57 protein-coding genes, 1 tRNA gene and 1 pseudogene (2 of these 59 only partly in view) are annotated in these 55,383 nt (G+C 51.4%); 29 read left to right on the forward strand and 30 right to left on the reverse strand.

The features are described from left to right. From ccoN to ACR0DT_RS10090, 5 genes are all read left to right on the forward strand, one after another. Window positions 1-228 carry the 3' end of a cytochrome-c oxidase, cbb3-type subunit I gene (gene ccoN / locus ACR0DT_RS10070; RefSeq protein ID WP_480710598.1) on the forward strand. It extends 1,389 nt beyond the left edge of the window, so 228 of the gene's 1,617 nt are visible here — the last part of the coding sequence; its start codon lies beyond the left edge, outside the window; its stop codon occupies window positions 226-228. A 4-nt stretch (window positions 229-232) separates the two neighbouring features. Continuing rightward, window positions 233-964: a cytochrome-c oxidase, cbb3-type subunit II gene (ccoO, locus tag ACR0DT_RS10075; RefSeq protein WP_480710599.1), complete on the forward strand. Its 732-nt coding sequence runs from the start codon at window positions 233-235 to the stop codon at window positions 962-964. Further along, window positions 961-1,122: a cbb3-type cytochrome oxidase subunit 3 gene (locus ACR0DT_RS10080; protein WP_480645644.1), complete on the forward strand. Its 162-nt coding sequence runs from the start codon at window positions 961-963 to the stop codon at window positions 1,120-1,122. Before ccoO ends, ACR0DT_RS10080 begins: the two co-directional genes overlap by 4 nt. Further along, a complete protein-coding gene (ccoP, locus tag ACR0DT_RS10085; protein ID WP_480710600.1) occupies window positions 1,119-1,991 on the forward strand; it encodes a cytochrome-c oxidase, cbb3-type subunit III in 873 nt (290 codons plus the stop codon). The genes ACR0DT_RS10080 and ccoP overlap by 4 nt, the downstream gene beginning before the upstream one ends. A gap of 338 nt (window positions 1,992-2,329) precedes the next feature. Continuing rightward, window positions 2,330-3,712 (forward strand): FAD/NAD(P)-binding protein, encoded by a 1,383-nt coding sequence (locus ACR0DT_RS10090; protein ID WP_480710601.1) that lies wholly within the window; start codon window positions 2,330-2,332, stop codon window positions 3,710-3,712. Window positions 3,713-3,714: 2 nt separating this feature from the next. Here ACR0DT_RS10090 and ACR0DT_RS10095 read toward each other — a convergent pair whose 3' ends face one another. The 3 genes from ACR0DT_RS10095 to ACR0DT_RS10105 form a co-directional block, all read right to left on the reverse strand. After that, on the reverse strand, window positions 3,715-3,960 hold the full coding sequence (locus ACR0DT_RS10095; RefSeq protein WP_480710602.1) for a hypothetical protein: 246 nt from the start codon (window positions 3,958-3,960) through the stop codon (window positions 3,715-3,717). Window positions 3,961-4,370: 410 nt separating this feature from the next. Then, complete coding sequence (locus tag ACR0DT_RS10100; protein ID WP_480710603.1) at window positions 4,371-5,810, reverse strand: catalase; 1,440 nt, start codon at window positions 5,808-5,810, stop codon at window positions 4,371-4,373. Window positions 5,811-5,908: 98 nt separating this feature from the next. Then, window positions 5,909-6,802, reverse strand: a complete 894-nt coding sequence (locus tag ACR0DT_RS10105; protein ID WP_480710604.1) for a LysR substrate-binding domain-containing protein — start codon at window positions 6,800-6,802, stop codon at window positions 5,909-5,911. Between the two features lie 97 nt (window positions 6,803-6,899). Here ACR0DT_RS10105 and hemA point away from each other — a divergent pair, with 97 nt between their 5' ends. Continuing rightward, complete coding sequence (hemA, locus tag ACR0DT_RS10110; RefSeq protein ID WP_480710605.1) at window positions 6,900-8,153, forward strand: 5-aminolevulinate synthase; 1,254 nt, start codon at window positions 6,900-6,902, stop codon at window positions 8,151-8,153. Between the two features lie 90 nt (window positions 8,154-8,243). Here hemA and ACR0DT_RS10115 read toward each other — a convergent pair whose 3' ends face one another. From ACR0DT_RS10115 to ACR0DT_RS10130, 4 genes are all read right to left on the reverse strand, one after another. Then, complete coding sequence (locus ACR0DT_RS10115) at window positions 8,244-9,038, reverse strand: formate/nitrite transporter family protein (protein ID WP_480710606.1); 795 nt, start codon at window positions 9,036-9,038, stop codon at window positions 8,244-8,246. A gap of 540 nt (window positions 9,039-9,578) precedes the next feature. Next, window positions 9,579-10,169, reverse strand: coding sequence for an SCO family protein (locus ACR0DT_RS10120; RefSeq protein ID WP_480710607.1), 591 nt, complete (start codon window positions 10,167-10,169; stop codon window positions 9,579-9,581). Then, window positions 10,166-11,620: a cbb3-type cytochrome c oxidase subunit I gene (locus tag ACR0DT_RS10125; protein WP_480710608.1), complete on the reverse strand. Its 1,455-nt coding sequence runs from the start codon at window positions 11,618-11,620 to the stop codon at window positions 10,166-10,168. The genes ACR0DT_RS10120 and ACR0DT_RS10125 overlap by 4 nt, the downstream gene beginning before the upstream one ends. Continuing rightward, window positions 11,617-12,123 carry a cupredoxin domain-containing protein gene (locus ACR0DT_RS10130; RefSeq protein ID WP_480710609.1) on the reverse strand — a complete coding sequence of 169 codons (507 nt, stop codon included), beginning with the start codon at window positions 12,121-12,123 and terminating at the stop codon, window positions 11,617-11,619. The genes ACR0DT_RS10125 and ACR0DT_RS10130 overlap by 4 nt, the downstream gene beginning before the upstream one ends. A 98-nt stretch (window positions 12,124-12,221) precedes the next feature. On the opposite strand from ACR0DT_RS10130, the gene ACR0DT_RS10135 reads away from it, so the two are divergent. Further along, window positions 12,222-12,695, forward strand: coding sequence for an RrF2 family transcriptional regulator (locus tag ACR0DT_RS10135; RefSeq protein WP_480645637.1), 474 nt, complete (start codon window positions 12,222-12,224; stop codon window positions 12,693-12,695). Window positions 12,696-12,827: 132 nt separating this feature from the next. After that, entirely contained in the window at window positions 12,828-13,391 is a 564-nt protein-coding gene (locus tag ACR0DT_RS10140; RefSeq protein WP_480710610.1) for a MarR family winged helix-turn-helix transcriptional regulator, read from the forward strand. A 10-nt stretch (window positions 13,392-13,401) separates the two neighbouring features. On the opposite strand, the gene ACR0DT_RS10145 is transcribed toward ACR0DT_RS10140, so the two are convergent. Both ACR0DT_RS10145 and ACR0DT_RS10150 read right to left on the reverse strand, forming a co-directional pair. Further along, a complete protein-coding gene (locus tag ACR0DT_RS10145; RefSeq protein WP_480710611.1) occupies window positions 13,402-13,818 on the reverse strand; it encodes a hypothetical protein in 417 nt (138 codons plus the stop codon). A 310-nt stretch (window positions 13,819-14,128) separates the two neighbouring features. Then, window positions 14,129-15,574 carry an MFS transporter gene (locus tag ACR0DT_RS10150; protein WP_480710612.1) on the reverse strand — a complete coding sequence of 482 codons (1,446 nt, stop codon included), beginning with the start codon at window positions 15,572-15,574 and terminating at the stop codon, window positions 14,129-14,131. 359 nt (window positions 15,575-15,933) lie between these two features. Here ACR0DT_RS10150 and ACR0DT_RS10155 point away from each other — a divergent pair, with 359 nt between their 5' ends. Then, window positions 15,934-17,418, forward strand: a complete 1,485-nt coding sequence (locus ACR0DT_RS10155; RefSeq protein ID WP_480710613.1) for an NAD-dependent succinate-semialdehyde dehydrogenase — start codon at window positions 15,934-15,936, stop codon at window positions 17,416-17,418. Between the two features lie 25 nt (window positions 17,419-17,443). Next, on the forward strand, window positions 17,444-19,066 hold the full coding sequence (locus ACR0DT_RS10160) for a thiamine pyrophosphate-binding protein (protein ID WP_480710614.1): 1,623 nt from the start codon (window positions 17,444-17,446) through the stop codon (window positions 19,064-19,066). A 260-nt stretch (window positions 19,067-19,326) separates the two neighbouring features. Here the strand turns inward: ACR0DT_RS10160 and ACR0DT_RS10165 are convergent, their stop codons facing one another. Both ACR0DT_RS10165 and ACR0DT_RS10170 read right to left on the reverse strand, forming a co-directional pair. Next, on the reverse strand, window positions 19,327-20,763 hold the full coding sequence (locus ACR0DT_RS10165) for an amidase (protein ID WP_480710615.1): 1,437 nt from the start codon (window positions 20,761-20,763) through the stop codon (window positions 19,327-19,329). 31 nt (window positions 20,764-20,794) lie between these two features. After that, window positions 20,795-21,682 carry a polysaccharide deacetylase family protein gene (locus ACR0DT_RS10170; protein ID WP_480710616.1) on the reverse strand — a complete coding sequence of 296 codons (888 nt, stop codon included), beginning with the start codon at window positions 21,680-21,682 and terminating at the stop codon, window positions 20,795-20,797. Between the two features lie 155 nt (window positions 21,683-21,837). Between ACR0DT_RS10170 and gcvA the strand changes: the two genes are divergently transcribed. Continuing rightward, window positions 21,838-22,848, forward strand: coding sequence for a transcriptional regulator GcvA (gene gcvA, locus ACR0DT_RS10175; protein ID WP_480710617.1), 1,011 nt, complete (start codon window positions 21,838-21,840; stop codon window positions 22,846-22,848). A gap of 37 nt (window positions 22,849-22,885) precedes the next feature. On the opposite strand, the gene ACR0DT_RS10180 is transcribed toward gcvA, so the two are convergent. Further along, window positions 22,886-24,262, reverse strand: a complete 1,377-nt coding sequence (locus tag ACR0DT_RS10180) for an aspartate ammonia-lyase (RefSeq protein ID WP_480710618.1) — start codon at window positions 24,260-24,262, stop codon at window positions 22,886-22,888. Window positions 24,263-24,720: 458 nt separating this feature from the next. Between ACR0DT_RS10180 and ACR0DT_RS10185 the strand changes: the two genes are divergently transcribed. The 6 genes from ACR0DT_RS10185 (at window position 24,721) to ACR0DT_RS10210 (ending at window position 30,727) form a co-directional block, all read left to right on the forward strand. Continuing rightward, complete coding sequence (locus ACR0DT_RS10185; RefSeq protein ID WP_480710619.1) at window positions 24,721-26,229, forward strand: sugar ABC transporter ATP-binding protein; 1,509 nt, start codon at window positions 24,721-24,723, stop codon at window positions 26,227-26,229. Between the two features lie 184 nt (window positions 26,230-26,413). Continuing rightward, on the forward strand, window positions 26,414-27,253 hold the full coding sequence (locus ACR0DT_RS10190) for an ABC transporter permease (protein ID WP_480710620.1): 840 nt from the start codon (window positions 26,414-26,416) through the stop codon (window positions 27,251-27,253). Between the two features lie 35 nt (window positions 27,254-27,288). Next, the gene (locus tag ACR0DT_RS10195; RefSeq protein ID WP_480710621.1) at window positions 27,289-28,275 is read left to right on the forward strand and encodes a sugar ABC transporter substrate-binding protein; all 987 of its coding nucleotides are present in this window, start codon (window positions 27,289-27,291) and stop codon (window positions 28,273-28,275) included. A gap of 21 nt (window positions 28,276-28,296) precedes the next feature. Next, window positions 28,297-28,749 carry a Rid family hydrolase gene (locus ACR0DT_RS10200; RefSeq protein ID WP_480710622.1) on the forward strand — a complete coding sequence of 151 codons (453 nt, stop codon included), beginning with the start codon at window positions 28,297-28,299 and terminating at the stop codon, window positions 28,747-28,749. A gap of 40 nt (window positions 28,750-28,789) precedes the next feature. Further along, entirely contained in the window at window positions 28,790-29,770 is a 981-nt protein-coding gene (locus ACR0DT_RS10205; protein WP_480710623.1) for a sugar ABC transporter substrate-binding protein, read from the forward strand. Window positions 29,771-29,902: 132 nt separating this feature from the next. Next, the gene (locus ACR0DT_RS10210) at window positions 29,903-30,727 is read left to right on the forward strand and encodes an aspartate dehydrogenase (protein ID WP_480710624.1); all 825 of its coding nucleotides are present in this window, start codon (window positions 29,903-29,905) and stop codon (window positions 30,725-30,727) included. A gap of 472 nt (window positions 30,728-31,199) precedes the next feature. On the opposite strand, the gene ACR0DT_RS10215 is transcribed toward ACR0DT_RS10210, so the two are convergent. The 4 genes from ACR0DT_RS10215 to ACR0DT_RS10230 all read right to left on the reverse strand — a co-directional run bounded on the left by ACR0DT_RS10215 (window position 31,200) and on the right by ACR0DT_RS10230 (window position 33,459). Further along, window positions 31,200-31,691, reverse strand: coding sequence for a GNAT family N-acetyltransferase (locus tag ACR0DT_RS10215; protein ID WP_480710625.1), 492 nt, complete (start codon window positions 31,689-31,691; stop codon window positions 31,200-31,202). A 123-nt stretch (window positions 31,692-31,814) separates the two neighbouring features. Then, a complete protein-coding gene (locus ACR0DT_RS10220; RefSeq protein ID WP_480710626.1) occupies window positions 31,815-32,243 on the reverse strand; it encodes a hypothetical protein in 429 nt (142 codons plus the stop codon). Between the two features lie 93 nt (window positions 32,244-32,336). Further along, window positions 32,337-32,933, reverse strand: coding sequence for a LysE family translocator (locus ACR0DT_RS10225; protein WP_480710627.1), 597 nt, complete (start codon window positions 32,931-32,933; stop codon window positions 32,337-32,339). Window positions 32,934-33,168: 235 nt separating this feature from the next. Then, window positions 33,169-33,459, reverse strand: coding sequence for a DUF1330 domain-containing protein (locus tag ACR0DT_RS10230; RefSeq protein ID WP_480645618.1), 291 nt, complete (start codon window positions 33,457-33,459; stop codon window positions 33,169-33,171). 99 nt (window positions 33,460-33,558) lie between these two features. Between ACR0DT_RS10230 and ACR0DT_RS10235 the strand changes: the two are divergent. The 3 genes and pseudogenes from ACR0DT_RS10235 to ACR0DT_RS10245 all read left to right on the forward strand — a co-directional run. Next, window positions 33,559-33,732: pseudogene (locus tag ACR0DT_RS10235) on the forward strand (LysR family transcriptional regulator); the annotation flags it as partial. 45 nt (window positions 33,733-33,777) lie between these two features. Then, window positions 33,778-34,458, forward strand: coding sequence for a LysR substrate-binding domain-containing protein (locus ACR0DT_RS10240; RefSeq protein WP_480710682.1), 681 nt, complete (start codon window positions 33,778-33,780; stop codon window positions 34,456-34,458). A 171-nt stretch (window positions 34,459-34,629) separates the two neighbouring features. Then, complete coding sequence (locus ACR0DT_RS10245; RefSeq protein ID WP_480710628.1) at window positions 34,630-35,139, forward strand: hypothetical protein; 510 nt, start codon at window positions 34,630-34,632, stop codon at window positions 35,137-35,139. Window positions 35,140-35,251: 112 nt separating this feature from the next. Here ACR0DT_RS10245 and ACR0DT_RS10250 read toward each other — a convergent pair whose 3' ends face one another. The 5 genes from ACR0DT_RS10250 to ACR0DT_RS10270 all read right to left on the reverse strand — a co-directional run bounded on the left by ACR0DT_RS10250 (window position 35,252) and on the right by ACR0DT_RS10270 (window position 38,535). Further along, the gene (locus tag ACR0DT_RS10250) at window positions 35,252-35,464 is read right to left on the reverse strand and encodes a 3-keto-5-aminohexanoate cleavage protein (RefSeq protein WP_480710629.1); all 213 of its coding nucleotides are present in this window, start codon (window positions 35,462-35,464) and stop codon (window positions 35,252-35,254) included. A gap of 11 nt (window positions 35,465-35,475) precedes the next feature. Further along, window positions 35,476-36,381, reverse strand: coding sequence for an alpha/beta fold hydrolase (locus ACR0DT_RS10255; protein ID WP_480710630.1), 906 nt, complete (start codon window positions 36,379-36,381; stop codon window positions 35,476-35,478). Next, window positions 36,368-36,673 (reverse strand): ArsR/SmtB family transcription factor, encoded by a 306-nt coding sequence (locus ACR0DT_RS10260; protein WP_480710631.1) that lies wholly within the window; start codon window positions 36,671-36,673, stop codon window positions 36,368-36,370. Before ACR0DT_RS10260 ends, ACR0DT_RS10255 begins: the two co-directional genes overlap by 14 nt. A gap of 265 nt (window positions 36,674-36,938) precedes the next feature. Next, entirely contained in the window at window positions 36,939-37,958 is a 1,020-nt protein-coding gene (locus ACR0DT_RS10265) for a glutathione S-transferase C-terminal domain-containing protein (RefSeq protein WP_480710632.1), read from the reverse strand. A 10-nt stretch (window positions 37,959-37,968) separates the two neighbouring features. Further along, complete coding sequence (locus ACR0DT_RS10270; protein WP_480710633.1) at window positions 37,969-38,535, reverse strand: hemerythrin domain-containing protein; 567 nt, start codon at window positions 38,533-38,535, stop codon at window positions 37,969-37,971. Between the two features lie 470 nt (window positions 38,536-39,005). Between ACR0DT_RS10270 and ACR0DT_RS10275 the strand changes: the two genes are divergently transcribed. The 3 genes from ACR0DT_RS10275 to ACR0DT_RS10285 all read left to right on the forward strand — a co-directional run bounded on the left by ACR0DT_RS10275 (window position 39,006) and on the right by ACR0DT_RS10285 (window position 41,293). After that, window positions 39,006-39,758, forward strand: a complete 753-nt coding sequence (locus ACR0DT_RS10275) for an SDR family oxidoreductase (RefSeq protein ID WP_480710634.1) — start codon at window positions 39,006-39,008, stop codon at window positions 39,756-39,758. A 108-nt stretch (window positions 39,759-39,866) separates the two neighbouring features. Further along, window positions 39,867-40,493, forward strand: a complete 627-nt coding sequence (locus tag ACR0DT_RS10280; protein WP_480710635.1) for an alpha-ketoglutarate-dependent dioxygenase AlkB family protein — start codon at window positions 39,867-39,869, stop codon at window positions 40,491-40,493. Window positions 40,494-40,561: 68 nt separating this feature from the next. After that, window positions 40,562-41,293, forward strand: coding sequence for an NAD-dependent epimerase/dehydratase family protein (locus ACR0DT_RS10285; protein WP_480710636.1), 732 nt, complete (start codon window positions 40,562-40,564; stop codon window positions 41,291-41,293). Window positions 41,294-41,769: 476 nt separating this feature from the next. On the opposite strand, the gene ACR0DT_RS10290 is transcribed toward ACR0DT_RS10285, so the two are convergent. From ACR0DT_RS10290 to ACR0DT_RS10320, 7 genes are all read right to left on the reverse strand, one after another. Beyond that, window positions 41,770-42,711 carry a hypothetical protein gene (locus ACR0DT_RS10290; protein ID WP_480710637.1) on the reverse strand — a complete coding sequence of 314 codons (942 nt, stop codon included), beginning with the start codon at window positions 42,709-42,711 and terminating at the stop codon, window positions 41,770-41,772. Continuing rightward, a complete protein-coding gene (locus ACR0DT_RS10295; protein WP_480710638.1) occupies window positions 42,708-43,394 on the reverse strand; it encodes a Fe(II)-2OG oxygenase family protein in 687 nt (228 codons plus the stop codon). The genes ACR0DT_RS10290 and ACR0DT_RS10295 overlap by 4 nt, the downstream gene beginning before the upstream one ends. Next, window positions 43,395-43,955 carry an ATP-binding protein gene (locus tag ACR0DT_RS10300; protein WP_480710639.1) on the reverse strand — a complete coding sequence of 187 codons (561 nt, stop codon included), beginning with the start codon at window positions 43,953-43,955 and terminating at the stop codon, window positions 43,395-43,397. Further along, entirely contained in the window at window positions 43,952-45,499 is a 1,548-nt protein-coding gene (locus ACR0DT_RS10305) for a GNAT family N-acetyltransferase (RefSeq protein WP_480710640.1), read from the reverse strand. The genes ACR0DT_RS10300 and ACR0DT_RS10305 overlap by 4 nt, the downstream gene beginning before the upstream one ends. Beyond that, a complete protein-coding gene (locus ACR0DT_RS10310; protein ID WP_480710641.1) occupies window positions 45,474-46,265 on the reverse strand; it encodes a helix-turn-helix domain-containing protein in 792 nt (263 codons plus the stop codon). The genes ACR0DT_RS10305 and ACR0DT_RS10310 overlap by 26 nt, the downstream gene beginning before the upstream one ends. Before the next feature lie 573 nt (window positions 46,266-46,838). Then, complete coding sequence (locus ACR0DT_RS10315; protein ID WP_480710683.1) at window positions 46,839-47,129, reverse strand: SemiSWEET family sugar transporter; 291 nt, start codon at window positions 47,127-47,129, stop codon at window positions 46,839-46,841. Between the two features lie 580 nt (window positions 47,130-47,709). Continuing rightward, entirely contained in the window at window positions 47,710-48,585 is an 876-nt protein-coding gene (locus ACR0DT_RS10320; RefSeq protein ID WP_480710642.1) for a hypothetical protein, read from the reverse strand. A gap of 182 nt (window positions 48,586-48,767) precedes the next feature. Between ACR0DT_RS10320 and ACR0DT_RS10325 the strand changes: the two genes are divergently transcribed. Continuing rightward, window positions 48,768-48,843: transfer RNA gene (locus tag ACR0DT_RS10325), tRNA-Thr, on the forward strand. Between the two features lie 413 nt (window positions 48,844-49,256). Here ACR0DT_RS10325 and ACR0DT_RS10330 read toward each other — a convergent pair. Beyond that, complete coding sequence (locus ACR0DT_RS10330) at window positions 49,257-49,877, reverse strand: LysE family translocator (protein WP_480710643.1); 621 nt, start codon at window positions 49,875-49,877, stop codon at window positions 49,257-49,259. A 562-nt stretch (window positions 49,878-50,439) separates the two neighbouring features. On the opposite strand from ACR0DT_RS10330, the gene ACR0DT_RS10335 reads away from it, so the two are divergent. From ACR0DT_RS10335 to ACR0DT_RS10355, 5 genes are all read left to right on the forward strand, one after another. Further along, complete coding sequence (locus ACR0DT_RS10335; protein WP_480710644.1) at window positions 50,440-51,987, forward strand: trimethylamine methyltransferase family protein; 1,548 nt, start codon at window positions 50,440-50,442, stop codon at window positions 51,985-51,987. A gap of 118 nt (window positions 51,988-52,105) precedes the next feature. After that, window positions 52,106-52,657, forward strand: coding sequence for a TetR/AcrR family transcriptional regulator (locus ACR0DT_RS10340; protein WP_480710645.1), 552 nt, complete (start codon window positions 52,106-52,108; stop codon window positions 52,655-52,657). A 42-nt stretch (window positions 52,658-52,699) separates the two neighbouring features. Beyond that, the gene (locus ACR0DT_RS10345) at window positions 52,700-53,803 is read left to right on the forward strand and encodes a mandelate racemase/muconate lactonizing enzyme family protein (RefSeq protein WP_480710646.1); all 1,104 of its coding nucleotides are present in this window, start codon (window positions 52,700-52,702) and stop codon (window positions 53,801-53,803) included. Window positions 53,804-53,820: 17 nt separating this feature from the next. After that, window positions 53,821-54,552, forward strand: a complete 732-nt coding sequence (locus ACR0DT_RS10350; protein ID WP_480710647.1) for an SDR family NAD(P)-dependent oxidoreductase — start codon at window positions 53,821-53,823, stop codon at window positions 54,550-54,552. Further along, a complete protein-coding gene (locus ACR0DT_RS10355) occupies window positions 54,549-55,289 on the forward strand; it encodes an SDR family NAD(P)-dependent oxidoreductase (RefSeq protein ID WP_480710648.1) in 741 nt (246 codons plus the stop codon). Before ACR0DT_RS10350 ends, ACR0DT_RS10355 begins: the two co-directional genes overlap by 4 nt. A gap of 63 nt (window positions 55,290-55,352) precedes the next feature. On the opposite strand, the gene ACR0DT_RS10360 is transcribed toward ACR0DT_RS10355, so the two are convergent. Continuing rightward, window positions 55,353-55,383 carry the end of a BCCT family transporter gene (locus tag ACR0DT_RS10360; RefSeq protein WP_480710649.1) on the reverse strand. 1,796 nt of this gene lie beyond the right edge of the window, so 31 of the gene's 1,827 nt are visible here — the last part of the coding sequence; the start codon falls outside the window, past its right edge — the gene reads right to left on this strand; it ends in the stop codon at window positions 55,353-55,355.

Consider the following 55,383-nt stretch of genomic DNA (forward strand, 5'->3'; position numbering starts at 1 on the left):
ACCCAGTCTCTGATGTGGCAAACATATGAGCCAAACGGGGCCTTTACTTACTCTTTCATGGATACAGTAGACGCGATGAGGCCTTACTACACAGCGCGGGCCATTGGTGGGTTCCTCTATCTGCTTGGAGCGCTAATCGGGGCTTTCAACATCTACATGACGGTCAAAGGGAAGAGCGCCAAAGAAATCTCGGTGGACGCTCACCCTGTCCCGAGAGCAACAGGCTAGATCGATGAATACGCAACACCAAAAACTTGAGAGAAACGGGATCGTGTTCGCGATGGCAATTCTCTTTGTCGCATCACTTGGCGGGATATTTGAAATCGCTCCGTTATTCACAATTGAAAACACCGTGGAAGAAGTCGAGGGGATGCGACCATACACTCCATTGGAACTCGCCGGCAGGGATATCTACGTACGAGAAGGTTGTTACGCATGCCACAGTCAGATGATCCGTACTCTAAGGTCGGACGTGGATCGGTACGGGCATTTCAGTCTGGCAGCTGAATCGATGTATGACCACCCACATCAATGGGGTTCAAAGCGAACCGGCCCAGATCTCGCAAGGGTCGGGACGAAGTACTCCGATGATTGGCATGTTGCCCATCTCATCGCGCCTCGGGAAGTTGTGCCCGGGTCCGTAATGCCTGGGTACGCTTTTCTTGCTGAGCGCCGATTGGACACCGGCTCACTACCAGCTTCGATGAAAGCCCTCTCCTATGCTGGGGTGCCGTATTCGGCTGAGCAAATCAAATACGCAGAACGCGATGCCCTGTCTCAGGCAAGCCTCGATGGCGAATACGTTGATGAGCTTTTCGAACGATACGGCGAAAAAGTTCAGGCACGTTACTTTGATGGAAATCCCCGTCGGCTAAGTGAAATGGATGCGCTCGTAGCGTATCTGCAAGTGCTTGGAAATTTGGCAGAGCTGGATCAACTAAACATCGAGGAAATAGCGCGATGACACACGATGCTGTCCTGGTGTTTTCCAAGACATGGGGTGCGATTTACCTTCTTGTCGTATTTCTAGTGGCTGCGATTTGGACTTATTGGCCAGGAAGAAAGTCCATCTACGACAAAGCGTCGTTAAGCCCTCTTACTGAAGAGGAAATACAACGGTGACACATGAACAAAACGACCCTCTTCAAGAGAACACTACGGGTCACGAGTGGAATGGAATACGTGAGCTAAAAAACCCCGTCCCCAGGGCTTTTCGGATTTGGCTTTGGGTGTCCATCTTGGTTTGTGTACTGATGTGGGTTCTCTACCCTGCTTGGCCATTAATTGAGGGCTATTCTCGAGGACTACTGGGCTATTCGTCTCGAGTTGCCGTACAACAGGAAGTGCGCTTGGCGAGCGCCCAGCAGGCAGTGAAATTCGAGCCGTTTGTTGCGCGTGATGTCGCCGCTCTGGCTCAAGATGAGACGCTTAGTGATCGTTTCGAGAAGTCAATTTCTGTACTTTTTGATGACAACTGCGCAGCTTGTCACGGCAAGGACCTGACGGGACAAAGGAAGTTCCCGAACTTGGCGGACGATCATTGGCTATGGTCCGGCTCGCCTGAGGAAATCGAATACACAATTCAGTTTGGCATCAATTCACAACATGATGATTCACGCTATGCGGAAATGCCCGCGTTTGGACGCGATGAACTTCTGACGAAAGCAGAACTCGATGACGTAATCGAGTTCATTCTGAAAATCTCCTCCAAAGGCCATGATCAGGAAATGGCAGACCGAGGAGAAGTGATCTTCTCAGACAGCTGTTCGTCCTGTCATTCTGAGGGAGGTGTTGGAGGCCTGGAAAACGGTGCGCCTAGCCTTGTTGATGAGGCGTGGATTTACGGTTCTGATCGTCATGATCTGAAGGAAACGTTATGGAACGGGCGCGCCGGAGTCATGCCTCACTGGTCGGGGCGTTTGACACCCGCTGAGATCCGGCAACTAACCATGTACGTTATTTGGGCGGGGATGGTCGACCGTGACAAGTAACCGTGAAAGACAGAGCAAACACATGATTGCGCTCATTATTGCCGTGTTACTGTTGAGCTATGTCGGAATGAAATTTTGGCATGTCCGTTTGGCAATTGATGCATATGAAGGACAACCTCTGTCAGTGGGCAATCTGGAAGTAGGCCAATAGTTGTATCCTGACGTGTTTCGCTTAACGAATTGCTGAGCGGTATTAACCTTAAATGACCCGACTTCATGTAGCTCTCTAGCGAAGGCTAAATAATTCGATATAAGGCAGATTTGTGGGCTAGAAATCGAGTAAACCTATATATAAAAACAATAAAATGGAAAAGCGGTAGTCATGCGAAGGAGCGGATGTGACCAAATCTAGATTGGCAATTATAGGTGGAGGTCCCAAGGCGTGCGCAATCGCCGCGAAGGTAGCAATACTATCTGAGGCTGAGTACAAGCATCCCGCAATCACTGTTTTTGAACCGGTAGGTGCGGGCGCACATTGGTCCGGTGGAAGTGGTTTTACAGACGGTTTTCAGGAACTTTGCACATCGGCACTAAGGGATGTCGGATTTCCGTACAACGACCCAATAGCGAATGATCTGGATGAGAAGATGCTGGCTTACTCATGGCCCAGTTACTTAATTTCTCGCGCGAACGAGATGAGCTATTCAGACTGGGTATCTTCTGACTCACCGAGACCTTCCCATTCACTTTTTGCAGAGTACCTGCAGTGGTGCCTCGAGCGCGCCAAGGCCTCTAGTTCAGTTGAGGTTGTAGAGGCAAGCGTGACAGAGATTGATTTTGACTTTGAAAAGCAAGAGTGGATCGTCACAAGTTCTGACGAGAATGAAAATTCAACGTCACTATGCTTCGACGGAGTCGTTGTTACCGGGATCAAGGAGCGAGACAGCGGGCTTATATCAGGTGACACGGGACCGTATTACTTCAACGGCAAAAGCTATTGGGACGAAGAGGGCTATTCTGCCCTCGCTGACCTGTATGAGTGTCGTAGAAAAAGCGACGAAGAGGACCTTGAATTTTCAGGCGTGGTCATTGGTGATGGTGGTACTGCAGCGGCAATAACTCTTTCGCTGAGCGAGCGTTTCCCTGATGCTGACTTACAGATGGTTGGTTCGGGCGTATTTCTTCAAAGTCGCCCTCCGAATTTCTTTTCAGATCGTATCTTTGGCGACCGCGACCGCTGGGAAGTGCTTTCCGATGCTCAACGCGAAGCTTTCTCGGCGAGACTTAGCTCGGGTGCCATCTGGCAACCGATTGTAGATCGACTGACTAAAGCGAACCGTCTTCAATACTATATTGGAAGAGCAGAAAAGATTGATTGGGACGAGGTATTTATATCTGGAGATGGTTTTTCAGACATTCAGTATTCGGTCAAACTAGAAAAAGACCCGTCTACAGAACCAGAGGATGTATCTGAAGAGATCGATACCTTCACTGCAGACTTCGTCGTTGATGCGACCGGCTTTGAGGTATTGTGGTTTAAGGAGTTGCTTTCGTCCAACCTCAAAGAATTCCTGAATTGGAACGATAGAGGTATCTTAGGTAAGCTTAGAGCGGATTTAAGCGACAATTTAGACATCGTACACACCAATTCGAAGGGTCATGAGTTCCCGACTGGCTTGGTTGTTCCGATGATTGGAGATTTGCGTCATCCGGCTGCGCCGAATTTGATGGCGTTAGGGAGCGTTGCAGATAAAATTCTGCAACGCTTTAGGAGAACTTGAGGTTAGTCCGAAGTAGCATAGAGGCGTTGCATCGCCTCTTTTGCACGCTTTGACGCTTTCTTGTGATCAACCTCAACCTCATTGATTGAAAGTTGGTTCTTGTTGTTCTCCAGCTCTGTCCAAGCTTGCTCCAGTCCGGCAGCAATCATTTTTCGAACGAGCGTGGCTTTGCTTTCGTTGGTATGGGTTGCGAGCATACGAAGTTCGCTATCCATACCGGCGGGTAAGTGGAAAGACCGCAGAATCATAGGTGCCTCCATTCTTTGATAGACCATCTATACATATATATGTACATATACCATGTCAAGGTGTTGGGGCACTTGAGCAGAAAAGTGGCTAATCACAACAAAAACTAGCACAGAACCAGTAACCCATTGCAGCCCTGCGAGTTCTATAAGTGGCTAGCCTCGCAGCATACTCCATCCACGCGCACTAAGAAATGCATGAATTTACAAGCTTCTAAATGACCAGCAAGCAAAAGCTCAACGGGTATTTAGTACGATTATGTAGTCATGGAGCCGCCCAAATTTAACCGGATCCGCAGTTATTTAAGGGAATGGACTAGCTGATTTCATTTGGCTCAGATTTGCACAAACGAAGAGTGCCCGATTGGAGGCTGAGTTTAACAGACACCAATCGGGCGTTGTTCAGTGAGGTCCTATTCGATGGTCATACCAAGTGCATCTGCGATACCCCTGCCATAGGCTGGATCCGCAAGTGAGCAATGCCGGATATGGCGCTTCTTAATCTCGTCGTTCGCATCACCTATGGAGCGTGCGGTGTTTTCAAACAAACGTTGTTGCTCATCTGAGCTCATCAGTCTGAAGAGATTGCCGGGTTGGGAAAAGTAGTCCTCGTCGGTGCGATGATTCCAGCGATTTGCCGCGCCAGACAGTTCCATCGGAGGTTCAGAGAAATCAGGCTGCTCTTGCCACTCTCCGTTGCTATTGGGCTCATAAGGTGTTGAACCCCCATAGTTGCCATCTACGCGCATTGCGCCGTCGCGATGATAAGCATGGTATGGGCACCGGGGTGCGTTGACCGGGATCTGATGGTGGTTCACGCCAAGGCGGTATCTCTGCGTGTCGCCATATGAGAAAAGCCGTCCTTGAAGCATTTTGTCTGGTGAGAAACTTATACCCGGAACCACAGCCGCCGGGTTGAAAGCTGACTGCTCCACTTCTGCAAAGAAGTTCGCTGGGTTTTTGTTTAGTTCTAACTGTCCAACTTCAATCAGTGGATAGTCTCCGTGCGGCCAGACTTTGGTCAAATCAAACGGGTTAAAGGGGCAATTCTGCGCTTGCTCGTCCGTCATAATCTGGATCTTCATAGTCCAAGAAGGCAGGTCGCCGTTCTCAATTCGGTCATAGAGGTCTCTTTGATGACTTTCACGGTCACGCCCAATGAGCTTCTCAGCTTCTTGGTCTGTGAGGTTTTCAATGCCCTGGTTTGTCTTGAAATGGAACTTCACCCAAAATCGCTCATTGTCCGAGTTGATAAGGCTGAAGGTATGACTGCCGTAACCGTTCATAGTGGTATAGCTCTTTGCGATACCACGGTCGCTCATAGTGATTGTTATCTGATGCAGTGCCTCGGGAAGAGATGTCCAGAAGTCCCAATTGTTCTGGGCGGAGCGCATGTTGGTGCGAGGGTCACGTTTTACGGCGTGGTTCAAATCAGGAAATTTCAGAGGGTCACGCAAGAAGAAGACGGGCGTATTGTTACCCACCAGATCCCAGTTTCCTTCTTCGGTGTAGAACTTAAGCGCAAAGCCCCTGATATCGCGTTCAGCGTCGGCCGCGCCCCTTTCGCCAGCAACCGTAGTGAACCGAGCGAAAAGCTGCGTCTTTTTTCCTACCTCCGAGAACAGTTTCGCGCGCGTGTACTTCGTGATGTCGTGAGTGACGGTAAAGGTTCCGTAGGCACCAGAGCCTTTAGCGTGCATGCGCCGCTCTGGGATGACTTCCCGGTCAAAGTGAGCCATTTTCTCAAGAAACCACACATCCTGGAGCAATACCGGTCCTCGCGGACCTGCGGTCATTGTGTTCTGGTTGTCAGCGACTGGTGCGCCTGCAGCAGTAGTCAGTTTTTGTTTCATTTGAAATTCCATTCAGCCTGTTACTTTCCAACTTGATTGGAAGTTAGCAGTCACGCGGCTTCAATAAAAATTTGGAATTCAAACCTGTTTAATGAGTTTTACTTATTACTGCAGTTCTCGGATATGACGTCGGCAATGCGCTGAAAGTGATTGTCCAGTGGGCTTCCATCTCGCCAGACCATACCTATTGTCCTCGTTGGTTGTGGGTCTGCAAAATCGGTTATCTCGACGTTCGACGAACGCGTCTCCAATGCAACAGCCATCTGTGGCAGTAGCGTCACGCCAACACCTGCCTCCACCAGTTGAACCAACGTCGTGAGTGATGAACCGTCCATGATGCTTCTGTATGAAGACTTGTCGATGGCGCAAAACTCCAGCGCTTGCTCTCTGAAGCAATGCCCTTCTTCCAGAAGCAGCAGGTTCATATCAGACAACGCGTTTACACTTGGTCGGAGCTGGTCGCTTTGCAAAGCTGGTCGCGCCAGAACGATGTTTTCAGTGAATATGGGCACCTCCTTTAGCCCCCCAAGGTTCAATGGAAGTGCGACGAGCGCGGCGTCCAGTTTTCCAGCATGTAGCTCTTCTAGGATCTGTTCGGTGACTGTTTCACGCATAATGAGTTCCATCTGCGGAAAAGCACTCCCAAGAGTTTTCACGAGAGTAGGCAACATATAAGGGGCGATTGTAGGTATCGCTCCCAAATTAAAAGGACCCGACAGCGTGTCTTGAGCAGCTCGCATTAGATCGTCCAGCTCTTCCACAGCCCGAAGGACTTCCTGTCCATGTTTTGCAACGATTTTTCCAAGAGGCGTCAGTAGCACGCTACGAGTGTTTCGCTCGACCAATGGAACACCAGCTAATTCCTCGAGTTGCTTTATCTGTAGTGACAGGGCTGGTTGCGAGATCGCACATACATCCGCCGCGTTCGCAAAGTGTCGATGCTCGGCAAGAGCGACAAAGTAACGAAGGTGTTTTAGCGTGAGTCCGTTCATTTGAAAAACCAATGAATTTGATAGCAAATACAAAATGGCACTAATGAAAGGATTGGTCTACCCATCAGTCACCGAATTTGCCTGACGGAGTAAACTGATGGAAAAAACAGACTACGCCGTGCTGATGAAATCGCGACTGCGACACGTTCACGATGAAGGGCGCTACCGAGTTTTTGCCAATATCAGGCGACATGCTGGGAATTTCCCCAAGGCGTCACTTATGACGGACAAAGGTTCCAGGGAAGTAACGATTTGGTGCTCGAACGACTACTTGGGGATGGGTGAAAACGTTGCGGTCATCGACGCAATGATAAACGCCTTGGAGACCAGCGGGGCCGGATCTGGCGGTACGCGCAATATTTCAGGCAACACGAAGTTTCACGTCGAGTTAGAAGAAGAATTGGCTGCACTACATGAAAAGGAAGCCGCATTATTGTTTACGTCGGCGTTTGTCGCCAACGACACAACGCTTGCTACACTTGCGAAGCTCATTCCCAACTGCGTGGTATTTTCCGATGAGAAAAACCATGCGTCGCTCATTGCAGGCATAAAGAATGGAGGGTTCGAAAAGCGGATTTGGAAACACAACGATCTTGGGGATTTGGAGCGTCAGCTCGCGTCTTACCCGTTATCTACTCCGAAACTAGTTGTGTTCGAGAGCATCTATTCGATGGATGGTACGATGGCAGACATCGGCAGTGTGTGTAGCCTCGCAGAAAAGTACGGAGCGTTAACCTATCTAGACGAAGTTCACTCGGCCGGGATGTACGGACCTAACGGTGCGGGCCTGGCTTCAGAGCAGGGTCATGCGGCCCGCGTGGACATTATCAATGGCACCCTTGCGAAGGCCTATGGCGTGATGGGAGGTTTCATTGTTGCGAATAGAGACATCGTGGACGCAATCAGATCATATGCCCCAGGTTTCATTTTCTCGACATCGCTACCTCCATCCCTGGCTGCCGGCGCATTGGCCAGCATCCGATATCTCGCGAAATTCCCGGACATACGTGAAATGCACATGGAGAGGTCAGCGACGGTCAAGAAACGATTGTCCGAGATTGGATTGCCGTTAATCAACAATCCAAGTCACATCATTCCAGTTCGTGTGAACTGCCCTGTTCGCTGCAAGCTGCTAACGGACAGGTTGTTGAATGAATTTGACCTATATGTTCAACCGATAAACTATCCTACCGTCCCCCGCGGCACCGAAAGGTTAAGGATTACACCGACGCCTCTGCATACAGATACCGACATTGATCATTTGGTTAGTGCGCTGGGACACCTTTGGAAGCGCAGTGCCTTCGGTGAACTTGAAGAGGTTTCAGGTGCTCTATCTACGATAGGCACCTGAGGTTCTCTGTTTGAACGGAACGATTGAAAGGGTAATGCTTCACGCAACAAAGCGCGCCTAGTGCTCCATTCAATTCAAGCCGTTCAATATTCATTTGGTGGGCATCAAATCTCGCGTGGGTTTCCCCGCCGCAACCCAGTACCCAAGACCCATTATCACTGCACCGGCAACGGCATTTCCTACTGTGACATAGAACAAGTTCCTCAATGCGCCTGCCAAGTTCAGATTTTCTGAGTAGTCGGAAAATAGTGCGACGGAAAACACGGTCATGTTAGCGACCGAGTGCTCAAACCCTGCCGCAATGAAGGCATAAAGGCAGAACCAAATGATGGCCAACTTCGCCATGTCGTTCTGAGAATTCGAGCTTGCCCATATTGCTAGACAAACTAGCCAGTTACAAAGAATGCCCTTCAGAAATAGCTCATGCGGAGAGCCGCTTATTTTCTTGGCTGCGACTTCCATAATCAGGTTGTCTTGCTGACCGGCCAACACCAAGCCACCGCCACTTTGGACAAACAGGAACCCCAGCAGTACGGCGCCAGCCAAATTTCCGATCCAACTGTAGACCCAACAGATCGTCAAATCGTTCAAGGTTGTTCGACGCGTTAGCAGGCCATGCGTCATGTACATGGTGTGGCCAGTGAACAGTTCGGATCCGGCAAAAATCACAAGCGTTAACGCTAAGCCAAAGCTAGCCCCCATAACAATTGGACGCAGGCTTATGTCGACCCCTTGCCCAACTGAAAAAATCAGCAAAATACCCAAGCCGACGTAAGCTCCTGCCATCATTGCGAGAACCAAAAACCCAATAGGATTCTTTGACAGATACGCGCGCTTCTGCGCGGCGGTTTCAGCGAATTTAGTTACAGTGGCGCGGTAGTCCATTGCGCGGTTCCCTAATAGAGGCTGTGGTTTGTCCGACGAACGCGGGAGTGATCCAAAATACGACCAATGCTGCGGCAACAATAACGAAGCCGATGCCTAGCCGGTATTGATCACCTAACAAGTACGAGTTGCATATTCTGATTGGCGCGTGCGTGTAGAGAAATCCCAGGAAAAGCAGCATGGAAACGGACTGCGCCTTCAGTATTCCTCGTAATACAGGACCCAAACCGGGCCATGACACACCGAGTGGTAGACCCACCAACAAAGGCAGCGAAACGAATTTCGCCAAATGCCAGGTGTCGGACGAAAGCGCAGCATCTAGAGACCGCGGGAGCATCCAAATTGCCCCGGCAAAGAGCGCTACAAGCAGCATAGGCGCTCTCGCGTGGCCTGAAGATTTTTGTGGGTTTGAAAGCAGATACCCGGCAGCCGCCAACAATGGAAACTGCACAAGAACATGCACAACCGGATCACTCGCCACCCAAGCTTGTACGACGATTGCCAGTGTGAAGCACGTGGTCGATGCCAACAGACGCGTCATTACAGCTCTGCTCGGATCGCATCCTGGATTTCATCAAAGGAACGCGTGTCAAACGCCCCAGCAAATTTCCCTGTACGATTGATCAAGAGAACAGCGATGTTGTGCTGATAACCTCCCCATTCATCGGGGATCACTGTGACTTGGAAAACTTCGAGCAGTTTTTCCAATTCCGCTTGGTTGGGTCGTGCTACCGTCCAAGGCGAACCGGTCGCAGTATGCAGCTCCGCATATCCTTGCATGGCGTCCACATCGTCAACTTCCGGATCGAAGCTAATTGAGTACATCGGAACAGATAAACCCGTCGATGCAAGATGGTCTCTGAGTTCAGCAAAGTCACCGCCCGAAGCTTGGCAGACTGTGGGGCATGTCGTGTAGATGAACTCCACCAAGGCAGGACTATCTGATGGCAGTTGCTTCCAACTGCCATCCATTGTCTCAAGTGCGAAGTTTGGAACGGGCTTGGGATTTTCAGCAATTGTTATCCGACGCGCGCCTTCAGCAGTGATTGCACTAAACCCGTCGGTCGCTTCGCTGACGGCAAGACAACCTAGCGCTAGTGTGCCGATGGCAAGCGCGACCTCGGTATTCATCGCGCTTTCCTTAACATTTCGATTGCAAAACGAGCCACGAGTCCTGCCGTTGCCAATACGACGATAATCGCAAAGAGGCTCGCGAGTTGACTTTGGAGTTGCCATTCTTCGTAGTGTTCAGCCCACCGCCTTGGAATTGAGCTAGCTCCAGACCACAGGAAGATCAGGCAGAAACCGATGGCGCCGAAAACATATGAGCGGAAGACAAGCTTATCGAGCGTGCTCATCCCAACATTCAGGCCGTTACGCACAAGCCAAACGGAGAAACCGAATGCCATAGCGACTTCGCCTAGCAAAAGGTAAATGTGGAAATGACCGGGGACCCACTGCGTATTGTGCATTACTTTGTTCACAGCAACCATGCCGTCGATAACCGCAGGAATTGAGCCCAGTCCCCAACCGATGACACCAAGCGCCAATAGGCTAGCTGGAAGGTCCCACTTTATTCCTGATCCTCTGATATACGCGCACAAAGAAAACACGGTGATCCCAATGAGCGGAATTCCAGAGGCGTAAGAGACTATCTGCCCGACAGCCATCGTCCACGCGGGCATGTTCACGTCCTGAAGCAGGTGGTGAAAGTAAACTGCTTGGACAAACACAACCACAGCGGCCCAGCCAGCGACAAGGAGACGAGTGGATTTCCACGGCCTGCCAGTGTAGCTCGGGATTATCTCATAAACAGCGGTAACAGCCATGTAGATGGTGGCATTGATGAACACATGTCCGAAGAAGTAGATTGCGTTCTTTGCAAGCAATGGATCAACTTCGAACTCGGGGAAGATCAAGTTCACGATGCTTGCGGCCAAGACAGCAGCACCGAATACGATGCCGATTGTATTAAATACCAGTACAGAAGACGCCGCGACTATTGTTGGCGGGGGGACATTGTCCGCGTCTCCAGTAAGCAAATAGCGCCAGCCAAGTCCTCCAAACAGGCCGCGGTACTTTCGCGATATCTTCAAGCCAACTTCAAAATAGTACAGCAGGAATCCGACACCGATGGCCAGATAACCAAAGCAAAATGTCACGGCTGCACCTGCTTCCCAAGCTCCACCTGACAGTGCCGGCAGTGGAAAGAGAAACGTCCAAGCTCCTCCGTATCCTCCGACAAAAATGGAACCCAGGATTAGGGATACACCCAAAAGAAAAAGCCCTAGGAAGGCTACGTATATCGCTGGTCTAAGGTCCACATAGCGAGCACAAAAGAACCACATTATTGCTGCACCAGAGAGTGCTGCGGTTCCTACCATGCCAGCCCCATGTGCAGTCAGCAGCAGGTAGAAAATTGCTGGATCGAGTTCAATTGTACCGCCTTGAGCCATTCTCATTGCGAGACCGAAGATCATCATAAGGAGAAAAACGATGCCACTTACGAGCATTGTGAGCTTGACGAACTGGGTGTTCGCAAGAGTTGTCTGAGGCGTGTGATGGTCAGTTATCGAGGTCATTGGGCTTTTTCCACAACTTCAAATTCATAGGTCATGGCGTGATGGGCAACGCCGCAGAACTCCATGCAAAGAATGGAGTAGGTGCCAGTTTCTTCAAAAGTATGGACGACCTTATTTGTGTAAGTTGGCATGGCTTGCACCTGCACAACCAAACGTGAGCTTGGGTCATAGATCCCTAAGCCGTGGTTCACATCTTCGGAGGTCACTCGAAACTCCACCTCCTGGCCCAGAGGGATTTCTGTTGTGTCAGTGTCCCACCACCATTGGCCGCTGGAGATGTTCACAATCAGCGCATCGCTGCTTGCGCTTCGATTGGGCCAGTCGCGCAGAGAGGCAATGGACACGACTATTCCGAGTGTTACTAAAAACCAAAGAAGTGCCGAGCGCGTATTATTGACAATACGCTGGCTGCCAGCGTTTTCGGTGGCCCATATCGTGCGCAGGCAGGCGGCTGCGAGAAACGCCATCAGCGCCAACGTCACCATAAAAACTGTCGATTGCATAACGGTCTCATTTGTTGCGAGTCGATACTTGATAGGAAATTAGCATTATAGATGTCAATTTAAAATCGCACTTGAGATGCGTATTATGGGGTGGCACAATGGCACACATGCTCCTTTCAAAATTCTCGGACTATGCTCTTCGAATCCTCGTTCATTTAGCCGCCTCACCGGATAAGTTGTTGACCACGCGTCAAATCGCTGAACTTCATCAGGCAAAGTACAATCACTTCACAAAGGTGACGGTCTGGTTGGCACAGGAGGGCTATGCAGATTCACTTCGTGGTAGGGGAGGTGGGCTCCGTCTTGCAAAAGACCCGACTGAAATTGTTCTGGGAGAAATTCTTCGAAAACTGGAAGCTGACAGGCCGCTAGTTGAGTGTTTTGGACCAGAAGGCGGAACATGCCGTCTGTCACCTGCTTGTGGCCTGGCGACAGCCTTGGAGGCAGCGCAGAACGCATTCTTTGATGAGCTCGACAAGTATACTCTGGCCGATACGATTAAATTGGCTCCAGGCATGGCCAGCCTATTGTCTTCCCTGGAGGCGAGTATGATCCAAAATTCAGAGTTGTGAACCTACCCTTGGTTGGCTGAGCAGCACCAATCTTACCCGATAGGTGCACATAGCTCTCGTGACCGGAATGCCTAACAAAAATGGCCATTTATGGTATTGAACTAATAGCTTTTGACTCGATACATTGCCGGTATGAACACCGATGCACGACTTCACATCCTGCTCGAACGTATGGGGCGCGTTTTACAGAACGACGGGTTTTCACAAGGGCTAAAACCGGTTCAGTGGGAGGTGTTGCGGTACTTGGAAAAGGCGAACCGGTTTTCAAGAAGCCATTCTGCATTGACCAGTTATCTCGGAACCACAAAAGGGACTGTATCTCAAACTCTAAAGTCCCTTGAGTCTAAAGGTTTGATTGAAAGAAACATTGATGAAAAGGATCGGCGCGGACTGCGATTGTCCCTAACGGCCGCTGGTTTCGAACAGCTTAAGGAGGATCCATTCATCTTACTGCAGAAGGCTGTCGAAAAGCTTCCGGTTGAAGTCGAACAACAAACTTCGGATACAATTCTTAAACTGCTGAGTGAAATCGTTCAGCAGCAAGACTGGAAACCTTTTGGAGTTTGCCAAACCTGCAAGTTCTTTCAGCAACGTCACGAGCAAGGATCTCCAAGTTTTTGTCGGTTGCTTTCAGAACCGCTAACTATCGGAGACTCGCAAGCAATATGCGCAGAACACACATCAGATCTGAGATAAGTTCTGAATTCTAGCCACATTTTCTATGCTTCAGATCTTCTAAATTAGCTAGAGACTTATTGACACTGTCTAGAACTGCAAGAATACCTGAACGCTTCGACAGTGAAGTGATTTGTTGAGCCTGTAGACTCTTTAGCTCTTCCTCAGCGGAAGCTCGAGCGAGCTTCAATTCTGTCTCAGCAATTTCGAGGCAGTCGCGGATCTGCTCTGCAAATTGGTAGGAGTTCGCGGAACCTGCCTGGTCTTCGTCCTCAAATACCTCCGCCAAGCCATGACGGGCATAAACCGCCCTAAGAACCTGACTGAAATCTGTTGAAGGAAGCGGTTTCAGCGCATTTGATCTCAAGTAGTCACGAATGTCCGAACCCGCTCGTGCCATTGCCAGGAACTCTCGAAGAGCTTTTATCGGCAGTTCGAGAAAGCGCATGTCCTTCACTCACCTTATTCGTTTCGATACGAAACTAAATAGAGTGAGTCTGGCGGAAAACCAAGGGTCCTATGGCAACAAAACTTCGACTTGCGTGGCAAAAGATGTAAACGGTGCCGTTGTAAGTTCTGTATGGGCGTCGGGGCATGTGTTTCGAACAACGGGAGTCGAGGTTTAGAAGCAGGTTCAGTTTGGTAGGCGGGTTGTCCGTCATGTCGGATGCTTGGATATAGTCTTAGCTTTGCCTAAGGTCGGTACGGCTTTTATTTGGGCAGCTTTTGTGTGCGAGGCAATCCGGTCAGATTTGAATTTAGGGTTCCATTTTTGAATCCAAAGTTCTTTTGAGTAGTGCCCGCACCGCCAGCAAGGCCAGCAGGGCAATTGCGGCAAAGAACAAAAACATCCAAAAAGCGGAATTCTGCAATCGAGAGATGTTCGAATACTCTTGAAAGCCAGTCAGGTTTCCGATGAACCCAGAAAATGCAGCCCCGATTGCCACGGCAAACATTTGTACAGTAGACATCGCTGACGCTGCCTGATCCCTTTCTTTTTCTGAAGTGAACTGAAAGGCCATGGTATTGAGGTGAGGCCAGCCCACTCCTATTCCGGCCCCCAATGAAATCAATACGACCGCCAAGACAACGACAAACATCGTATTGGCATGAGAAAGTGGAATTAGCGCCGCCAAGGTCAAAGAAGAAGCGCAGATTAGGCAAGGCCCAAGAAGCAAGATTGTCGGCACCAATTGCTTCCGAGTTTTTGCCGAGATCACTTCTGACGCTGCCCAACCAATAGATACCAATGCAGCAAGGTAACCCGCGGATATGGGCTGAAAGCCGTGCACTTTTTGGAGAAAATAGGGTAGAAAGAACTCGGCATTGATGCAGACAATCAACAGTGCCATGGCGGCAATTGCCCAAAACAGTGGATTGTCAAAATTCATTGCCCCAGTGGGAAAGAGCTTTGGCTCTTTGGCTCTTTCACGCGTGACCAGAACGGTGATCAGCATTCCGGCACCAAGTAGCGACACACCCGACGTAATGGGATTGTGGCTCGCTCCTCCAATTGAAACTGCCAAAACCGATGCGGCAAGCAGTGCCAACTGAATGAATGCGATCTTTGTACCGGACGTGCCAGTCGGTTCTTTGTTAGGTAATACCACGTTGACAAGAATGACAAAAACCGCCGTTGCAGGAAGCATGGCTCCAAAGCCGAGGCGCCAGGCGTCAAACTGCGCGAACATTCCTCCAATTGCTGGACCAAACAACATCGTAACACCCCAGGTGCCAGACAACAGGGCTAGGGCTAGTGGCCAAAGCCGCTCGGGATAAAGAAGAACAATCATCGAGTAGCAAAGGGTGAATAGGATGCCACCTCCAGCCCCTTGGACAATTCGGCCGGCCAGCAGGTTAAACATATCTGGCGCTGTGGCAGCTAACAAACACCCGATAGAAAAGAGGAGCCCTGCGAGTGCGAAGCTTCGTTTTATGCCAACCCAACGCATAAACTTACCGGTAATTGCGGCGCTGATAATAGCAGCGACAGTGGCAAGCGACGACGTCCAAGAATAGAGATGTTGGCCTCCAATATCCGTAACGATTGAAGGTAGCATAGTCGCGGTGATCGTAAGATTTACTGCATGCAACGCTATTCCACCAGCTAGAACCAGTGAAATTGCAGAGTACGGTCCTCCAATGAGTTCACGCCAAGACACCTCTTCAGTGCCAACATTTACTTCTGCGTCCGAAACAGACATATCTCACCCAATTTGTAGCGATTCGAAACTTATTTTCTTCTTAAGTGCTCAACCTAACTTAAGGTCAATACAAATTTTTCGTCACGTCGCTGAGCGGCGTCGAGCTGGAAATACTTGGATAGTACATAGCGATTAAGCTTGCTTTAAGCTGTTTCTACAAAAGGCTGACAGCTGTTTGGCCTGTGTCGGCGGTCTCCAGCAGTGAGAGGAAAAATTGTTTGTAAGTTAAAAAATAAACGAAAAAACTAAAATACGCATAATATTTTGTTCCTGACTGTGCATCCAATTGTCGTTTGTCCGGGGTTGCAGCCTGCGCCAGATTTACCGCAGGCGTTAACTCGACGGCACCGGATGGAATTATGAACCAGAGATCTCAAATTGACCTTCTACTTGATGACAGCGCCAAAGCAGCTGCAACAGTTATGCTTGAAAAAGTCGTAAGTAGCTTTCGACGCAGTTCTGAATCTAAAGCTACGATTGATGTTCAAAATCCGAGCACTGGCGAAGTGATAGGAGCTGTAGCTAACGAGGGTGCTGTCGGCGTTGCAGAGGCCGTCAGTAAGGCAAGCGAAGCGCTTGGCGCTTGGTCGGAACTTCTGCCCAGAGAGCGTGGCGCAATTATGATGCGCTGGCATCGCCTCATTCAAAAAAACTCGAATTCACTCGCTGCGATGATGACATTGGAGCAAGGAAAGCCAGTAGCTGATGCACAAGGCGAAATTGCCTACGCGGCTAGTTTTATTGAATGGTTCGCTGAAGAGGGAAACCGGCTTTACGCGGACACGATTCCTAGCCACCTGCCAGGTAAGTCAATGAAAGTAACTCACCAACCTGTTGGAGTGGTTGGAGCCATTACGCCTTGGAACTTTCCATCTGCGATGCTCACCCGTAAGGCAGCTGCAGCCATGGCCGCTGGGTGCACCGTCGTTTCGATACCATCCAAAGTTACCCCATTTTCCGCAATGGCGCTGGAAATGCTGGCTCGCGAAGCAGGTGTTCCCGAAGGTGTATTCCGGGTTGTGACAGGCCACGCGAGGGAACTTGTGTCAGAGTTGTGTGCGCATACCGAAGTGCGGGCCGTGTCCTATACAGGGTCAACCGAAGTTGGTCGCAATATCATGGAGCAATGTTCAGCGACGGTGAAACGTGTATCGCTGGAACTGGGTGGACACGCTCCGTTTATCGTATTTAGCGACGCTGATCTTGAGGCCGCCGTTCAGGGGGCGATTTCTGCCAAATATCAAACAGGCGGCCAAGACTGCCTGGCTGCCAATCGAATTTATGTAGCTCGCAGCCTCTATGATCAATTCGTCACCCGCTTCACCGAAGAAGCCAATAAGTTGGTAGTGGGTGACGGGTTTGATACGGCGGTAGATATTGGCCCGCTAGCATCCAATCCAACACTGCGCAAATCAATGGAGCATGTTGAGGACGCGGTCAAAAAAGGCGCCCGACTGATGTGCGGCGGTGAGCAGCCCGAACAGGGCGGTCTTTATTTCAAGCCGACAGTGTTAGCAGACGTAACGCCGGACATGAAAATTACCTATGAGGAAACGTTCGGACCCGTCGCGGCCTTAATGCCGTTCGACAATGAAGAAGCCGTAGTAAAGGCGGCCAATGACACTGAATATGGCTTGGTCGCATATGCTTACACCAACGATGTAACGCGGGTTCAAACACTACCGTCCAAGCTGGAGTACGGAATGGTAGCTGTGAACACTGCAAAGCTGACCGGCGCACCCATTCCTTTCGGTGGTGTCAAACAGTCCGGCAATGGCCGGGAAGGCTCACGTCTGGGAGTCCTTGAATTCACTGAACCGCAGTATGTCTGCATTCAAGCCTGAAACTTCTAGCTCGGGAATAAAACCAATGACAAAGAAAGTGGCTCAAACTGTAATTGAAGGTCTGCGTGATCGAGGGGTCAAGCATGTCTTCGGCGTTCCAAGCGGTGGCTGGGTGGATTTCATGGAGGCGATCCGCAATACCGACGGGATTGATTTCGTATTGACGGCCCATGAAGGCGGTGCGGGTTTCATGGCTGACGTCGCAGGGCGCCTGACGGGTGTACCTGGTGTCTGTTTTGCTACATTCGGCCCTGGCGCCACGAACCTTGCGACGGGTGTGGGTTCCGCCCAATTAGATCGCTCACCGCTTATTGCACTCACAGACGAAATGTCTGCGGCGAACCGTGATCGCGTGGTGCAGATGAACATCGACCATCAGGCGTTGATGGAACCGATTACCAAAATGACGACTCGTTTAACCACCGACAATGTAACTGAAACGTTGGACAAAGCCTTTGAAGTCGCGACCACTGGTCGCCCAGGTGCAGTTCATATTGGCATGCCGGTCGACCTAACCGCTCAACCCGCCACGCTGACTGAAGCCAGTTCCAAGCCCGCTTTAGTGCCCATGAAAGCTTCGAGCGAGGTGATCAATGCAGCAAAGTCGGCCTTTTCTAAAGCGCGTAAACCTGCAATGGTTCTCGGCTTGGGCGCGGTTCGCGTGGGCCTTCAAGAAGATATCCTGAACTTTGCAGAAAGACACAACATCCCTGTCGTTTTAACGCCAATGGCCAAGGGAATGATTCCTGAATCTCATCGGTCCTATGCCGGCGTGGTGTTCCACGCCTTGAGTGACAAAGTCGGCGAAATCCATGCTCAAGCAGACTTGATGATTGCCATTGGCTACGATCCTGTCGAGTTCAACTATGAAAATTGGCTTCATCCGATGACGCTGATCAACATTGATGATGCGCCTCTGGACATTGATAAGTCGATTTACACGGACACCCTTCATGTGGGTGGTGATATAGCGTCCAATTTCCGCGCTTTGGCGAAAGTTGAAAATACAGACAACGATTGGGACATGGACGACGTTCGTAGTCGCATGGATGCAATTTTTGCTCAGATGCGCCCCGGAAACGAGGAGTTTGGTCCATGCGCTGTGTTGGATACCCTGCGTGAAGTTTTGCCAGATGACGGCATTATGGCGTGCGATGTGGGGGCGCATACCCATTTGATTGGCCAAAAATGGGAAACCCGCGCGCCTATGACCCAGTTAATGACAAATGGATGGTCAGCTATGGGGTTTGGGCTGCCGGCAGCGATTGCAGCTAAACTCTGCCGTCCCGAAACTCCGGTTTGCGCGGTACTGGGTGACGGTGGGTTTCTGATGACCGCGGGAGAGCTTTCAACAGCTGTTCGGGAAAACCTTAATATTGTCATCGTGATTTTGACCGACAACGATCTTGCCCTCATCCGTATCAAACAGCAACGCAAGGGCAACCCGATTTTCGGTACGCCGGTTCGCGGTCGTGAAGGAAACATCGGTGGTGACAACCTCTTCGGTGTACCTGTGATGCAAGCAAAAGATCCAGCCGAACTGCAAGTGCAGCTGGAAGAGGGATTCAAGATGGAAGGCCCAGTAATTATCGAAGCTCTGGTAAGCAGCGCAGAGTACGACAAGCTGGTCTTGTTCAAGGATAAATAGACCCCCAAATAACACTCCCCCAGTACCTGGCCGGCGCCGAAACGCGTCGGCCTTTTTTCAAATTAGAGAAGAGAAATAATCTATTTACATTCAGATTATTACACGGTTCCGGCGGTGTAACGTCTCTGACCGTTAAACAATGCCCTTAGACTCAAACACAGTCGGACTAGCGCTCGCCAAATAGATTAGTTGGGCAGGGTCTAATTGACATTCGGTTGAGGCTCAATGATGCCACGTCGGCATCTTGACTAAGAAAAAACTTAGCTAAAGCTGTCGCGAAGCACCGCATCAAGTTCGCATGCGAGCTTGAGCAACTCGCAGTCAGAACCGAATTTCCCAACAACTTGAACAGCAGCGGGAACTAAGTCATCTCCAGAAACCGGGATGCTGATGGATGGTAGACCAAGTAAGTTGACCCATCGGTTCAGTGACAAAAGCTCAAGCGACAGTTTGCCGATGGCCTGCAGATCACCGTCGGCGCCCCATTCAGAGATTGTAAGGCCGTCGCGGTTGATCACTGGCGCAAGTATCCAGTCGCAATGAGCAAAGATGCTGCGGTCGACGTGCTCAACACAAGTTGCTCTGTTGGCTTGCGCGATTTCATAAGTTGTGTTTGGCACAGCTAAGCCAACCATCAGGCGTTTTTGCACGGAGGTGGGGTATTGTTCTGGGTACTTGGCTATGCGCGGTGCATGAAAGATTCCCGCTTCGTACCCTGTTATGAGCCCTGCGGTCGCGTTCATTCGGTCCAGGTCCAGTTCGGCGACTTCACCGCATTCTAGTCCAAGTTGACGCAAGGCTACTATTATACCGTTAAGGCCCATTTTCGTATTCGGACTGGCTTGCGCAAAAAGCTCGTTTGGTATCCCAGCAATTGGTTTTTCTCGAGGTGTGGCGGTCTTTTCGGGTTGAGTTGTAAGTACCTCGAAGGTTGACTGGATGCTCACTGGGGATTTTGCAATTAGTCCGATGGTGTCTTGGGTTTCTCCTAGTGGCACCGAACCCTGTACTGGAATAGCACCGCGACTTGGTTTGAAGCCATATACACCACACAATGCGGCTGGAATTCGGATCGATCCGCCAGTGTCACTGCCAACTCCAATTTGGACCGCTCCGGATGCAACTGCGACTGCAGAACCACTGGAGGAACCTCCAACAAGGAGGCCGTCGCCTAGGGGGTTGCGTGGTGGCGGAACCTGCTCATTCAGCTCAATTGGGAGGTAGCACCAAGCTGACAGTTTGGTTGTAGCTGCAATATGCGCTCCTGCGGTACGCAGCCTTGAAATCAGAGGTGTTTCTGGCAAGTCCAGATCTTCTGGCGGGCTTGCCAAACCGGCGGTTGGGTGGTGACCTCCAAATCTAAAAATGTCCTTGACCGCAACATGCATCATATTCGGCGATTTTGGCGGATCGAAGACCGAGCGAAAGCACCCGGTCTCCTTTTGCGCTTGCTCGACCGTGATTTCGGGCGTTACAGCCACATTGAGAAGCAGATCCTGAACGGCCTCTTTGGCAAAGCCAGCATTTTGGGTCTTTTCAGTTTCTGTGGCGGATTTTGCATCCGGGTTCAGCTTCTGAAATTGAGCCACCACGGCCGAGGCCGCTGCTTCTTTATCTGCATGGCTGAGCGTGATCCCAAATTGATCAAGGTTATGGTCCAGCTGCGCGCGTGCCTCTTTGAGGATATCGCTCTGCATTGTATGAACCTCCGTCTGCCAAGTGCTTCAGTCACTTGTCGTTTGCAGGGAACAACCCAGCATAGTGATTTGCGATTTCGCCTGCTGTTGCAAACCAAATGTCATCAGAATGTTGGTTGAGAAAATCAAGTACACGACGGAACTGGCGGATGCGAAAGGGCTGTCCCACAATGAAAGAATGTATGGTGATACCGCACGCCAGTGATTGACTTTTGGATTGTTCGAGCATCTCTGCAACATTGTCTATGCACATGTCCGCAAATGCCGTTGCTGTTCCGTCATGGAGTACTACCATCGGCACATCGTTAACTTCATGTGGGTATGGAACGCTTAGCAGTGGACCATTCTTTGTCGTCATCCAAGTCGGCTGATCGTCAATCGGCCAGTCCAGCGTGTATTTGTAACCGAATTCAACCAACAGTTCTTCTGTTACTGCGCTTGGATGGGCACCGGGACTCATCCAACCCTGAGGTTGAACTCCGCTATGCTTTTTGATGATATCGGTGACTTGTTTGATCATTTCGCGCTCTTCAGCAGGCGAAAGATGGTTGGGGTGTTCCGAATTTGTGTGCCCATGCGCGACGATTTCGTCTCCTCGCGCGGCATAGGCCTGGATTAACTCAGGGCAATGCTCGTAACAGCCGGAGTTCAGCAGAACGCTCATCGGCAGTTGATATTCATTGTAGAGCTCTAAGAGCCGCCAACCACCGACGCGGTTGCCGTATTCACGCCAACCCCAGTTGTAGGAATTTGGGTGCTCCAAGCCGGGTGAATAGGGCAACCCACCACCGGTCCCATAAGAAAAGTGTTCAACGCATAGGGCTGTGTACACCGCCATTCTCTTTCCGCCCGGCCACGAAAAATCAGGGCGATCTATGATAGCGCTATAAGGAAATCTGTTATTAGGCTCGATTTTCATAAGTGGCTCTCAGTTCTGTGTAGTGGTCTCAGCCATGTACGCGGGAGAGGGGGGATAAAACCTGCTTTCTAACGCGACATGGTAACGCCAATTGCGCGACGTACATAAATTTTCCATCATCTACTCGGCTTGTACAAAGCAGAATTCATGCTATTATGCATTACTTTAAGTTATTTGTCATTGAGGTTGTGATGGCGCGCCGGTTTCCTTCGCTCAATGCCCTGCGGACGTTTGAGGCGGCCGCTCGGCATCTCAGTTTCTCGGCAGCTTCAGATGAGCTAAATGTGACCCAGGCCGCTGTGTCACGCCAAATACGAGCCCTAGAAGATGATCTTGGGGTCAAACTTTTTAAACGTATGACCCGAGCAGTAGAATTGACTGAAGAGGGAATTCTTCTGTTTCCTCCCTTACGGGATGCACTTGATCAAATAGAACGGGCTACAAACAGGATCTGGGGGAACAAAGGCAGCGGAATACTCACTATCTCGGTCCTTCCCACGTTTTCAGTTAAATGGCTTATGCCACGCTTGCTGGATTTCTCAGAGAAGCACCCGGACATTGAAGTGCACCTAGTTAACTCAATCAAACCAGTTGATTTTGAAAAAGAAGAAATTGACCTTGCAATTCGTGTTGGGACAGTCGAGGCCGAACTAAACACAGAAGGAAGGCCGCGAATTGACCTGGTGATGGCTAAGGCTTGGGCACAGCTCCAGGTTGCTCCTCTGTTACCCGACGAACTGATAGCAGTTGCTTCTCCTGGTTATGTTGAACGGTATGGTGAGATAACTGACGAGGCGCAGGTTGGCAGCGTGACTCTGATTAACATGGCGACGAGACCCAATGCTTGGAGCGATTTCTTCAAGGCTATACGCTGGGAAGTAGATATGCGGCAGCATGAAATCTCCTATGGCCATTTCTTCATGACAATTCAGGCGGCGATTGAGGGGCGGGGAATTGCATTGGTTCCGCAGGTGCTAGCACAAAGAGATATTGCCGCAGGCTTGCTTGTGCCTGCAATGCACCGCCGCATTTCCAGCGACGGCCGTTACTTCCTGATCGGGCGAAAACGCTCGTGGGATCAAGGTAAAGTCAGGATTTTCAAAGAGTGGTTGCTTAACGAGGTGCGGGCATCTTCTGGAGGCCGCCAGGTTGAAAGTCACGAATGAAATTTGCTTTAGGGACTGATGCCCGAATGGGCATAGATTAGATCGGCAGTAGTCGCTCCAATTCAGCCGGATCCATAAGCCCCTCGCTGGATACAACCTCTCTTAAAGACAATCCCTGTCTCAGCGCAGCCTTTGCCGCGAAGGCTGCCTTTTCATAACCGATCACAGGCACCAGAGATGCAGCTTGTGTCACACTTTTCTTCAGGAGCTCCGAGCATCGTTCTTCGTCAGCTTTAATTTCTGCTACACATTTTTCATTCAACATTTTTGCTGCCCGGGTCAGAAGGCGGGTTGAGTTGAGGATACTGTAAAAAATAATTGGTTCCATAGCGTTTAGCTGCAGTTGTCCTGCTTCTGCCGCCATAGTCACAGTGACGTCTCGTCCAATGATCTCGTAGGCAACTTGATTCACGGCCTCAGGGATTACTGGGTTAACTTTTCCTGGCATGATCGATGATCCCGCTTGAACGGGTGGTAAATGGATTTCTCCAATTCCGGCTAGAGGGCCACTGCTTAGCAGTCGTAGGTCATTGCTGATTTTCGAAAGCTTCACTGCGATGCGCTTTAGGACTCCTGAGTAAGTGACGAATGCGCTTTGGTCGTACGACGCAGCCAACAGGTTTTCATGGGCGGAGAGAGGTTCTCCAAATATCTGAGAAAGATGCGAAACAGCCCGGTTTTGGTAACCATCGGGCGCATTCACCCCGGTTCCGACTGCGGTGCCGCCAAGGTTGATCTCCTTCAGGACTTCGGAAAGCTGCAGCAAACGTTCAATGTCGTTGCGTATCGCATCGGAAAAGGCTTTAAATTCTTCGCCAAGAGAAATGGGGACTGCATCCTGAAGCTGGGTGCGCCCAACTTTCTGAATGTGGGCAAACTCCGTCGCCTTGCTATCAAAGGAGTGACGCAAGCTCTGGAGTTCAGCAACCAACGGTGCACATTGGCTAATCAAAGCCAACCGCATCGCGGTGGGGTAGACGTCATTGGTGGATTGAGAGCAATTCACGGTGTCGTTAGGGTGAATTTCGCTGTAGTCTCCTAGCACTAAGCCAAGCTTCGAAGACGCGAGATTAGCGATTACTTCGTTCGCATTCATGTTTGTGGACGTGCCTGCACCGCCTTGAATGACATCCACTACAAAGGCGTGGTGGTGCTGTCCGTCGATTATTTCATCACACACTGCAATAATTGCATCAGTGGCTCTTTTGGAAATTGTTCCTAACTCGCAATTTGAGAGTGCTGCCGCTTTTTTGACCATGGCTAGCGAGCGTACGATTTCAGGAAAGTCGCTCAGTTTGACGCCCGACAGGGCGAAGTTATCCCGTGCACGAGCAGATTGAATGCCATAGAGCGCATCGGCAGGTATCTTCACGGTGCCGATGCTATCGTTTTCTGTGCGATACTCGCGGTTCATAATTGCTACTCCAACTTGAGCTTTCGTGACCGAATTGGGTTATCTCGCGGGAAAGGCGCCACATAGCGGGAGATCCTTCAATAGACTTTTGGTCGCTTTGCCGGAGTTAAGCCCAAAAAATCGCCTAGTTGACGGCTTCACATAACTTTTTGTTCCTTTAGTGCTCGGTTAAATGTCATGGGTGCCGGTATGCACGCTCTAACTTTTGGCAGGCCACCAGACCAAGCCGTTCTCTTTAAATGAAACACCAGAAAGCAGGGCAGCCTTGACCAGGGTGCCATCGTGAAAGAGTGCCTAAAAACCATGAAGGTGGAGCTTTGACAGCACCATGCATAACAAAAAGTAAATCATTTCGGTATCAATAGTCGGTTGTGATTTTAGCAGACCACCGACCTACTAGAGCGAACAGTTGCACCATCGGGAGTTGGATAATGGCGAGTGCCAGCGCAAAGAACACTTTGATCTCGCTGACGGGTATAAGCAAGGTCTACCCAGGTGCGGTAGCGCTGTCCGGTGTCGATTTTGATCTTCGCCAAGGTGAAATACACGCTTTGGTGGGAGAAAATGGAGCGGGGAAATCATCGCTGATCAAAATCTTGTCGGGCGATACACTTGCCAGCGCCGGTAAGATTAATGTCGGCGGGTCGTCGGTGAATTTCACTTCCCCCCAGGATGCTAGAGAAGCTGGTATCGTAACAGTATTCCAAGAGCTTACAGTAATTCCGAGCCTTTCGGTTGCGGAGAACGTCGTACTTGGGAACTTGCCGATGACTGGACCAATGGCTTCGGTTTATTCGCGCAAAACGGCACGGGAAACGGCCCAGAGAATATTTGAACGTATGGGGATTGATTTAGACCCAGACGCAAGGGCCGAGACGCTGTCAACAGGTGAAATGCAATTGGTTGAGATTGCTCGAGGTTTGGTTCTGGACCCGCCGGTTTTAATCTTAGATGAACCGACGGCTTCACTGTCCGACGTCGAAGCAGAACAGCTTTTGGGCATCATGAAGCAGTTGCGTGAATCTGGCCACAGCATGATCTTCGTGTCCCACCGCCTGGATGAGGTTTTGGACGTATCAGATCGTATCACCATTTTGCGCAATGGCGAATTGATTGAGGTTCGCGACCGCAAAGATGTCCGCGACACCAACGAACTCGTTAGCATGATGGTTGGAGGTGTGCTGGAAAAACTGTTCCCAAAGGTCAATGACAATATTGGGAGCGTTCATTTTCGGGCCGAAGGTCTGACCCGCGCAGGCGTGTTCGACGACGTTTCCTTTGAAGTGCGGTCAGGTGAAATTGTTGGTTTCAGCGGTCTTGTCGGAGCGGGCAGGACTGAGGTGATGCGCTCAATCATAGGCGCGGATCCTCTGGATAGTGGCAGCATCGTGAAAAACGGCGTGCATTTCAGGGCGCGCAATCCGAGGCATGCGATTGAAGCGGGCATATCCTACCTGTCCGAAGACCGGAAAGGTTCCGGCGTGGTGTTGTCCATGTCCGGTTACGAAAATGTCGTGATGTCGGCAATGCCCCGCATCTTCCCATCGGGATTCATCAAGTGGAAACAGGTTCGCTCCATCGCAGAGGAAATTTCAACCAGGATGCGTTTTCGTGGGCAATTGTCCAATGACACTTCGACGTATTCAGGCGGTAACCAGCAGAAGATTGCTATTGGCAAGTTGATCCTGTCCGGGGCGGATCTTCTCATTCTGGATGAGCCGACAAGAGGTGTTGATGTCGGAGCAAAAGCTGAAATCTACCAACTGATCCATGAGGCCGCCGAAGACGGCGCTGCGGTTGTCGTTGTTTCATCTGAACTGCCAGAACTCCTGAATGTTTGCCATCGCATAGTCACGATGTCGGCAGGCAAAATTATCAAGGAATTCTCGCGGGAGGATTTCGACGAAAACCAAATCCTGCAAGCCGCTTTTGCGGGTCACGCAACCGGGCATGGGGCGGCGGTATGACAGCCTAAGGACGTCCTTAAAGACAGGGAACAGAACAATGACGCAAGAGACAGCGACTATGCCTACCGGACTAGCCAGTAATACAAAGCTCAAAGACACACTCATGAATAGGGCTCGAGAATTTGGGATGCCGGTGGCACTCATCCTTCTCGTTATCTACTTTTCTGCAAGTTCGGACGTTTTTTTGACCGGCGCAAACATGCGCAATGTCGCCTTGCAAGCCGCAGCCCTCGCGGCAGTGGCAATAGGACAGACCTTTGTTGTCCTAAATGCAGATCTGGATCTGTCCGTTGGGTCCATCGTTGCGCTAGTTAGTGTCGTCGCCAGTATGGCAATGGCGGCCTACGGTGCTCCGGTCGGTATTTTTGTCGGCTTAATGACTGGTGCGCTGGTCGGTTTGATCAACGGATTAGTGGTGACTAGACTCCGCGTGATGGCCTTTATTGCCACATTGGCAATGCTGTCTATTGCTCAGGGCGTGGCTTTGAATATCAGCAAGGGCATTCCGATTACGGGAGTACCCGGCAGCTTTGCTGATATCGCGTTTGCACGCCTCATGGGAGTGCCAGTACCATTCCTAATCTCATTGGTGCTGTTTGTTTCAGCCGCAATCACTCTTCACTACACGCGACTAGGTCGCAACATCTACGCAGTTGGCGGTAATTCAGCGGCAGCGCGCCTGTCCGGCATTCCGGTACGTAAGACACAGACCTGGGCTTATGTAATATCCGGCGTTTGCGCTGCGGTTGCCTCGTTGATCCTTACGGCGCGAGTAGGTTCCGGCCAGCCCACTTTGGGGTCTTCGCTAGCGCTTGAATCCGTGGCGGCGGTTGTGCTCGGCGGTGTTTCGCTTTTTGGCGGTAGGGGATCAATCATCGGAGTAGGCATCGGCGTCGCCTTTGTCTCCATTTTGTCCAACGGACTGAATTTGCTGAACGTTTCTTCCTACACCCAACTGATGATCGTCGGTATCGCGCTGATCGCAGCGGTAGCCGTCGACCAGGCAATGTCCAAACAGAAATAGCCAATAACAAACATCTAACAGCCGGAGGAAGTACTATGTCCGAATCTCGTAAACACATCACGAAGCTGAAGGGGAAGAGCACCCTAGCAGCGTGCACATTGACAGCACTTTCTCTGTCAGCGCCCGTCGCCGCAGATGAAAAGATCGGTATTGCCATGCCGACCAATGCCGGTGCCTTCTATTCGGCCGTTCTTTATGGCGCGATGGATGAAGCCGAAGCGCTTGGCTACGATGTGGTGGTACTGGATGCAGGCGGTTTCACCCACCCTGAAACCCAGATCGACCACATCTCCAACCTAGTGGTTCAGGGTGTCGGCGCTATTTTGACCGACCCGATAGACCCGGCGACTCTGAATGGTGCGGTACGCGAAGCGCGCGGTGCCAGTATTCCGGTCGTGGGTCTGGGTTCACCGGTGGTCGCCACTGATGTCGAAGCGGACGCCGCGTCGACGTCTAGTCAGTGCGATCTTGGTAAGATGATGGCAGAAGGTGCTCGCTCAGTTCTTCCGGATGGAGGTTCCGTTGTCAGCCTTGCAGGCCCGCCCGGTGCCTATTGGGCCAACGAGCGTTATCGCTGCTTCAAGGAGAGCATTGAAGGCACAAACATTGAGATTATTAGTGAGCGCCACAGTGACGGAGACGCGGCAACTGCCCTGTCCACAACAAATGACTTCCTGCAGCGTTTCCCGGACGCAGATTTGGTTTACGCCGCAGATGACACGCTAGGTGTAGGAGCGAGCCGCGCGGTCCAGCAGGCCAACCAATGCGGGACCGTTAACGTATTAATGGCAGGTTACGGCGAGGCTGCAGAAGAAATGCTGTCGGCCGGCTGCGCACAGTACATCGTTGCCCAACAAACAGTTTTGATCGGTCGAACAGCAGTTCGTTTAGCCGACGAGTTGATAAAGGGCGGAACGCTCGACGAGAAAGTTGTGCAAGTTCCCTTCCTGCCGGTCACTTCTGAAACTGCTTCCCAAGTGAACGTTGCGGACATTCGGCAGCCAGCCGACTGGAAGCCTTAATCCACCAAGAGGTCATGATCCATGTCTGACACCATCAAACGATTTGTAAATGACGACCCGGCGCTGACGCCGTATCAGTCTAAGGCACCCTGGGCTGAAGCCGTGGAAGTTCCACCGAACGCCAAGCTTTTGTTCGTGAGTGGCCAAGTTCCACCGATTATCGACGAGACTGCTAATCCTGAAGACAGGGCAGCATACGGCGACACGAAAATTCAAACTGCGGGTGTTCTCAAAACTATCGAACAGATCGTGACCGATAAAGGTTACGAGATGGGAGATATCGTAAAGATGGTCGCTTACCTTTGCCCGGATCCGGACAAAGGTGGCGAAATCGATCTGGATGGGTTCGGTGAATCTTACCGAGAATATTTCAAGATCGATGGACCCCTTCCAGCTCGGACCCGTGTGCAGGTCGTACAGTTGATGAGCTCAGCATGGTTGGTCGAGATCGAAGTGATCCTCGCGAAGACATGACCTCCGATTCAACAAGTCAAACACAACAAGGAGGAAGATTATGATGGAAATTAGGAAGTCCTTTCTGAGGCGCACAAGTGTGGCTGCCGCTGCACTGCTCATGACTGCAACGGCGACGCTCGCTGATGAGAAGAAATTAGGTGTTTCGATGCCTGTTTTGGCGGGACCCTGGTATACCGCTATCCTATACGGGATCGAGACAAAGGCAGAAGAACTTGGCTACGAAATCGTTGTATTGGATGCCGGTGGCTATTCCAATGTTGACCGTCAGTTGTCACAGGTGCAGAACCTAATCACGCAACAGGTCGACGCGATCCTAGTGGACCCAGCTAACCCAAGTGCATTCAATGGCGTGGCCCGCGAAGCCCGCGGTGCCGGGGTCCCATTGATAGGGGTTTCTAGCCCAATTGTAGCGACCGACGTGCCGCCTGATGGAGCTGTGTCCTCTAGTCATTGCACTTTGGGTGAAATGATGGCTGCTGGTGCAAACGAAATCCTGCCAGATGGGGGAGAAATTGGTGTTCTGGCCGGTCCTGGCGGTGCATTCTGGGCTGAAGAGCGGCTTCGCTGTTTCAAGGAAAATGTGGCAGAGTCCGATATCGAGATTATTGCCTCTCAATCCACTGATCAGGACGTGGCAATTGCCCTGACGACTGCCAATGATATCATTCAGCGGTTCCCTGACGTTAATATGCTTTACGCCGCTGATGACACCTATGGCATCGGCGCGGCGAGGGCGGTTCAACAGGCAGGAAAATGTGGTGAGATCAAAGTACTCTTTGCGGTTCTCGGCGAAGCGGCTCAAGACCTGATGGAGCAGGGTTGTGTCGACTACGTTGTAGCACAAAAGCCCGTCACAATTGGCTCACAGTCCGTAGAACTTGCCGACAAACTGATTGCAGGCAATGCCGAGCAGGGCGAGGTACGGACGATTTCTCCAGTGGCAGTTTTTCCTGAAAACCTTGCGGAGATTGATTTGACCGAAATCCGTCAACCGAAAGGGTGGCGCCCAACGAACTAAAGCTGGGCCAGGGTGGGTCGAGTTTACTGCCCTGGCCTAATGCCTTTTCGCGCTTTCGCAAACAGGAGCGCGTCAGCTGAAACGAACAGGATGTTTGGAAACTTCGCTTTGGCGAACCAAATGGTGATCAAAATGACCAAAGAAAACAAAAAAATCAAAGTGGCCGTCGGCGGGTTCGGAGCCATAGGTAAATTCGTCGCGAAGGCTCTTGACGAAGGCATCGATGGGTTGGAGTTGGCCGCGGTGTCAGCGAACAACGTTGCCAACGCTGAGGCATACATTGCAGAAAACTTCACTCATCACTACGACGTTCTCGCTCTTGCGGAGTTGGCAGATGTGGCAGACGTTGTCGTTGAATGTTGCCCCGCAAAATTTCTTTCGGACGTCGCATCGCCGGCGTTGAAACAGGGCAAAACAGTCGTAGTTATCAGCGCAGGCGCGCTATTGTCGAACCCGCACCTCGAACAATTAGCGCGCGAAAACGGCGGTCGCATCCTTGTGCCATCAGGAGCGCTACTAGGCTTGGACGCAGTTCAATCTGTGGGGCAGGGGAAAATACATGAAATCAATATGGTGACCCAAAAGCCTCCTCTTGGCCTAAACGGCGCGCCTGCTCTGGTGAAACAGGGATTCGATCCGGCCGCTGTCAAAGAACCAACAAAAGTGTTTGACGGCACCGCCGAAGAAGCGATTGTTGGTTTTCCTGCTAATCTTAATGTGGCGGTAGCTCTCGGGTTAGCAGGTTCTGGTGTCCAAAATACCCACCTTGAAATCTGGGCCGATCCGACTGTCGTACGCAACACTCATACGATTACCGTTAAGTCTGACAGTGCGGACCTGACGTTAAAGATTGAGAACATTCCAACGGAGGAAAATCCGAAGACGGGTAAGATCACCCCTCTTAGCGTTATCTCAACACTGCGTAGGCTATCCGCTCCAGTTGTGATTGGTGCTTGATCATTGAACTTGAGGGCTTGAAACAACCAGCAATCTTGGTCCGTTTGCAGGTGGGCAAATGTTGTCCTGTATCGGTCATCCGACCTCCCGCAAACGGACCTTGTATTGGTTGTCGTAGCTTCGTTTAAGGTGACTTCCAGCCTCAGTATCTCTCTTCTCTTATCCAAAACTTTCGGACGTCTTTAGGAGGGAGGGCATACAGATCAGGAAAAACGATTGTAATCAATCATTGGCTGGATCGGATCAATCGCAACCGTTCTCACCAGGCCCTCAAAACGCGTTCACCAGTGCTGAAAACGTCAGCTGAGCAACGCCAATTCAATGGCCATGAAACACAGAGCAGGACAGCCAACTCGACAATCGAGAAACCCATTTAGACGCGATCCTTCTATGCAATCTAGATAGATAGGGTTTGTCACCGTTGACGCAGCGCTTTTTCATTGTTCGAGGATTCCTGCTTGATTCAAAGAGTTCATCGATCAAACGATTTCGTTAGCCGGTGCTCTTTTCCAATCCGACCAGAAAAAATCGGCCCACTGTCTTCCATGCCAAATCCTCGATAAAGTGCCAATGCGCTCGCGTTGTCTGCATCAACTGCAAGAATCAAACTACTTGCCTCTGGCCACACAGTGGCTGCCGTATCACTCGCTAGCTTCAAAGCTTCTTTACCCAAGCCTTGGCCTTGATACCTTTGGTCTATTTTCAGGCCATGTAGTGACACTGCGTCGGGTGGAACCCATTCCGGTGACGTTGGTGGTCGTTTGAGGATAACAATGCCGACAACGTTTCTTTGCTTGAAGAAGCAGTATCCGCGTAAAGTAGAGCTGCGCTCAGTGATCGCAGAACCCAAGGAATTCTCAAACGTGCCGCCGAATTCCATTTGCTGCTGAGAAACGCTCAGAGAACGGAGTTGTTCAAGCTCACGTTTATCTAATTCATAGCAATCTCGAATTTCCAGAGACATATTCTCCTCCAATTTCTCGGTTAACGATGGGTCCAGTTCGAGCAATAGTTGTTTGGTACTGCTGACGCGGATCCGTCGAACATTGAATTCATGCGGTTGGTGACGAGCGTGTTTAGAACTCGCTTACACAGTTGTTTGGCCGTCAGCGTCTGGCTTGTCGTTTAGATGGTCGATCAGACTGAGGCAGGTCTCGGCACACTGGATCGCTTCTAAGAGCAATGCCCGCCGAGCGGGCTGTTCGCCGATACTATCAATTTCTTCGTTCGCATAAGCTCTCGCCATTTTGAGCTCCGTTTGGGCCAACAGTAAGCAATCTTGCACTTGTTCGGAGAACTCGAACTTTGGCATATTGGTTTGATCATCTGGCTCGCCAAAAACATCACCCAGCCCGTGCTTTTGATAAACTTCCCGCAGCACGTGGCTGAAGTCCACAGCGGGTGCTCTGCTCAAGGCATTCTCGGTGAGCAAATCCCTAATCTCAACGCCCGCGCTGGCCATCGCTGAGAATTGGCGTAGTGAGTGTCCAAGTGATTTGAGGTCTAGAGTTTTCATGTCAGCTCCTTACTCAGCAGATTTCGTTGTTGTGGAGTGAAGAAAGTCGTTTTGAAGGTTTGGTGGCGTAGCAACGGTGCCGAACCCAGAGTCTCAGAGCCATAGGGTCAGAATGGAAACCATCAGCAGAACGGCCATCAAAACATTGAACACGCGCCATTGCAGGTCGGTCTTTAGCAGTTTCCCTAGCAAGCTGCCGAGTTGTGCCCAGAGCGTCAGTGAAAGAGCCGCGCAAATGAAGAACACACTCCCGAACAGCGAGACGACTACGGCGCCATTGTCGGAAATCGAGGAGAACGAGGCTGCGACGCCAACTGCCATTGCCCACGCTTTTGGGTTGATGATGAGGAGCAATGCTCCTGCAACGAAGCCGAAAGGGACGTCCCTCTTACCGCCGTTTCCTTCCGGTTTTCCCGCTCTAGCAATCATAATTGCCAGCGTGACCAGATAGGCGGAACCGAGAAGCTTCAGGATCAGTTCCAAGGAAGGGAATGCGTACATAAGTGCAGACAGACCACCTCCGGAAAATGAAACCAGCGCGGCCAATGCAGTGGCAATTCCGAAAATCAATGGCAAACTACGCCGATAGCCAAACCTGGCGCCTGAGGCAGTTGCCAACGAGGTTGCTCCCCCAGGTGAACCGGTTGCCACCAGGGCGAAACTTATCAATGCGATGAGTTGGTTTTCCATTGAGAGCCATCCTTCCTCTGCTCAGTTCCATAGCAACGAGTTTTCTGGCGTTGCTTGGGCTCGAGCAAAAAACTAAAGATCTCTAGTCACAGGCGATTCCAGACTGATTGAGTGAAATGCGCCCATTAAGTGAGAGAACTGGGCAGACCAGACGATAGCGTGTTGGACTGCCCATAATGCCCAGGGTAGGGCCGTTTAGTTCGCGGGCCGAGCAACGTCAGACACGCGGACTAAATTAAAGGCCTTCAAACAGAGTGCCGTTGCACTTCACGGCGCTCTGACGCAGCGCTTTAAAGGGCTGGTATTCCTCAGAGTTGTACCATGCCAAGGCTTTTTCCTTGCTTTCGAACTCTATCACTACGGGGTAGGTGGGTTGCCAATCGCCTTCTAGGATTTCGGTTCCGCCGCCGATGACACGATACTTGCCACCGAACTTTTCGACGACCGGGCCAACAGTTTCTACATAAGTTCCCAGTTTTTCTGGGTCGGTCACTTCGATGTTGTCGAACAAAAAGAAAGCACTCATCTTCTCAGCTCCTATGATTGATTGTGTTACCAAGCTAAAGGCTGATCGAGTTTCCGAAAAGATGGACAACGTCGTCAGATTCGTTCAATATTCCGGACGATGGATGTAAACTCAATTGTGACCTTTGTACAAATCGCCCACGCGCCAAGCCTTAGCTCTGGCGCAAGAGACATTGGGAAGGCAAAATCCACAGTCAGTTCTCAGATAGCCTCCCTTGAAGCACGCCTAGGCTTTTTCCTTTTCAGGCGAACTACGCGAAAACTGGTCCTTACGAGGGAGGGGAGGGAGTACCTTGAAGCAGTCAAGCCATCTGTTGAAATGCTGCTTTCCAATGACCAGCGGTTGGCAAACATACACAGCGGCCTAGCAGGGCGTTTACGGGTAGTTGCTCCTTCGGAGATTCCACTTACGCCAATTGCGCAAGCAATCGGAGAATTTACACAAAAGCATCCGGACGTTCAGATCGATTTTCGATTGTCAAACGAGATCGTTGATTTCGCGGACGGTGATGTAGATATCGCGGTTCGAGGCGGTTCTCCCACAAGCCAGGATACGGTAGTGAAAAAACTTGGTGATATTGAGTTTGCGTTTTGCGCATCACCAACATTCCTTTCGAAACACCAACACGTTTCGGAAGCCTCATCGCTTCCTGTCAGTGAGCACATTGGGTTCGCAGTGGAGTTTTCAGAGCAACGTTCAATTCATCTTCAACAACCAACAACAGTTTCTAGAAATGAAGCGGCAATTATGTCTAACAGCATGTTGTTCAACTTGAGAGTGGCTCTGACAGGAGCTGGCGTTGCTCAAGTTCCGTTATATTTGGCTAAAGAAGCTATTGAAGCCGGAGACCTAGTCGAGTTGCACTACTCGGAGAACCGACCTCGCTCATTGTTGTCTATTCAGTTTCCGTCCAGAAGAGAGGCAAACCCATTAGTTCGTGCACTTGCCAGAAGCTTAGAAAGAGCAATAAGAAACAGCTCAATCCTCTGTAAAGACTAAGTGAAAGAACAGTTATACTGGTTCAGGCTGCAACAATGGTCGTTTCGTTGTCTTGAGACCGTGCGGGGTGGCAGAATTTGCTTGGTGTGCTTGGCTGGCGCTACCTTGATAACCGGGGCGGGTCAAACGAGGCAGACAAATGCCACGAACTGTAAATAGGGATTTACCTCAATGATAATGGAGAAGATGAACCTCATTAGACAGCTTCTGGCGAATAAAGGGCCTACCAAATCCACTCTTCGAAAAATCGAGAAGGAGTTGCTGTCTTTGGCATCTGACGGAGACTTCAGTCAGTACCGTCGTGCGGCGCCGGGAGAGGAAGTCACACATATGCTGGATATAGCCCACGATGGCGGTGCCTCTTTATACTTAGTATCGGATGGTCATGGTGTTGTTACACTACCTCATCGACATGAAACCTGGGCGGTGATTGTTGGCATCGAAGGTAGAGAAATGAACCAAAGGTACAGTCGCAGATCAATGACTAGCAATGAGGTGGAGCAAATCGGGGTTACGACGATTGGACCAAAAGACTCCATCATCATGAACCACGATGAAATTCACGGTACTGTTTCAATTGGGCCCGGTGCTACATTCCATTTGCATTTGTATGGTGTTGATCTGGCTTCGATTTCTCCAATATCCCAACGAACGTACCGGGCCGTTCCACTGAATACCTAAAGCACGTCGAACATATCGTTTCACTTGGGAACAAACGCCTGATTGAGGGAGATCAACCACCCATTGCCCTTCGTTGTGAGTAGATCTCTGAATGCGAGCGATAAAGCGGCTATTAATGCAATGCGCGGAATCGATTGCTTTGGACTCTCCTCTGCTGTTCAATATTTTTTGGATCGCGCACATGCAGATGGACTATTGCTGCTCCGGCATCTGCCGCCGCAGGTACAGCAGCAGCAATCTCGTCCGATATGATGTGAATATTCGGGTTGCGTTTGAAACCGCCTCCGGCTCCAGTCACCGCACAGGTGATGAAAGTCCTGCGCATCTAGTGCTTCGTTAGTTTAGAAAGTTCTGGATAGCCGCTAAAGCCAGGCCGGGAACTTCTTCGGGGATGAAATGCCCACTGGGCATGGATGCAAAACTGGCGTCTGAACACCAACCGCGCCAAATGCGTTCCACGTCGAAGTGTTTTCCGACTACGCTCTTGTCGCCCCACATAATCAGTGTTGGGCAGGAGATCTGCCGACCGGCTCGACGGTTTTCAGCATCGTGCAGTCTGTCGATGTGAATCCCAGCTCGGAAACACTCGCACATCGCGGTGATGGCTTCAGGCGTTGCGTTGGCTTTCAGGTAAGCGGCCATCGCCATTTGATCGTAATGTACTGGGTTGTCTGAAAGCCCTTCCAGGATGAGGCGCAGAAAACCCTCCGGATCACCGGCGATAAGGCGCTCTGGGACCGGATGATCTTGTGTAAGGAACGAAAAGTAGAAGTAGTCTTGCGCGATATCGGCGTTCAATTCTTCGTAGAAATCCAGCGCCGGGATAATGTCCATGACCACAAGTTGCGTCACCATTTCAGGGTGGTCCAACGTCAGCCGTCTTGCCACTCGTGCGCCACGGTCGTGTGAGACTATTGCGAAATTGTTGTGTCCTAAGGCTCGCATGACGGCCAGTTGTTCATCCGCCATGGCGCGTTTGGAATAGGCATTCTCCCGAGAAACACGGCCCGGTTTGTGCGTCTCACCTCGACCACGAATATCCGTTAGTACAACTGAAAAACGTTCTGACAGTCTTGGCGCGATATGGTGCCAACAAAGATGCGTCTGGGGATCACCATGCAACATCAAAAGCGCCGGCCCGCTACCCGCGCACAAGGTCATGATTTGCTTGCCACCGATCTTAACCGGCTGACGTTTGAATTGCGGAAGCAGCTTTGCATCGGCCTCATCAAAGATGGTCATTGATCCAACCCTTGAACTCCGAGATGGCCGCTTCATCCCGCTGGAAGAACGACCAGCGTCCTATCTTGTTAACACTCAGAAAACCCGCCCGGCGCAACAGCTCCAAATGGCGACTGACGGTTGGCTGTGCCATGTCTAGTTTTTCGGTGATCAAGGTGACGCAAACACCAATCTCGGACGGCTTTCCCGTCACTTGGTGCGAGAAATGCGAGTCAGGTTCCGATAGCCATTCGAGGATGGACAAGCGAGCTTCGCTAGCGAGGGCTTTGGATTGTTCGAGACGATCAGACATATACAATCTATAAATAGTTAAAAAGCTATGAGTCAATATATTGGCACATTTCGTCTTACAGACTTTCAAGCAAAGTGTGGCATTCGGTAAATTAGGGTCAGTGCTGCCACCCTCTCAGATTAGCATGATAAACCGCTCGCAATCCAAACCGGACATTTGCTACTAAACTTTGCAGGTTACGAAATGCGGAGAAAAAATGCTCTCGTAGTACTAAACGGAAACGTTTGGCTTCGAAGTTAGGCCTCCCAAAACACCTTGACTAGGCCTAAAGTGTTGCAAGGTCAGGGTGGCGATAGGCCTCTGGGTACGACATAGGCTTGAAAGGCCCATTGGGCACAACGCTATTCCAACTGCGTCCGAAATAACCCTGGCGGCAGTGTACAAGAGACCCTGCCTCGGCAATTCCGGGCAACTCGTATACTCGGCACAGCCACCGCCACAAGTATGGGTAATCCAGGATCCTCGCACCATTAAGCTTCATTCTCACATAGTAGACGGGATCGTGGCGATAGAGAGTTGGAAACAGACGAAGATCTACTTCTGAAAAGTGTTTGCCCGTCAAATAGGGCCTACCATCTGAGAGATGCTCCTCCAAATATTCGAGTGTCTCAAAATAGGCGTCAAAGGCTGTTTCATAGATCGTTTGATCAGAGGAAAACCCGGCCTTGTAGGCACCATTGTTAATCGCGGTATAAATCCGTTCGTTCAGGTCGTGGATTTCGTGACGCGGCACTTCGTCTGGGTAAAGCCTAACGCGTGCAACTGCCGGGATTGTGCTGCCAAGTGAATCCGCCGCAGCGTCCAGCATTCGGACAATTTCAGCGCTTTCGTTGTTAACAATGCGTCCTTGTATCTTGTCATAAAGGATTGGAAGGGATTGCTCTTCAGAGCCTTCGGCACGATAGATCTCTTTGGTAAGGCGAAATCCTTTGCCGGTGCCGGTCTCGCTCGTGCATTCTGGCAAAGTTTCACCTGTGAGAGATGCAATCCGATCAGGTGCAAACTCCCATAGGTTTGGCGCCTCTGGATCGTCGTCACCGGTGCGGTTTGGAAATGCAACGTCCGTCGTGATGCTGTTTTGAAGGCCCAACACATTTCGCGCCAGCGTCACTCTGTGACACCACGGGCAATTCAGTGCTACGAACAGGTGATAGCGATCAGGTTCTGCCGGAAACACTGGATCGCCAATGGCGTGGCGAAAGCCGCTAACGCCGCGCACGAATTCACCCCGTGCGCGGCGCTTGTTGATATCAGTTTGGTCTTCTTCGGTAGACGTGTCGGTCATGACTTCAGCATCATCCTCTGAGCCGGTGATGCAAGATGATTGGCACGGCCAATTCTTCTTCATCGCTGAGATGCCGTTTCAGGAACGCTTCAATCGTGTTGCTCGTTGCATGGAGCTGTCCGGCTTCATCGTAGGCTTGCGCCTCATCAAGTGCGGATAGCTTGATCACGCGGTTCGCCGTGCGGGTGAAGTCACTCAGCACCCTATCCAGATCGAAGTGATCCTGTTCCAGCAACTCAAGCCCCGCATCAAAACGAGGGTCCGCAGCAGATAGTTCAGGGAAATAGCTGCGATCTTCCCAGCCGTGATGGCCATGCAGGTTCCCAACTAGGTTGCCGCCATAGTAGGATAGCCGCCCCAAGTAGTCGTCCAACCCCATCTCGTTGCTCAAAACCCCTTCTGTATCCAGGCGAATACGTTCTGCAACACGGCGGAACATCTCATGCGTGCCGAGCCAATGCTTGGTTTTTTCTTTGAAACCTGGATGGGCTTCCCAACTGTCGCGAGGGTATTGGTCCAAGAGAAACCGCATTTCCTGAGGCATGTCGTCTTGGCGAATGGCGTATGTATCGAGCATCGGTTATCTCCTTTCAGGCCAAAGATGGGAGGTCATACAACCACCCGCCAGTAGCGAGAGCGCACAGTCACTATGCGTCAGCGAACCCTCGCGAAGTCGACGCCACTCAAACCAGCGATCTCGCGGTTCAAGGATGCGATGTCGTGCTGGATGAAACCTTGCACGCTATCACGACCAAAGGTGCTGGCGAGGACCTATATCGGCTCAACACTCGAGCCAAATATTGCGTGAGCTTGCAGACGGCGTTAGACGCAAGGTGAAATAGCATCGCCTCGTGATCTGTTTAAAAGGTTGAGCGCAGCTTCATCCTTAAAGGTATGGCGTGAACAAAACCGTACAATTGCTGAGGTCTACCAAAAGATATGTTTACTGATTGATCGTGCGAGTAAGCATACTATCCGCAAGAAACGGGTCGTTCCGACAGTGACTCACGCTTATCTCCCAGTCGAGAATTCAATACTGGAGAGATTATGCTACTTGAGAACAAGACCGTGATCATCACAGGTGCGAGCAGTGGAATTGGCGAGGCAGCAGCAACACTTTTTGCCGAAAACGGCGCCAATGTCGTGCTTGGAGCACGGCGGGAAAGCCGCTTGGCGAATCTGGGCAACCGAATCCTCGAAAGCGGTGGGAAAGCGGTCTATTTGGCCGGAGATGTCGCTGATGAGACCTACGCAGAAGAGTTAGTCGAATTGGCGGAAGCTGAATTCGGCGGGCTTGATGCAGCCTTCAATAATGCCGGCGTTATGGGAGACATGGGGCCGGTTACGAACATGACGAACGCCAATTGGAACAGTGTCATTGCAACTAACTTGACCAGTGGCTTTCATGCAGCCAAGCACCAAATCCCGGCGATGAACAAGCGGGGTGGTGGCTCAATCGTGTTCACCTCAACGTTTGTTGGGCACACTATCGGTCTGCCAGGCATGGCGGCTTACGCAGCCTCCAAAGCGGGTCTTATTGGGCTGACGCAAGTTTTAGCTGTAGAACATGGTGCGGACAGCATTCGTGTAAATGCCCTCTTGCCGGGCGGAACCAAAACCGAGATGGCGGGCGACGATCCCAAGGCGCACGAGTGGGTCGCCAGCATTCATGCTCTCAAACGCATGGCGGAGGCAGCGGAAATTGCGAAGGCCGCACTGTTCCTGATCTCAGATCAGTCCTCGTTCGTGACGGGTAGTGCAATGACCGCTGACGGTGGCAACTCCGTAACAAAAGGTTAGAAGCGCGATCCAAGGCTCGTTTCTGAGCGAGCCGTTGATGGACGCCCAATGGCCAAGCAAATTTGAGTACGTTCTGGTTCACGCCGCAGTTCAAACATCTGGAAACGCATGCAAGACGACCTTTTCTCATTCTTGGACGGCAGCTCCAAAAATCTTCTTCCAAAAGACGGTGAGGTGTACTTCTACGGTCGGGTTTTTGATTGCGGTGTATCTGACCACTATTTTGCTGAACTTGAGGCTCACGTGGATTGGAAGCACGACGAAGCGATAATTTTTGGCAAGCGTGTGCAAACAAAGCGAAAGGTCGCGTGGTATGCGGATCACGCTTTCTCGTACACATACTCGAAGGTGACAAAAACGGCGATGCCATGGCCATCCATTTTATTGGATTTGAAGGCCTTGGTGGAAGAACGATGTTGCGAGGAATTCAACTCTTGTCTGCTCAACCGCTATGCTGACGGTGGCGAAGGTATGGCCTGGCATAGCGATGCAGAGAAAGATCTAGTCAAGCACGGTACAATTGCGTCGCTCAGTTTTGGTGCGGAACGCAAATTTTCCTTTAAGCACAAGTCGAACAAGGAGACGGTGTCGGTCAATCTGCAACACGGTAGCTTGCTGACAATGAAGGGCGAGACTCAAGATCACTGGCTACATAGCATTCCAAAGTCGAAACGTGTTCTCGAGCCACGCATCAGTTTGACCTTTCGTCAAATCAAGGTGCCTAAAGTTGGATAGGTAGGGCTCCTGATATCGCTGACTTTGATTGCTTAACCACCGTGTCGCAGAGGTTGGGAGGACAGACCATGCAAAAGGTGCTTGTAACTGGTTCTTCGGGTCGGATTGGGCGGGCATTTTTTGCCGCATATCACGAGCGGTATCAGTTTGTGTTGTCCGATTTGAATGAACCCACGTACTCTGTTTCAGGTCAGCATCATTTCGTGCGATCTGATCTCTCAGAGGCAAATGCCGCAGCGGATTTGTGCCAAGGCGTGGATACCGTTGTGCATCTCGCAGGCGTACCCGACCCGAACGCACTATTTGACGATGTGCTGCCTGCCAACATATTCGCGACAACCCACTTGATCGAAGCTGCTTGTCAGGCAAACGTCCGCCGCTTCGTCTTCGCGAGCAGTGCACAAACCATCGAAGGATACCCCGTAGACCGGCAAATCGTTCCGGGAATGGCTGTTGCCCCGGCCAATCTGTACGGCGTCTCCAAGTGCTATGGGGAAGCCTTGTGTTCGCTTTATGCGACGCGGCACGGCATGTCCTGCGTCTCATTGAGAATAGGGGCGTTTGAGCCTGCCGACGGCCCGCCACTTGAAACCTTAGGTGATCTCAGCGCGTGGCTCAGTCATCGAGACGCGACGCATCTGATTGACCGGGCGATACAAGCCGAAATCAAAGGGAGCTTTATCGCGCACGGCATCTCTAACAATCGATTTAAGCGGTTTGATCTAACCGAAACTTGCAAAGTGCTTGGGTACGCACCGCAGGACGACGCCTTTTCGACCTTTCCAATACCATCCGCCTAAAGCCGGCATCCGTTCATATCGCAGCATCGAGTAGTTTGGACTCAGTGTCGACGTTCTCTGCAACTTACAGCAATGTCGGCTCTACAGCCCAAAGCGGGCTCACAACCTTTATTGAGGCTGGCGAAAAGCGGACATCCAAGTGCAAGTCGGTGCCAACGGGAAGGCCACTGTGCTGCCGTTCGCCGCGCTTGCAGCACCAAGCATCACGAACGGCAGAGACCTGCATAGACCGGACATTGAAAAAGTTCGGCGTGCGGCCCAATAATGCGGTCGTTTAGCCTACCGCATTGATGCTGTTTAGCAGCCGGTCGAGCCGGATATCGGCTGAGGTCGCTTACTATCGAAAGTATGGGGTTCAGTTGAGCATGAAAACGCCAGATTTGGTTATTCTGAACAATGTGCCCATCGTATATTCTGGGCAATCAGCAGCCCGAAGTTTGGCGCATGTTCTCTGTTTAATCTATTGCACAGCCAATCTAGTCGTTTCCGTAGTCCGGCTCGTACTCCATCTCACGTTCATGTGTGTCGGAGTACTCTGGATCAAGTTCCGCGAAATTGAGTTCATCATATCCGTCTAATTCTAGGCTACAGGTTGGACAATGAAACTCCTCACCCACAAAATAGCGCTCGACGGTCTCCCAAACGGAGTATTCGTCGGGGGTGGTTTCGATGATCTCCTCCTCAACCATTTCTCCACCCATGAAGGATCTTGCTCCACAGGATGGACACTCGCACTCCCAAATGTGATCGCGATGATAGCTAAACAGGCCAGTATAGTCGCGGGCTGCGTAAGACTTTGCCTTTTCGAGGGCAGTTTCTCGGTCTGCCTTTTTTAGAACTTGGAAAGACTCACGAGTACGTTCCACTCGCATCTCTATCGACTGCTTCTTGGCTCTCGTCGCGTTGTCTAGAATTTCTTTGGGAGTAGCAGCGTCATCAGCCCCGAGCCAACTTTCCAATGTGTTTCCCATGTACCCAAGTATGACATCCATCGAATACCAGAACTCTGCTTCCCATTTTGTTGTTTGAGTTGCAGCAAACGGTACATCGCCGGAATGCAATTCAGCATTGCGGCGATTGGCAACCTGATTGCAAAACTCCTTCACCTTGTTGTCAAAGGGTCCGACAAGATGCTGCAAACGCTCAAAAAGCGTCTTTGCGGTAATCGTTTTGATATCTGTTGAGGCATTGATCCCCGCCGCCGCAAATAGCGATTGAAAATGCTGCGGATCAGCAATTAGTGACGGGTGGATACTTGCCAAAGCCGACTTGCCCAAAAGTTCAAGAGATAGCGACGCCCAAAGCTGGTACTCGTCGAGTTCTCCGGATGCTTTTCGGGAAAGAGCCCTTCTTATGTAAATCTGGGATTTTGCATACAAAGCATCTTTATTCAGGGCATTCGTAACAGGTTTCTTCATTGAATTGTCGCTCTCAAAATCGTTCGCACACCGTGAGTCTCTGAGACCTTTCCGCGAGCATGTAACATTCTCCAATTGTCCACCACTAACAAAGATCCGGTAGACCAATTGATCGTTTTGATGGTTGCGCGGTCAGATAGGCACAACAGTTTTTCTGCCACCTCGGTCGCGATTGGATCTTGTGGATGCATACAGCCAGGATCCCAACGTAAATATGGTGCTCCGGGTCCTTTAATATTGGCGTAGAAGGATCGTCTTCCGTTTTTGATTAGGAAAACACCGGTTTCAAATGCCCTTAAGTCGTCTGCCGTTAGCTGCAAGTCCGAAAAATCCACCAGAAAGGTGGGCGCAACCGTTCCTTCCGCGAGCGCGCAAGCAAAAGCAAGATACCGACTGGGTACTTGCCGATGGGCCATATCTACATGAAACGGCAGCTCATTCTTGCCATATTTGCTACTCAAAGAGTTTCGGTGTGCTTCGTGCTCGTTTTGCGGAACTAAAACCTCGACTGGCTCCACAAAGCGTCCCTTGACGGGTGTTCCCAGCTGATTTGATAAAGTCAGTAGCATGCCAGACAAATCACCCAGATTGTCCGCAAAGTAAGCCGGAGAGTGGAAAAACCCACTCCGCTCTAGTTCTAATCGTATCGGATCAATATCCAACACTGACGAGGCCTCGCCCATTTAAGACTGCCTGATAAAAGTATGAGCACTTTCCAACAACTCGGCCAATCGAGCGACCTCATCATGCATTACACCATGGAAACTGACACGAAGACTTTCCGCGATACTGTTGGCGTGTTCACGCGACATCTCCTGATGCATTTTGAGTGTCTCGATGTCGTGCTGAGGGCGAGAGCGGGAAGTATCCCTTGATCGATTTTGAGCAATACGAGATGGGTCAGCCTCCAAATGCACCATAGCCATCACGTCGAGCGCTTTGAAAACGTCACTCGAGATTTTTGTCAGGCCTTCTCCAGTATCGACGACAACGTGACCATCCATAACGATCAGCCCTGCGTCCGGGTCACGTACCAGAGAAAAACCTCGTATCAGCAGGCGTTGGTTTTCATCAAGATCCGCATGGCGCATCGTATCGCGGCTGCCTGGAGCGACAGCGCGGGCGGCGGCAATTAGGCTGCCGCCTGTTACGTGCTGAAACGTTATCAATTCGGCCAATTTGCTCAGGAATGTAGTTTTCCCGACGCCAGAAATACCTGTAAATGCAATGACACGCTGACTCATACTTCAAATTCCAAATCGGCCCGCTCGATGAGACGGGCAATTAAGTCGTGAGAAAGTTTGTAAATCGACTGCTGAGGGTGCCCTTTGACGACACCCATCGTTTTCAACTCGTCAATCGAGACTGCAGGTTCAATGTATGAAACAAGCAGGTAGTTGATAACCTTGACTGGTCTACCTGTGTCTTTTGCCTTCTGCTCCCATGCCTCTAGCTCTTCTTCGCTATATACTGACCTACCGCCAGTTAATTGCATCAGTTCCCTCTTGGAGCCTGCAAGAGTCATGCTCTCCAGTATACCAAGTGCCGTAATGGCTTGCGAAGGTGGGTCTTTAGAAACGCCCTTGTAGAAGAACAATACCGAACCTGGAGGGCCTAGATTTGATTGTGCCTGACACAAATATACTTTTCGGATCGTGTTGCCGGGTCGAGTTATGCCTTCAGCTCGCGACGCACCTGAGAACAAGTCGGGTTGGCGGGGATTCCAGAGGTCTGGATAAAGCGTGTCGTGGTAGTCTTCTTGAATTGGGATACCAAAGCCGAGTGTTTTTGCGTCGAACACAAACCGAGGGTAGTTTTTTCTCGCCTGTTCGAAGTCCGTCTCATCATCGAGGCGTACAAGCGCATCGTTGGAAAAATCACGCTCGTAAATAAATTCACCGTTGGCATTCTCACCAGCGTTCCGAAAACCGTAGTATTCTAGGAGCTCCATCAATGCAGCCTGATCTTCGTAGGTCGTAAGATACGCAAGGTCATAACCGTTGTGCTGGGCATACCATAACACCTGCTTCAACAGCAGTTCACCCAACTTAACTCCGCGGCTTTCTGGCGCGACCTTAAAGGTACAAACTTTAAGGATTTTCTCGGCTTTCGTAACAGCATCAGTGTCTACTGCGTCTTCATCTTTGCGGACAATCAGGCCCGCCAATTGCTCGTTATCGTAGACGACCCAGCACGACCGGTGTCGCTTGACGCACTTCTCCCGCCACCAGTCGTCAAACTCGGGATAGCCATCCCGAAGGCTATCGAAAAATTGGTCCTTTCCATTAATTTCGTGGGCTTCGACTTCACCCACGTGACGGATCGGGACCTCTTTTGGCTCATAGGTCTGAATGAGCAGTTCTGTAGCGTCACTAACAAACAGAACACGTCGCGCCAGATCAGGTGATCGATTTTGCGCGCGCTGATGCAGGCCTTTGTCCTGTGTGACTAAGAAATCTGCTACCCCATTCTCAATCGTATGTAGAAGGGTCGCGTCTACAACGTCATTGGGTTTTTTCAGTGGACCGAAGTCTGCATCGAGATCAGCCTGAGACAATCCGCGTTGCTTCTTTAACAGGCGGTACTTCTCAATCTTGCTGAGCGAAATTTGTCGGCGCTCTGCGTTTTTATCACGGGCGATGTCATCTTTGGCAGCTTCGTGCACGTAGATGTCGACCTTATGGGTCAACGCCAGCGCATGGAACTTCGAATAAGCTGCTTCAACTGTGTGATTATCTTCAAGCCCTATTAGGATGTTCGTATCAATGAGATACGATTGCTGGCTCATTTTGAAGGGCCTTTCTCAAATCACGTTTTGCATAAAGGAAGGATTGGGGTGGCTCAAAACCGAACTTTTCACGAAGTTCGCTAAGCGGTAGGGGGCGAGAAAAAGCTCTCACACTGTCAAATACCAGTGCAAACCCATGATCGAGCCCATCAAAATACTTGTCGAACTTTGATCGTTCGATATGGGCGGTAGCCTCAAATTCCGTCCAAATTTGCTCCACTGGAAGCTTAAGAACGTCTCGAATTGACGCTGTACCGACCATGGCTTTGACTGGTGAGGTCGAGTAGATGTAGGCCATTGCACCACTAGGTGCGGAGACAGGGAAGCGACGTCTCAATTCAACTGTTTTATGACCAGATAGAATTTTCTCGGAGTAAACAGGCTTGATAGAAAGAACAACGTCGCGCTGTTGTTTGAAGGGCTCATCCCCGAGCAGCGGCAGCACCAATTGATCGTCATGCCCTTGCTCTATGTCAAACGCACCATCAAGGCGTGCGGAGAATGGCGCATCGGCGGGAAAGTGGGCGTTCAGACGCAAAGATGCACCCAGAGCCTCAACATAGCGCTGAACGGTGCTGAGGTAGATTTCTCCGCCTTTCTCGATCTTCGAAATAGCGGCCTGCTGAACGTTCAAACGCTCTGCAATTTGTCCTTGGGTCAAGCCAGCCAATAGGCGCAGCCGACGCAACTCAGGGCCGACCAGCGCAGCACCTTGTGTACTTGGAAGTGCCTTAGCTTCGACGATTTTTCCTGTGAGCTTGCCCATTTGGTGCCTCTCTTTTTTTCTAGGTTTGTAGGCTCCGAGAGCATTCCGTGCAAGGAATATTTGATGGTGTTACACAACATATAGTATTATGTTGGCTGGCCGATCACAAAAGCACGACCATCATATCAACGCGAAACGGCGGCCACATGCGCCAATGCCGCAGAGCGGCTTCGTCCTTCCGCCCCGACGTGCGGATATGAATTGTCTGCTTTCGGTTGGTGACCTGCCGAATGCACCCGCAGCGACCAGATCGCACGATAACGGCAGCGAAGGGCTCTTACCACCCAGCTGACCAAATTCCCTCAAGCAGTGAAGGTCTGCTTTCAGGAAACGGCCTTGAATTTGCAAGGCCTGGTTTCTGCGTTTTTCTCATTCTGCGGCCGGGGAACTACTCGGCAGCGAATTGGAGCTGTATTCCGTGTTCCTGTCATTGCCTGGATTTCGATGAACGTCCGGGCCATTTGGAATGTGCTTTCGAATGACCGATGGCAGCCCCAAATTACCAACCATGGAATACTTGCGAAAGATTGATGAAATGCTCTCCAGGCAGGTTACCTAGGGGCAAATTTTGACTTAGCGGGCACGGAACCGAAAAATCGCTACTACAATTGCTCCGACTGCACAAATGGAAATAAAGTTTCCTAAGATCAATGGTGTAGAACCAATCAAAATGCCGTAGATGAACCATAGTACAATGGTCGTTAGAACAAGTATGTTGGCCCATACCGAAAGATCTCCGGTCTCTTTGGTAGTCCACGCCTTTATTGTTTGGGGAATCCAGCAAATTGTTCCGAGGATTGCCGCCATAAAACCTATGATCTCTGGTAGTTCGATCACTATTCTCCGTCCTAGCTGTATCGCCATCCGATTGCGCTGAACGTGTCTGCACGCACCGAGAAAATCAAGCTTCTTGATTGCGGCTGACAAGTTGGCGGCAACGCTCCCAGCCACAAGCCAGCCACAAGCCAGCCCGAGCCGGACCTTGGCAGGTTTCGGAGAAATGCGCGCAGCTTACCAAATCGGATTTAGAGGCGGTAGAATATGCGAAAGGCGACCCTGTTCGCTTTCCTTCAGACGAAGGATTGGTCAGATATCTAATCTCACAATTGGCTTCGATGATTGGGCTTAAATCAGTCCGTAGTTCTAGCCCCGCTGGCAAGTATCTGGCCGGGTGGTATCTCCTGCACGGTGCTTCAGCGGCAGTTATTAGCCGCCATTTTCGGCGGTCAGACATGTGAAAATCCAAATGCTGCAAAATGCGAGGGCGATCCAAGGAAACGTTCGCTACCTCGTTGTCTCGGTACAGCACCGTTACAACGAGCGAAACTCCAGTAAAACCAACTATGAAACGGTTTTGCATCGTAGATAACAAGGAAATTCTTGGTATGAGCTGAACCGGGGCTGCGCCCGTTTTTTTGTCAAACGGGCACTCTGCTTCGCGCGCTCAGGGTTTTAGAACGCGTACCCCGGGTATCTCACCGAGGCGTTCGAGATCCTGCTCATACAGTTCAGAAAACGCGTCCACAATCTCAGTGCTCCAGCCGGGCAGGTCCAGCTCTTCTTCGATCTTTTCTGGCTGCGCATACTTTTCGAAGATTTGAGCCAAGCTTTCATGCAGGATTGCCCTGTCCTGTGGTTCATCCTGTTGGGTCAGGGCCTGCATTTTGGCTTTACCGGTTTCATCCAACAATGTGGTCAGCAAGTCATACTCGTCCACCAAGGCCGTATTTTCGTCCAAGCCTGTCAGGGCGCGCATGATATCGCCCCAGATGAAAGGCGTGTCTTCATTGCTCCACAATGTAATCTGAACATTGGGTGCAAGGTCCTGGATATCTTCAACCATGCCGATCCAGCTAAGACAGCTAAGGTCGGTGTGTCGAACGATGTCTTCACGTTCACCTTCCGGCAACGACATCAGGAGCTTGGGAATAAAGCTGCCTGGGTTTCTGAGGCCCATGAACAGTTCGACCTGATGGTCGTGAAATATCTGTTCCAGCAGCGCCATTCTTCGTCCGACCATAGGATACAACTGCCCTTCTTTCAGGGCCGCTGAAGGCTCACCTGCGAAACGGCCGTTTGAATAAATTACTCGCCCGATGTCTGCGTCGGTTGGGAGAATGTCCCTGATATATTGGAGTGAGGCTATATCAACAGTCTCATTTTCCAGTAGTTCAAAGGCAGGTTTGAAAGTCCGCATGTAGCGTCGCGTGCCAAAAAAATAGACCCCGTTTTTTTCCAGGGTATCCGAGTTTTTTTTCAAAGAGTTCAGCACGCGCCCTTCGTCGGTAAAAGCCGCGCCCGCGTGGATAGCAACCTGCATTTTCGGTTCTTGTCCTTGCTATGAACTCCATTTTCCGGGTTACAGTCTGCGACCAAAACAGTCAAATCCGAGCCATCTCGCTCGGTTGTGTCTTTTTGCATTCACGAAAGCTGTCATTCTCTAGGTTAAGTTGAAAATATATGCTTGCAGTCCCCGACAGGAAAAAGTAATCGACAACAAGTGCCCCTATAGCTCAGCTGGTAGAGCAACTGATTTGTAATCAGTAGGTCCGCGGTTCGAGTCCGTGTGGGGGCACCACTATCATCACCTCAGAGCCTTTTTTCTTATTTCATTGGGCTATCAGCCCGGAAATTAGGACACAAATGAGGGAACCTTTAATACACAGAGGTGAGACGAGGGTACTGAAGGTTTCTCAGTCGCGAGCCAAAAAAGGTGAATAATTACAATAGTTTATTCCGATTTACGGTGCAGGGCTCCAATTCACCCTCCCCCCATGCTCGCACAAATAAAATCGTCGTCGTTACCACTGAATTGCCCCAAAGGGCGGCTTTGCAAAGTCAAGCTACGACCCAGAGCCGACGTTGAGCGCAGTCTTTAAATACTCCGGTCGCCGCCCGCATTCCGGACTTTAACTGCAACCGCAAAATCGCAATCAGTTTGGAGGTCGGGACTGCGGACTTTGCTGCAGCTCGGTCAATGTCTGCAACCGGTCACTGGCGATAGGTCGCAATCTTGTAGGCTGCGAAACTGAAAAAGATGCCGAGCGATCCTTCGATCCATCGACGTGCCTTTTGATAGGCAAGCACCACTGGCTCTGTAGAGAACGTAATCGCGTAGAGAGTGTGAACAGCCAACGATAGTGCTGTAGCAATCAAGATTAGCGCAATGCCGACCCAAGCAGGTGCCTCATTGCCAAGGCCAATACCAACAATTGCGATCCACTGTAGCGCAGCCTTAGGGTTTGTAAGCTGAATTGCGATACCTTGAAGATAGAGGTTTTTTCCGCGAGCAGCCTTTGGTTTGTGCAAGTGAGAGGGGGTCGCCGCCGAGCGAAACGATTTGTATGCCAACCATAAAAGGTATGCTGCTCCGAAAATCTTCAGGAGTGTGACTGCACCCGCATAGGCTGTGATCAGAGCAGTCAAACCCGCAACGGTGCATGTGGCCCATACCGCCGAGCCGGACCCTACGCCGAGGGCCAATTTTACCCCGGCCTCCCGTCCACGCTCCATCGAGGTGCCGATAATGGCAAGAATATTCGGGCCAATACTGACAAAGCCGACCGAAAAAATGCCCAAAGCCAAAAGCAAACTTGAAAAATCTGCGCCCACTATCACTTTCCTTTCGCTTTCACCTGAACGCTAACAGACAGAGTGATACGGAAGAAGAAGTCATTCGCCGCGCTTTGACGAATTTGCCGGTTGGCTCAAACTGGACTTACGACGGTGCGGCACGCGGGCCTTGGCCTTCAGGCCAGGGCGCGGCCTACCGGTCACAGTCCAAAGCGGACGGCACCATTTTGCTCGTCGGGTGGGGAACAGACATTCGCTGCCGTTGCCAAATGGATCGTCGACTTTCAGAAGCCGGACGTTCAGATAAGCCAACTATGAGAGAGTTTCGAACTGACGCCTGGCGGGATTGCCAATTGCAGTGCGCAACAAAGATCAGCGGTTCTGTCGCAAACTTTATTCCCAACCGTCGTTCCTGCCGCGATTCTGATGGCGTGCGGTCCGGTGTTTTCAGAAAGCAGCCAAAGACATAACCTACCAGATCGGGAAAATTTGCGACGAGCCAATTCGAACGATGTCGTTTCCTGCAAGGAGGTTTCGCAATCAGAGACGTGGCCTTTGATCGAACCCTCCATTCATATCTATAAAACAGGAGACACGTCAGATGAACACTCGCACTGCTTCGCGCTCAGGTGGGCGCTCAGCGCGCCGTGCCAAGCGCACGGCCCCGAACTTTGAAATGTTGCCTGGCCTGACACGAGGCATTCCCTTATGTGAAGTGATGGACCACGCGCAGGTTGAGCGCATCGACAATGCAGCCATGGACATTCTTGAGAACGTCGGCGTCCAATTCCGCGACCCGATCGCCCTGGAAGACTGGAAGAAAGCCGGTGCCAAGGTGAACGGAGAATTGGTCTACCTCGATCGCAACTTGGTGCGAGAACTGATCTCGACCATACCGTCTCAGTTCACTTATCACGCGCGCAACCCCAACAACAACCTCAAGCTAGGTGGTAAGCACTCGGTCTTCGTACCGATGACCGGCGCGCCGTTTCTGCGTGATTTGGACGATGTGCGTAGGAACCCGCTTTTGGAAGATCTGGCGATGTTTCACAAGCTGAGCCACATGATGCCTGCGCTGCACAGCTCGGCTCATCACATTGTCGAGCCCTACGATCACCCGATCAGCCAGCGCCATTTGCGTATCACCTATTCGTCGATGAAATATTCTGACAAGATGTTCATGGGTATGACCACCTCACCCAAAAACGCCGAAGACGTCATGGATATGTGTGACATCCTGTTTGGCAAAGGGTTCATCGACGACCACCCGGTTACGACAGGTAACTGTAACGGAAACAGTCCTTTGGTCTGGGATGAAACCATGCTGGGTGCAATGCGCGCCTTCTGCCGTCGCAATCAACCGGTTCTTTGCTCACCCTTCGTTCTTGGTGGTGCAAACACGCCCGCGTCAGTGCCCGCCACAGTGGCGCAGTTGACCGCCGAGGCGCTGTCTGCACTTGCCTACACGCAGGTCATCCGCAAGGGCGCGCCCGCGATTTGGGGGCACTACTTGTCCACCGTTTCGATGAAGTCCGGCGCACCCATGGCAGGTACGCCCGAAATCAGTTTGATGAACTTCATGATCGGCCAAATGGCACGGTTCTACGATGTGCCTTGGCGCACCTCGAACACTTTGGGAGGGGCCAAGACCTTTGACGCGCAGGCGGGCTATGAATCGGCGACCACACTCAGTGCGGTTATGCACGCGGGCGCAAATTATATTTGGCACTCAGCTGGCTGGAACGAGGCGGGCATGCACTGCTCAGTCGCCAAGTTCATTGTGGATGCAGAACAATGTGCCATGGCATATCGCATGGCCGAAGGTCCAAAATGGGGCGATTTCGATCAAGCCATCGCTGCGGTTCCCGATGTTGGGCCGGGCGGTCACTATCTGGGCCACCCGCACACTCAGGAAAACTTCCAAAGTGCCTTCTTTATGCCGGAACTCTTCGACAACAACTCGATCGAGCAATGGCAGGCCGAAGGAAGTGTAGAAATCACGGAACGAGCCCTGAAACATGCGCGCAAGCTTCTGGCCGAATACGAAGAGCCCAAGCTGGACGAAGCCAAGAACGAAGCGCTTCTGGATTACATTGCCCGACGTGAACGTGAGATCCCGGCCGCGGACGAGCTGAACCAATCCTACTAATCACCTTTTCCCTCCCCGACTGGCCCGCCGTACAGGCGGGCTTTTTTGTCGCCAACTGACAAGTCGGAGGTCGGAGTCGTGTATGAAGTGGGTAGAGTGATCACTCTACTTTGTTGTCATGATACCTATTCAACAGCGCATAGCTGAAAGCCTGGAAAGACAGTTTGCCGAGATGGGGTTTGCCACGCAGGGAGTTGAGGCCTTGCGTGCAGGGGCCGACGTTTCGTTGCGTACTCTGTACAAGTATTTCCCAAGTCGCGAAGCGATGGTGGTCGGAGCCCTCGACCACCGTGATCAAGCTTATTCCGAGTGGATTGAGGGAGGTCCGGAACAGGGCGCAGCCCATGTGCTTTACCCGTTGCTCCGCCTGGGGGACTGGTTAAATCAAGTGGCCAACACAGGGTGCCTCTTCATGAATGCACTGTCGGCCTATCCGGAAAGCACTGCAATCCAAGAAGCCGTCCTGCAACACAAACTGAATCTGCGAATTCAATTCATCGCGCGTTTGCGTCATGTGGCCCCCGATTGCGAAGCAGGCGCGTTGGCTGATGAGATGATGCTGCTGCACGAAGGCCTGACTGAAGCTGCGCGTTTGTTTGGACAAAAAACTGCTACTCAATCCGCCCTGCGGAGCGGCCGCAGCGTTCTATTGGCCGCCGGGATCGAATGACTCTGCGGCTCACTCACTCCCGATAACTTTATGGGGCAACCGATGAAAATAACCGAAATCCACATCTATCAGCATGATCTGCCTGTCAAGAATGGCCCCTATACCATGGCCAATGCGCAGGTCTGGGCCTTGGACAGCACTTTGGTCAAGCTGGTTGCTGATAACGGCCTGGTGGGGTGGGGCGAAACTTGCCCGGTTGGCCCCACTTATGCCGAGTCTCATGCTGAAGGGGCTCGTGCGGCACTGTCTCAGATGGCTCCGGGTCTGATCGGGACTGAGGCGTTGCCGCTGCCATTGCATCGTCGGATGGAGGGGCTGCTAAACGGTCATAATTACGCGAAGGCCGCTTTCGATATTGCAGTACATGATCTGCTGGGCAAACATCTGGGTGTTCCAGTTTGTAGCCTGCTGGGCGGTGCCGCTACTGACAAGATACCATCCTATTATGCTACCGGTGTCGGTGAGCCGGACGAAATCGCTCGTCTGGCCCGAGAGAAGCTGGCCGAGGGATATCCTCGTTTGCAGATCAAGGTTGGCGGCCGCCCGGTTGAGATTGACATCGAAACCATCCGAAAGGTCTGGGAGGTCGTCAAAGGATTAGGCATGCGTTTGGCAGTGGATGGCAACCGGGGTTGGACAACCCGCGATGCCCTGCGCGTCAGCCGCGAATGCACCGATGTTCCTTTCATCATGGAACAACCCTGCAACACAATCGAGGATTTGCAGAAGATACGACCACAGGTCAGTCATGGCATCTACATGGATGAGAACAGCACCAGCTTGAACACCGTCATTTCGGCAGCGGGCACCGGTCTGGTGGATGGTTTCGGGATGAAGGTAACCAGGATTGGTGGTTTGCATCCGATGCGCGCTTTCAGGGACATTTGCGAGGCCCGAAACCTGCCGCATACCTGCGATGACAGCTGGGGCGGCGACATCATTGCAGCCGCCTGTACCCATATCGGTGCAACGGTTCGACCCGATCTGCTGGAAGGCGTCTGGCTGGCCGCACCGTATATCGAAAGGAACTACGACCCGGAGAACGGTATTCGGATCAAGGGTGGCTATATCGACCTCCCTACTGGTCCAGGATTGGGCATCAATCCCGACGAACACCGCTTTGGCGCTCCGGTTGGATCATTTTGAAGTGAAGAGAGAACATAATGAATCTAAACGGAAAAACTGCACTGGTCACCGGAGCGGCGGGCGGTATCGGTGCAGCGCTTGTGACGCGTCTGCGCGCAGCGGGTATTCGCGTCGCGGTTGCTGATCGTGATGTCAGCGGCCTTGAGGCTGAAGCATATCTAGCCGGTGATCTGTGTGATACCGCCTATGCCGATGCATTACCGAAGGCAGTGGCTGATCAGCTGGGCGGGTTGGATATCATTGTCAACAATGCGGGCGTCATAACTCGTGGAGCAGTAACCGAGACCTCGGATGACGATTGGTCCCTTTCACTTGGCGTCAATGTTGAGGCTCCGTTCCGGGTCTGCCGCGCTGCGATCCCAATTATGGCCGACAATGGTGGCGGAGCCATCGTAAACACTGCCTCGTGCTGGGGTCTGCGCCCGGGTCCCAATCATGCGCTCTATTGTATGACCAAGGCGGCAATTGCATCGCTGACGCAATGCATGGGTATGGATCACGCCCATCAGGGCATCCGTATCAACGCAGTCTGCCCGAACGAAGTAAACACGCCTATGCTTCGTTCAGGTTTTGCCAAACGCGGGTTCGACCCCGACACAGCCGTTAAAGAGTTGGGTCAGACCGTTCCTCTGGGCCGCATTGCAGAGCCTGAGGATATTGTCGATGTAATCATGTTCCTAATCTCGGACGCGTCGCGCTACGTCTGCGGGACACTTGTTGAGGTCAACGGTGGGAAGCCTGTGTCATGATGCGGTTCGACGGCAAGGTCGCGCTGGTTACCGGCGGGCGCAGCGGAATTGGGCAGGCGATTGCCCGGCGGTTGCGGGAGGAAGGTGCGCAGGTCTTTACCGCGCAACGCGGTGAAGACCCAGAGTTTCAGGGTGTTGCGGCGGATTTCACCGATCCTGCCAGCCCGGCACAAGTGGTGGAAACGGTCTTAAACCGGGCAGGAAAACTGGACGTTCTAGTAAACAACGCTGGGATGATGCAGGAAGCCAGAGTCGAGGATATGAGCCTTGAAGACTGGCAGCGCAACCTGACTGTCAATCTGACTGCACCATTCTTGTTAATCCAAGCCGCCTTGCCGCATCTGCGCCGGACCGGGGGAAGTATTGTCAATACCGGATCGATCGAAGGTCTGGGCAGCAATCCCGGCCACGCGGCCTATTGTGCGTCCAAAGCCGGTTTGCACGGCCTGACTCGAGCGGTGGCCGTAGACCATGGCCACGAAGGGATACGCTGCAACGCAGTAGCCCCCGGCTGGATCGATACCGATCTAAACCTGGATTTCATTGAAAGCATGGAAGATTCTACCGCGTTTCACCGCGACATCGCCAAGATTCATCCGGTTGCACGAACAGGTCGACCCGAGGAAGTGGCTTCTCTGGTCGCTTTTCTAGCCTCAGGGGATGCCACTTTCATCACCGGTCAGGTCTACACGGTTGATGGGGGAAGAATGGCTCAGCTAAGCTTGCCCTCAATATAAACTGTCAAACGAAAACGCCGCCCAAAAAGGGCGGCGTTTGGTTCTTTGAGTTTGCAAGTTTGATTATTCAGCGGCCTGCGTGCTTGTGTCACTA

Source organism: Ruegeria sp. BI11 (genome assembly GCF_056538005.1).

What these genes read in the sequence shown, in the direction of transcription:
- ccoO (WP_480710599.1), top strand. Translation starts at nt 233, where the DNA reads ATGAATACGCAACACCAAAAACTTGAGAGAAACGGGATCGTGTTCGCG.
- ACR0DT_RS10080 (WP_480645644.1), top strand. Translation starts at nt 961, where the DNA reads ATGACACACGATGCTGTCCTGGTGTTTTCCAAGACATGGGGTGCGATT.
- ACR0DT_RS10095 (WP_480710602.1), bottom strand. Translation starts at nt 3,960, where the DNA reads ATGATTCTGCGGTCTTTCCACTTACCCGCCGGTATGGATAGCGAACTT.
- ACR0DT_RS10100 (WP_480710603.1), bottom strand. Translation starts at nt 5,810, where the DNA reads ATGAAACAAAAACTGACTACTGCTGCAGGCGCACCAGTCGCTGACAAC.
- ACR0DT_RS10105 (WP_480710604.1), bottom strand. Translation starts at nt 6,802, where the DNA reads ATGAACGGACTCACGCTAAAACACCTTCGTTACTTTGTCGCTCTTGCC.
- hemA (WP_480710605.1), top strand. Translation starts at nt 6,900, where the DNA reads ATGGAAAAAACAGACTACGCCGTGCTGATGAAATCGCGACTGCGACAC.
- ACR0DT_RS10115 (WP_480710606.1), bottom strand. Translation starts at nt 9,038, where the DNA reads ATGGACTACCGCGCCACTGTAACTAAATTCGCTGAAACCGCCGCGCAG.
- ACR0DT_RS10120 (WP_480710607.1), bottom strand. Translation starts at nt 10,169, where the DNA reads ATGAATACCGAGGTCGCGCTTGCCATCGGCACACTAGCGCTAGGTTGT.
- ACR0DT_RS10125 (WP_480710608.1), bottom strand. Translation starts at nt 11,620, where the DNA reads ATGACCTCGATAACTGACCATCACACGCCTCAGACAACTCTTGCGAAC.
- ACR0DT_RS10130 (WP_480710609.1), bottom strand. Translation starts at nt 12,123, where the DNA reads ATGCAATCGACAGTTTTTATGGTGACGTTGGCGCTGATGGCGTTTCTC.
- ACR0DT_RS10135 (WP_480645637.1), top strand. Translation starts at nt 12,222, where the DNA reads ATGGCACACATGCTCCTTTCAAAATTCTCGGACTATGCTCTTCGAATC.
- ACR0DT_RS10140 (WP_480710610.1), top strand. Translation starts at nt 12,828, where the DNA reads ATGAACACCGATGCACGACTTCACATCCTGCTCGAACGTATGGGGCGC.
- ACR0DT_RS10145 (WP_480710611.1), bottom strand. Translation starts at nt 13,818, where the DNA reads ATGCGCTTTCTCGAACTGCCGATAAAAGCTCTTCGAGAGTTCCTGGCA.
- ACR0DT_RS10150 (WP_480710612.1), bottom strand. Translation starts at nt 15,574, where the DNA reads ATGTCTGTTTCGGACGCAGAAGTAAATGTTGGCACTGAAGAGGTGTCT.
- ACR0DT_RS10155 (WP_480710613.1), top strand. Translation starts at nt 15,934, where the DNA reads ATGAACCAGAGATCTCAAATTGACCTTCTACTTGATGACAGCGCCAAA.
- ACR0DT_RS10160 (WP_480710614.1), top strand. Translation starts at nt 17,444, where the DNA reads ATGACAAAGAAAGTGGCTCAAACTGTAATTGAAGGTCTGCGTGATCGA.
- ACR0DT_RS10165 (WP_480710615.1), bottom strand. Translation starts at nt 20,763, where the DNA reads ATGCAGAGCGATATCCTCAAAGAGGCACGCGCGCAGCTGGACCATAAC.
- ACR0DT_RS10170 (WP_480710616.1), bottom strand. Translation starts at nt 21,682, where the DNA reads ATGAAAATCGAGCCTAATAACAGATTTCCTTATAGCGCTATCATAGAT.
- gcvA (WP_480710617.1), top strand. Translation starts at nt 21,838, where the DNA reads ATGCATTACTTTAAGTTATTTGTCATTGAGGTTGTGATGGCGCGCCGG.
- ACR0DT_RS10180 (WP_480710618.1), bottom strand. Translation starts at nt 24,262, where the DNA reads ATGAACCGCGAGTATCGCACAGAAAACGATAGCATCGGCACCGTGAAG.
- ACR0DT_RS10195 (WP_480710621.1), top strand. Translation starts at nt 27,289, where the DNA reads ATGTCCGAATCTCGTAAACACATCACGAAGCTGAAGGGGAAGAGCACC.
- ACR0DT_RS10200 (WP_480710622.1), top strand. Translation starts at nt 28,297, where the DNA reads ATGTCTGACACCATCAAACGATTTGTAAATGACGACCCGGCGCTGACG.
- ACR0DT_RS10205 (WP_480710623.1), top strand. Translation starts at nt 28,790, where the DNA reads ATGATGGAAATTAGGAAGTCCTTTCTGAGGCGCACAAGTGTGGCTGCC.
- ACR0DT_RS10210 (WP_480710624.1), top strand. Translation starts at nt 29,903, where the DNA reads ATGACCAAAGAAAACAAAAAAATCAAAGTGGCCGTCGGCGGGTTCGGA.
- ACR0DT_RS10215 (WP_480710625.1), bottom strand. Translation starts at nt 31,691, where the DNA reads ATGTCTCTGGAAATTCGAGATTGCTATGAATTAGATAAACGTGAGCTT.
- ACR0DT_RS10220 (WP_480710626.1), bottom strand. Translation starts at nt 32,243, where the DNA reads ATGAAAACTCTAGACCTCAAATCACTTGGACACTCACTACGCCAATTC.
- ACR0DT_RS10225 (WP_480710627.1), bottom strand. Translation starts at nt 32,933, where the DNA reads ATGGAAAACCAACTCATCGCATTGATAAGTTTCGCCCTGGTGGCAACC.
- ACR0DT_RS10230 (WP_480645618.1), bottom strand. Translation starts at nt 33,459, where the DNA reads ATGAGTGCTTTCTTTTTGTTCGACAACATCGAAGTGACCGACCCAGAA.
- ACR0DT_RS10240 (WP_480710682.1), top strand. Translation starts at nt 33,778, where the DNA reads ATGCTGCTTTCCAATGACCAGCGGTTGGCAAACATACACAGCGGCCTA.
- ACR0DT_RS10245 (WP_480710628.1), top strand. Translation starts at nt 34,630, where the DNA reads ATGATAATGGAGAAGATGAACCTCATTAGACAGCTTCTGGCGAATAAA.
- ACR0DT_RS10250 (WP_480710629.1), bottom strand. Translation starts at nt 35,464, where the DNA reads ATGCGCAGGACTTTCATCACCTGTGCGGTGACTGGAGCCGGAGGCGGT.
- ACR0DT_RS10255 (WP_480710630.1), bottom strand. Translation starts at nt 36,381, where the DNA reads ATGACCATCTTTGATGAGGCCGATGCAAAGCTGCTTCCGCAATTCAAA.
- ACR0DT_RS10260 (WP_480710631.1), bottom strand. Translation starts at nt 36,673, where the DNA reads ATGTCTGATCGTCTCGAACAATCCAAAGCCCTCGCTAGCGAAGCTCGC.
- ACR0DT_RS10265 (WP_480710632.1), bottom strand. Translation starts at nt 37,958, where the DNA reads ATGACCGACACGTCTACCGAAGAAGACCAAACTGATATCAACAAGCGC.
- ACR0DT_RS10270 (WP_480710633.1), bottom strand. Translation starts at nt 38,535, where the DNA reads ATGCTCGATACATACGCCATTCGCCAAGACGACATGCCTCAGGAAATG.
- ACR0DT_RS10275 (WP_480710634.1), top strand. Translation starts at nt 39,006, where the DNA reads ATGCTACTTGAGAACAAGACCGTGATCATCACAGGTGCGAGCAGTGGA.
- ACR0DT_RS10280 (WP_480710635.1), top strand. Translation starts at nt 39,867, where the DNA reads ATGCAAGACGACCTTTTCTCATTCTTGGACGGCAGCTCCAAAAATCTT.
- ACR0DT_RS10285 (WP_480710636.1), top strand. Translation starts at nt 40,562, where the DNA reads ATGCAAAAGGTGCTTGTAACTGGTTCTTCGGGTCGGATTGGGCGGGCA.
- ACR0DT_RS10290 (WP_480710637.1), bottom strand. Translation starts at nt 42,711, where the DNA reads ATGAAGAAACCTGTTACGAATGCCCTGAATAAAGATGCTTTGTATGCA.
- ACR0DT_RS10295 (WP_480710638.1), bottom strand. Translation starts at nt 43,394, where the DNA reads ATGGGCGAGGCCTCGTCAGTGTTGGATATTGATCCGATACGATTAGAA.
- ACR0DT_RS10300 (WP_480710639.1), bottom strand. Translation starts at nt 43,955, where the DNA reads ATGAGTCAGCGTGTCATTGCATTTACAGGTATTTCTGGCGTCGGGAAA.
- ACR0DT_RS10305 (WP_480710640.1), bottom strand. Translation starts at nt 45,499, where the DNA reads ATGAGCCAGCAATCGTATCTCATTGATACGAACATCCTAATAGGGCTT.
- ACR0DT_RS10310 (WP_480710641.1), bottom strand. Translation starts at nt 46,265, where the DNA reads ATGGGCAAGCTCACAGGAAAAATCGTCGAAGCTAAGGCACTTCCAAGT.
- ACR0DT_RS10315 (WP_480710683.1), bottom strand. Translation starts at nt 47,129, where the DNA reads ATGGCGATACAGCTAGGACGGAGAATAGTGATCGAACTACCAGAGATC.
- ACR0DT_RS10320 (WP_480710642.1), bottom strand. Translation starts at nt 48,585, where the DNA reads ATGCAGGTTGCTATCCACGCGGGCGCGGCTTTTACCGACGAAGGGCGC.
- ACR0DT_RS10335 (WP_480710644.1), top strand. Translation starts at nt 50,440, where the DNA reads ATGAACACTCGCACTGCTTCGCGCTCAGGTGGGCGCTCAGCGCGCCGT.
- ACR0DT_RS10340 (WP_480710645.1), top strand. Translation starts at nt 52,106, where the DNA reads ATGATACCTATTCAACAGCGCATAGCTGAAAGCCTGGAAAGACAGTTT.
- ACR0DT_RS10345 (WP_480710646.1), top strand. Translation starts at nt 52,700, where the DNA reads ATGAAAATAACCGAAATCCACATCTATCAGCATGATCTGCCTGTCAAG.
- ACR0DT_RS10350 (WP_480710647.1), top strand. Translation starts at nt 53,821, where the DNA reads ATGAATCTAAACGGAAAAACTGCACTGGTCACCGGAGCGGCGGGCGGT.
- ACR0DT_RS10355 (WP_480710648.1), top strand. Translation starts at nt 54,549, where the DNA reads ATGATGCGGTTCGACGGCAAGGTCGCGCTGGTTACCGGCGGGCGCAGC.